Here is a 55,565-nt window from a genome sequence, read left to right as displayed (position 1 = left end):
GGGGCCCTTCGCGGGACGGGCCTCGCGGGACTGCTCGGTGTGGCCCGGATCGGACGACAGCAGGAGCAGCCCGTCGGAGGAGACCACGGCGACGGACTGGATGCCGGGTACTTCCTCGACCAGGTTGGTCAGCAGCCAGTGCAGGTTGCGGGCTTCACTGCTCAGTCCGTAGGTAGTGGGCGCGGTCAACTGCTTGCCTCCTCGGCTGTGCCCCCCGTGGCTTCTTCGGCGTGTGCGTGGCTGGCCGGCCGCTTGGTGCCGGCCGTCTGTTCGGCGATCTCCGTCTTCACGTCGCGGTAGCCGGCCTGGGCTCCGCTGCGGAAGCCGCCGAGCCTGCGGCGCAGGGCCTCGGCGTCGACGGAGGCGCTGCGCTGGCGGGGCGGTGCGGCGGGGGCGGTGATCCTGGGTGTGCGCTTGGGGAGGCCCTTGCTGGTGAGCCGTTCCTCCTCCGCCTCGCCTTCGGCGTCGGTCTCTGTCCCGCCCGCACCGCCGGTGCGGGCCTCGTCGCCGGATGCGGGCGGCCCCTGGGGGGCGTCCTCGCCGCCGGCGGCCGCCGGGGCGTGGGGGCGGTCCACCGTGTCACGGGCACGGTCCAGCGGGGCGTGGGGGCGGTCCGCCGGGGCGTGGGGACGGTCCGCCGCCTCGTTCGTCGGCTCCGCCGGGGGCTCCGGGAGCAGCAGCTCCATCGTCGTCTCGGCGGGCGTCTCCGCCGGGGGCTTCGGGCGGGTCTCGGTGTCCCCGGCGGGCCGGGCGGCCTGCTCGTGGGCCTCCGCCGGTGCCTCGCGCGGTGACTCCTCGCCGGCCTCCCCGGCCGCCTCCCGTACCGCCTGTTCCGCCAGGGTGACCAGGGGGTCCTGGTGCTTGGCACGGGTGGGCAGGACGTTGGAGTTGGCCTCCGCGTCGGCGCCGGGGAGCGTGCGGGTGCTCGTGACGCCGGGGACGGTGGTGCGGGGCGGGAGGGCCGTGGGCGGGGCTTCGGTGAGGAGGCCGGACGGGAGGACGACCACCGCCGCGAGACCGCCCTGCTTCTGCTCCCGCAGCTGCACGCGGACGCCGTGGCGGTGGGCGAGGCGCGCGACGACGTACAGGCCGAGGCCGAGGCCGTCGTCGCCCTCCTGGTCGTAGGGGGACTCGGGGTCGAAGTCGGCGAGGCGGGCGTTGAGGCGGGCGAGGCGGTCCTCCGCCACGCCGATGCCCTCGTCCTGGACCGACAGCATGACCTCGCCGGACTCCAGGAGCCAGCCGGAGACCTCCACCGGCAGGTCCGGCGGGGAGAACGAGGTGGCGTTCTCCATGAGTTCGGCCAGCAGGTGGGAGAGGTCGTCCGCGGCGAAGCCGGCCACGTGGGCGTGCGGGGGCAGGGCCGCGATGCGGACGCGCTCGTAGCGCTCGATCTCGCTGACCGCCGCCCGGACCACGTCGACCAGGGGCACCGGACCGGGGTGCTGCTGGACGTGCTCGGTGCCGGCGAGGACCAGGAGGTTCTCGCTGTGCCGGCGCATCACCGTGGCGAAGTGGTCGAGCTTGAAGAGCGTGGCGAGGCGGTCCGGGTCCTGCTCGCGGTCCTCCAGGCCCTCGATGACGGCCAGCTGGCGCTCGACCAGGCCCAGGGTGCGCAGGGCCAGGTTGACGAAGGTGGAGCCGATGCTGGTGCGCAGCCGCTCCAGCTGCGCGGTGGAGTCGGCGAGTTCGGCGCGCAGCTCCTCGCGGGCGTCGGCCATCTTCTGCCGCTGGCCGACCAGGTGCTTGCGGTCGGTCTCCAGGGTGGCGACCCGCTCGTGCAGGGCCGCCGCGTGCGCGTGCAGGGCGTTGACCGAGCGGACCACCTGGGCGAACTCGTCGTTGCGGCCCGTGAAGGCGATCGGGTCCTGGGCCGCCGGGTCCTCGGCCTCGGCGAGGCGGGCGGAGCCGCGGCGCAGCACCGACAGGGGGCGGGTCAGGCTGCGGGCCATGGCGGTGGCGACGCCGACCGCGACCAGCATCAGCACGCCGAGGACCGCGACCCGGATCTCCAGCGCGGTGACGTCGTCGTCCCGGAGCTTTTCGAGGTCCTTGGTGCGGTGGTCGTAGAGCGCGGACTCGGCGCCGCGCATCAGGTCGACGCGGGCGGACAGGGCCGCGTCCAGCTTCTTGGTGCTCGTGGTGAGCTCGCTGTCGGCGAGGGTGGGCTGGTCGGTGAGCGTCGCCAGGTACTTCTCGGCCGAGTTGACCTCGGGACCGGTGACCGTGGAGGTGTAGGAGTCGACGGCGGCCTTGGGTGCGGTCGCCCGGAAGCCGGCGAGGGCCGCGTCGGCGCGCAGCCGGGCCTGCTGGGCGGCGACGGTGAGCGCGTCGCGCTGTTCGCGGTCCGCCTCGCTGCCGGTGGCGGAGGTGGTGGGCAGGCCGGTGGTGGGGTCGATCACCGTCTGGCTGCGGGAGGGGACGTTCAGCGCGGCCAGCAGCAGACCGCGGGCGGCGGCGGACTGCTGGACGGCGGAGTCCAGTTCGGCCAGGGCGTGGGCGCCGGAGCCGGCCCGCGGGGGCATCCGCTCGGCCAGCTGTTCGGCGAGCCGGTGCAGCGCGGTGATCGTCTCCGAGTACGCCTGGTGGGTCTGGAGGGCGGAGGTCTTGCCGGTGAGCGCGGCCCGGCGCAGCGCGTCGATGCCGTCGAGGGTGGTGCGCAGGTCCGCCGGGGTGTCGGTGTCGGCGCGCAGCTCCTCGACCTGCCGGTCCACGCGGGCGCTGCGGTCCTCCGAGGGCGCCTTGGACTTGGGGCGGCCGGCCGCGATGTACGAGGTGACCTCGTCGCGTTCGTCGGCCAGGGAGTGGGCGAGGGTGAGCGCGTCCTGGGTGCGGACGGCGAGCGTCACCAGCTCCTGGGAGTCGCCGACGTCCCCTGAGGCGGTGAGCAGCGCGGGTGCGCCGGCTCCCGCCACGGCGGCGGCCACCACGGCCACGGCGACGATCAGCCGGGTGCGCACATGAGTGGGGCGGCCGGAGCCCACGGGGGTCTGGGGGACGGTCCCCTCGGGGGCCGTCTGCCTGCCTGTGCGCCGAGGCCGCTTCTTCTGCACCGGTGCTCGCATTCCTGAACTCGTCTACCCAGGGGCCCGGGTGGCGCCCCGTCATTTCGGTGCCAAGTGGTGCGTACACCCGGTTCGTACGGTTCCCGACCCTCCCAGCGCCGGTGGGCAGTGGTCGCGCATCACCTGACCCGCCACCCGAAGGAGTGAACATCGGAGGGGAGTTGGCGGGCAAGTTCCTCTGGCGTGTGCGCGGCTGCTGTGCGCCGTGCCGGTTGGACGCGCGCGGCAGGCTTTGGCAGTATTCGCCACCACGTCTTCCCGGAGTGCCCCATTCCTGCCCAAACCAGGCGCCTGACCTGCATGGTCACCCGAATTCACCGAGCGGTTGCCGGCCTTTGGGCGGGCGTGTGAAGGGCTCGTGCAGACTGGCCGGATGCGCACTGATCTCGTTTCGGAACCCGGCGACGCGACCCGCCCCAACGAGGACTTCGCCGGTGTCGGACTACCCGCCTCCGGACAGGGCGGTTGCGTGATCGTCCTGGACGGGGTGACACCGCCGAGCGCCGGGACGGGCTGTCTGCATTCCGTCCCCTGGTTCACCGCGCGCCTGGGCGGGGCGCTGACCGAACTGACCGTTTCCGGCCGAGATCTGACGCTGCCGGAGATTCTCGCGCGGGCGATCCGGCGCACCGCCGACGCCCACGCGGACACCTGTGACCTTTCTCACCCGCGCACCCCCCAGGCAACCGTCGCCCTGACCCGCTGGTCCGCCACCGAGGTCGAGTACCTGGTGCTCTCCGACGCGGCGCTGCTGCTGCGGGGCCCCGACGGCGCGGTCACCCCGGTGCTGGACGACCGGCTGGCCCGGCTGCCGCGCGCCGCGCTCGCCACGGACGCCCTGGTCGACGCGAACCTGCGCAACAAGGAGGGCGGCTTCTTCACGGCCGCCGCCGATCCCGCGGTGGCGGCGCGGGCGGTCACGGGCGTCCTGCCCCGGCGCGAGGTCCGGGCGCTGGCCGCGCTGACGGACGGCGCGACCCGCTGGACGGAGACGTTCCGGGAGGGTGACTGGACGGCCCTGTTCGACGTGGTCGCGAAGGACGGCGCCCGGTCGCTGGTGGAGCGGGTACGGGAGCTGGAGGCGGCGGACCGCGAGGAGCGGGCGTTCCTGGGGCGGGGCAAGACGCACGACGACGCGACGGTGGTGTTCGCGGAGCTGTGACCCCCCGTCGGGCACGGCCGGCGGGGGCGCTCCGCCTCGGCCCCCGTGCCGGACCCCTCGGACTACTTCGCCATGACGCCGTTCAGCTCGTGGAGCAGCCGGGCCAGCTCGGAGACCTCGCTGCGGTCCCAGTGGGCCAGCTGGCGGACGTAGCGGGCGCGGCGGGCCTCGCGGACCGTGCCGACGCGGCGGCGGCCCTCCTCGGTGAGGGTGACCAGCCAGGCGCGGCCGTCGGCGGGGTCGGGTTCGCGGGCGATCAGCCCCAGGTCCTCCAGGGCCCGCAGCTGGCGGGACATGGTGGCCTTGCCGACGCCGATGTAGGCGGCGAGTTCCGTGGCCCGCTGACCGCCGAGCTCGTCCAGCCGGATGAGCAGGCCGTACGCGGAGGACTCCAGGTCGGGGTGGACCTCCCGGGCCATCTCCCCCTGGTTGGCGCGGGCACGCCGGAGCAGCACGGTCAACTCGCGTTCCAGCGCCAGGAATTCCTGGTCTGCACCACTGGGCGTCACCTGCCCGGCGACGCCGTGCGCGTCGTCGTTTCCGTCCTCGTGCACGTCAGCACCCCTGATCGGTTTCGCGGTCCTGAAAATTTCTGTCACATGCCGTCATTGCCGCAGCTCCGTAAGTATTTCGCAGGCGTAGACCAACGGCGTCCTCCGGACCCCCTTCCCACGCCGTATCTACGTGCGTAGCTTCTTTACCACGGCGCCTAATGGCATGCCCACGCCAGTGGACGCGCCGGCACCGTGAGCCCCCCACGCAGCTCTCCCCCCACCCCACTCCCCGGAGGCACGACATGCCCGTGCTCAGACCCGGCTCACCCCCCTCCCGCCCCTTCTCCGCCTCCCCCCGCGCCGCGCTCCTCACGGCCCTGCTCGCGGCGCTCTCCCTCGCTCTCCCGCTCACCTCCGCGCAGGCCGCGAGCACCCCCAGCCGCGGCTCCGCCCACATGGGCATGGGCGTCCTCGCCCACGACGGCCAGGGCGGCACGCCCACCACCGGCGACGCCACCCAGACCGAGGGCGTCGACGTCTCCGCCCACCAGGGCAACGTCGCCTGGTCGACCCTGTGGAACAGCGGGGTCCGCTGGGCGTACACGAAGGCGACGGAAGGCACGTACTACACGAACCCGTACTTCGCCCAGCAGTACAACGGTTCCTACAACGTCGGCATGATCCGCGGCTCGTACCACTTCGCCACCCCGGACACCACCAGCGGCGCCACCCAGGCCAACTACTTCGTCGACCACGGCGGCGGCTGGTCCCGCGACGGCAAGACCCTGCCCGGCGCCCTCGACATCGAGTGGAACCCGTACGGCGCCGCCTGCTACGGCAAGACCGCGAGCCAGATGGTCGGCTGGATCACCGACTTCGTCAACACGTACAAGTCGCGCACCGGCCGCTACCCGGTGATCTACACGGCCACCAGCTGGTGGACCCAGTGCACCGGCGACTACGGCGGCTTCGCGGTGAACAACCCCCTGTGGATCGCCCGCTACGCCTCGGACCCGGGGACGCTGCCGGCCGGGTGGTCGTACTACACCATGTGGCAGTACACCTCCTCCGGCCCGACCGTCGGCGACCACGACAAGTTCAACGGGGCACTGGACCGGGTGCAGGCACTGGCACTCGGCTGACCGGCCCTCCCGGCCGGGAATCGGGGGCACCCACCCGGCCGGGGAGCCGGGGTCCTTTCCCGGGCGAGGGTCTGGGGCACCCACCCGGTCGGGGAGCGGAGCCGGGGTCCCTTTCCGGGCGGGGGCCGGGGCATCCACCCGGCCGGGGAGCGGAGCCGGGGTCCCTTTCCGGATGGGAGTCCGGGGCATCCACCCGGCCGGGGGGGCGGAGCCGGGGTCCCTTTCCCCCGGGCTGGGGTCCGGGGCACCACCACGGCCGGGGAACCCCGGGTCCCTTCCCCCGCCGGGGAGCCGGGGCACCTTCACGGCCGAGGAGCCGGGAACCCTTCCCCCGGGCTGGGGTCCGGGGCACCTTCACGGCCGGGAGCCGGGGTCCCTTCCCCCGCCGGAGAGCCGGGCACCTTCACGGCCGAGGAGCCGGGGGCCCTTCCCCGGGCTAGGGTCCGGGGCACCTTCACGGCCGGGGAGCCGGGGTCCCTTCCCCCGCCCGGGAGCCGGGCACCTTCACGGCCGAGGAGCCGGGGGCCCTTCCCCGGGCTAGGGTCCGGGGCACCTTCACGGCCGGGGAACCCCGGGTCCCTTCCCCCGCCCGGGAGCCGGGCACCTTCACGGCCGAGGAGCCGGGGGCCCTTCCCCGGGCTAGGGTCCGGGGCACCTTCACGGCCGAGGAGCCGGGGTCCCTTCCCCCGCCCGGGAGCCGGGCACCTTCACGGCCGAGGAGCCGGGGACCCTCCCCCAGGCCGGGCCCGGGGCACCTTCACGGCCGGGAGACGGGGTCCCTTCCACCGCCGGGGAGCCAGGCACCTTCACGGCGGGCACCTTCACGGCCAGGGAGCCCGGGGCCGCCCCGGGCAAGTACAGCAGCGGGGCGCCGGACCGGTGCAGGCACTGATATTCAGGTGACACAGCCCTCCCGAGTGCAGGCACTCCCACCCGGGTGACACAGCCCTCCCAGCCGGGCATCGGCAGCACCCACCCGGCCGGGGAGCCGGAGTCCCTCCCCAGCCGAAGACCCCGGGCCCCAGGCGAGCGCAGCGGCAGGGTGCGGGCACGGCGCCGGTGCCCGGCCGGTGTCCGGGTCGTGGGCCGCGCCGGTGGGGACACCGGTTGCGCCGCGCTGCGTTGGTGCTCCGCGCCGCCCGGGATCATGCTGGTCAGGAGAGCCTGCCGAGCAAGGGCGAGATGAGCGGCGATGGAGCGACAGTCGACGTACACGGCCACGGCCACCATCGATGAGCGGGGCATCCTGACCGGCTGGAGCGAGGGAGCGCGGCGACTGCTCGGCTACGACTCCCCGGCCGTGCTCGGCCGGCCGGCCACCGCGCTCCTCGCCACCGACGCCGCCGCGGTCCGGCGGGCACTGACCGGCCGCGACCGCTGGAACGGCACCGTCCCGCTGCGCCACCGGGACGGCCGGCACCTGGAACTCGGCGTGCTCGCCCACCGCCGGACCACGGGCACCGGCGCCACCGACTGGCTCGTGGTGAGCGCCGTGACGGCCCGGACCCAGCCGCCCCGGGGCGAACCGCTGGAGGAGTGGACGTTCCTCCAGTCCCCCTTTCCGCTGGCGATCTTCGACGCCGAGCTGCGCCTGGTGCGCGCCAACCGCCGGCTGGAGCACGCCCTCGCCCTGCCCGAGGCGGCGATGCGCGGACTGGGCCTCGTCCACATCGTGCCGGGGACCGCGAGCGAGGAGGCCCACCGGGCGATGCGGCTGGCACTGGAGTCCGGCCGGCCGCAGGAGGCGCATGCCGGGCTCGGCCCCGGCCTCGGCCGGGTCACCCTCCTCACCCCCCTGAAGGACGCCGGCGGCCGGGTGCGGGCCGTCTGCCTGTCCGTGGAGCAGCCGTCCCCGGAGCCCACCGGCCACGCCCGGCCCGCCGCCGAGTCCGACACCGCCGTCGGGACGGCGGCGGACCAGGCCCGCGCCGCCCAGGAACTGGCCGAGGTCACCGTCCCCCGGCTGGCCGACGCGATGGCCGTCGACCTGCTGGACTCGCCGCTGACCGGCCCCGGGGCCGGCCGCCCGGGGCCGGAGCAGTTCGTGCTGCGCCGGGCCGCCCTGCGCACGGTCCCCGACGGAACGGGGGCCGGTGCGGGGTCCGGCTGGGGCACCCGTGTCGGCGAGGCGGTCGTCTGCCCGGCCGGCTCGCCGCCCGCCCGCTGTCTGACACTGGCCGGCCCGCAGCTGTACGACACGGCGGACCCGGTGGTCGCCGAGTGGGCGGCGCTGGACCCGGGCGCCGCGTGGGTGCGCGCGTCCGGGGCGCACGCCCTGCTGGCGGTTCCGCTGCTCGCCCCGGGCGGCACGCTGGGCGTCGCCCTGTTCGGCCGGCACCCCGAGCGGGGGTCCTTCGGCCCGGAGGAGCTGCGGCTCGCCGAGGAGTTCGCCGCCAAGGCCGCCGCCGGCATCGAGCAGGCCCGCGGCTACGCGCGCTCCCGGACCACCACCATGGCCCTGCAGCGCAGCCTGCTGCCGCACACGCTGCCCGAGCAGGAGGCCCTGGAGATCGCCACCCGCTATCTGCCGGCCGCGACCCGGGCCGGCGTGGGCGGCGACTGGTTCGACGTGATCCCGTTGTCGGGGGCGCGGGTCGCGCTGGTCGTGGGCGACGTCGTGGGCCACGGCATCCGTGCCTCCGCCACCATGGGCCGGCTGCGCACGGCGGTGCGCACCCTGGCCGACGTCGACCTGCCGGCCGACGAGCTGCTCACCCACCTGGACGACCTGGTGCTGCGCCTCGCCGCCGACGAGGGCAGCGCGGACCCGGACGCGGACAGCGCCGGCGGCATCGGCACCACCTGCCTGTACGCCGTCTACGACCCGGTCTCGCGCCGGTGCTCCCTGGCCCGGGCCGGGCATCCGCCGCCCGCCGTGGTGAGCCCGGACGGCGTCGTCCGCTTCCTCGACGTGCCCGCGGGGCCGCCGCTGGGGCTCGGCGGGCTGCCCTTCGAGGCGTTCGAGACGGAGCTGCCCGAGGGCAGCCTGCTGGCGCTGTACACCGACGGTCTGCTGGAGGCCCGCGACCACGACATCGACGAGGCGCTGGAGAAGATGTTCACCGCGCTGGGCCGTCCCGCGAAGTCACTGGACTCGGTGTGCGACCGGGTCCTCACCGAACTGCTCACCCGCCGCCCCGACGACGACATCGCCCTGCTGGTGGCCCGTACCCGGGCGCTGCACGAGGACCTGGTCGCCTCCTGGCAGCTGGACGACGAACTGACCGTCGTCTCCCGGGCCCGCCGGTACGCCACCGAGCAGCTGACGGCCTGGGGGCTGGACGAGGCCTCCTTCACCACCGAGCTGATGGTCAGCGAGCTGGTCACCAACGCCATCCGGTACGGCCGCCCGCCCATCCGGCTCCGGCTGATCCACCAGGGCACCAAACTGATCAGCGAGGTCTACGACTCCAGCGGCACCACCCCGCACATGCGGCGGGCCCGGATCTTCGACGAGGGCGGCCGGGGTCTGCTGCTGGTCGCCCAGCTCGCCGAGCGCTGGGGCACCCGGCACGACCGGGTGGGCAAGACGGTGTGGGCGGAGCAGTCGCTGACGACGCCCTGACCCCGGACGCGCCCCCGCCCCGCCGCGGAGAGCGGGCGGGGCGGGGCCGGACTAGTCCCAGAAGGTGTCCCAGTAGAAGTGGATGTCATTCCCGTGGTGTTCCTCGTACTGGTACACGTGCGCCGGGACGTGGGCCACCGTCGGTGTGACGGGTAGCAGCGCGCCTCCGGCGACCGCTCCGGCCGAGACGGCGAGCACGGCCAGCCGCCTGCCCCGCAGCCACTGGCGCACCACACGGGTACGGATCATGTGCTTCACGGTTCTCTCCTGTCGCGTTCCGCGGGCCCTGGTCGCTCTCCGGTGTCTCCGGCGCGGCCCGTACGTCCATTGGGCCGGAACGGCAGGCCGGGGTCATGTTCCGAGGTCTCGGGACTTGACGGGGGGTGAAGTGGCTGAACGCGGCCCCCGGTGGGGTGTCCGGAGCACGGGACCGGCCCAGGACGGAGGCTCGGGCGGCTCGGGAAGCGGCGGCGGTCCGGGACGCGGGTGCGGCTCGGCAAGCGCGGGCTCCGCGGCCCTCCACGCGTCCCGGTCCGCGCAGGGGGCGGCCGGGGGCAGGTCGGCCGACGCCGGTGCGGACGCGCTGCGGCCGGCGCCGCCGACGGCGCCGCGCAGGGCCCCCACGAACTCCAGGCAGGTGTCGTAGCGGTCGTCGGGGATCTTCGCCAGGGCCCGGCGCATGACCTCGTCCGCGACGGCGGGGATGTCCGGCCGGTCCTCGCTCAGCGCGGGCGGCGGGTCGTACTGGTGGGCCCAGAGCAGCTCCATGTGGTCCGCCCGCCGGAAGGGCGGGGCGCCCGAGAGGGTCTCGTGGACCACGCAGGCGAGGCTGTACTGGTCGGACCGGCCGTCCACCGGGCGCCCGGCGATCCGCTCGGGCGCCACGTAGTCCAGCGTGCCGACGAACTCGCCGGCCGTGGTGAACCCGGTGAGCGACAGGGACTTCTTGGCCAGCCCGAAGTCGGTGAGGTACACGTGCTCCGGGTGGTCGCTGTCGATGCCCTTGGTGATCAGTACGTTGCCGGGCTTGACGTCCCGGTGCACCAGGTCGCGGGCGTGGGCCGCGTCGAGGGCGGAGGCGAGCTGGGCGGCGATGCGCAGCGCGGCCGGGACCGGGAGGGGGCCCTCGCGGTCGAGCAGGGCGCGCAGGTCGAGGCCGGCCACGAAGCACATGGCGATGTACAGCACCCCGTCCGCCTCGCCGGCCTCGAAGACCGGCACGATGTTGGGGTGGTCGATGGCGGCGGCGACCCGGGACTCCTGGGCGAAGCGGCTGCGGAAGGCCTCGTTGCGGGTGTACTCGGGGGCGAGCAGCTTCAGGGCGACCGTGCGGCCGAGGCGCAGGTCCTTGGCGCAGTAGACGACGGCCATCCCGCCACGGCCGAGTTCGCGTTCCACCCGGTAGCCCGCGATCTCGGCCCCGATCAGGCCGGAGGCGCTGTCGGGAGCCCACGTCACGTCTGAATTCTACCGATTGATCCCCTTCCGGGCCCATGGCGGGGACGGGAACGGCGCGCACGGGAAAGGCCCGGGCCTCCCTCACGGGACCCGGGCCTCCCGCGTCCGGACGCTCGCACGGAGCTCGCACGGAGCTCATCCGGACGCTCCTCCGGGAGCGGCCGTCACGCCGCGACCGGAACCTCCGGCGCCGACTCGCTCGTGGCGGGCGCGAGCGCCAGCTCCAGGACCTGGCGGACGTCGGTCACGGCGTGGACGTCCAGCTTGTCCAGCACCTCGGCCGGGACGTCGTCCAGGTCCGGCTCGTTGCGCTTGGGGATGATCACGGTGGTCACCCCGGCGCGGTGGGCGGCGAGCAGCTTCTGCTTCACCCCGCCGATCGGCAGGACCCGGCCGGTCAGCGAGACCTCGCCGGTCATGGCGACGTCGGTGCGGACCAGGCGGCCGGAGAGCAGCGAGGCGAGGGCCGTGGTCATCGTGATGCCCGCGCTGGGGCCGTCCTTCGGCACCGCGCCCGCCGGGAAGTGGATGTGCACGCCCCGGTCCTTGAGGTCGGCCACCGGCAGCTCCAGCTCGGCGCCGTGGCTGCGCAGGAAACTCAGCGCGATCTGCGCCGACTCCTTCATCACGTCACCCAGCTGGCCGGTCAGGGTCAGCCCCGCCGCGCCCGTCTCCGGGTCGGCCAGGGACGCCTCGACGTAGAGCACGTCGCCGCCGGCACCGGTGACCGCGAGGCCGGTCGCCACACCGGGCACGGCCGTACGGCGCTCGGCCGGGTCCTGCGCGGACTCGGGCACGTGGTGCGGCCTGCCGATCAGCGCGCGCAGGTCGCCGTCGGTGACCGTGAACGGCAGCTCCCGCTCGCCCAGTTCGTGCTGGGCGGCGATCTTCCGCAGCAGCCGGGCGATGGACCGCTCCAGGGTCCGCACGCCCGCCTCGCGGGTGTACTCGCCGGCGAGCTTGCGCAGCGCGCTCTCGTCCAGCGTGACCTCGTCCTTGTCCAGTCCGGCCCGCTCCAGCTGGCGCGGGAGGAGGTGGTCGCGGGCGATGACGACCTTCTCGTCCTCGGTGTACCCGTCCAGGCGGACGATCTCCATCCGGTCGGCGAGGGCCTCCGGGATGGCCTCCAGGACGTTGGCGGTGGCGAGGAAGACCACGTCGGACAGGTCCAGCTCGACCTCCAGGTAGTGGTCCCAGAAGGTGTGGTTCTGCGCCGGGTCGAGCACCTCGAGGAGGGCGGCGGCCGGGTCGCCCCGGAAGTCGGAGCCCACCTTGTCGATCTCGTCCAGCAGGACCACCGGGTTCATCGACCCGGCCTCCTTGACGGCGCGCACGATCCGGCCGGGCAGCGCGCCGACGTACGTACGGCGGTGGCCGCGGATCTCGGCCTCGTCGCGGACGCCGCCGAGGGCGACCCGGACGAACTTGCGGCCCATGGCGTGGGCGACACTCTCCCCCAGGCTGGTCTTTCCGACACCGGGGGGACCGACCAGGGCGAGTACGGCACCGCCGCGCCGGCCGCCGATGACGCCGAGCCCGCGGTCGGTGCGCCGCTTGCGCACGGCCAGGTACTCGGTGATGCGCTCCTTCACGTCCTCGAGACCGGCGTGCTCGGCGTCCAGCACCGCCTTCGCGCCCTGGATGTCGTAGGCGTCCTCGGTCCGCTCGTTCCACGGCATCTCCAGGACCGTGTCCAGCCAGGTGCGGATCCAGGAGCCCTCGGGCGACTGGTCGGAGGCGCGCTCCAGCTTGTCGACCTCCTTCAGGGCGGCCTCGCGGACCTTCTCCGGCAGGTCGGCGGCCTCCACGCGGGCGCGGTAGTCGTCGGACTCCTCCCCCTCCTTCTCACCGTTGAGCTCCCGCAACTCCTTGCGGACCGCCTCCAGCTGACGGCGCAGCAGGAACTCGCGCTGCTGCTTGTCGACGCCCTCCTGGACGTCCTTGGCGATGGTCTCGGCCACGTCCTGCTCCGCGAGGTGGTCGCGCAGCTGCTGCGTGGCGAGCTTGAGGCGGGCCACCGGGTCGGCCGTCTCCAGCAGCTCGACCTTCTGCTCGGTGGTCAGGAACGGCGAGTAGCCGGAGTTGTCGGCGAGGGCCGACACGTCGTCGATGGCCTGGACGCGGTCCACGACCTGCCAGGCGCCGCGCTTCTTCAGCCACGTGGTGGCGAGCGCCTTGTACTCCTTGACCAGCTCGGTCACCTGGCCGGGCAGCGGCTCGGGAACGGTCTCCTCGACGCGGGCGCCCTCGACCCATAGGGCGGCGCCCGGTCCGGTGGTGCCGGCGCCGATGCGGACCCGGCTCCGGCCGCGGATCAGGGCCCCCGGGTCACCGTCGGCGAGCCGGCCGACCTGCTCGACCGTGCCGAGGACGCCGGTCCTGGCGTACGTGCCGTCGACGCGCGGCACCAGCAGCACCTTGGGCTTTCCGGGTTCGGAACGGGCGGCGGCCTGCGCGGCCTCCACCGCGGCCCGCACCTCGGCGTCGCTCAGGTCCAGCGGAACCACCATCCCGGGCAGCACGACCTCGTCGTCGAGCGGCAGCACGGGCAGGGTCAGCGTGAACGCCGGTGACTCAGCAGCCATGATTTCCCCTTCGGCAGTCAACTTGAGCTATGCCGACTCAATGTTCTGGCGCGGCCCATTGTTCCCGAGGGAGTGTTCGCTCTGAGCGATCATGGGCGTCGAAAGGGTGCCGACGGCGGAGCACACGCGCCGCGCGGGTGCCTCGCGGCCGGTCGGGCGGTGGGCCGGCCGGTCAGGCCGGCCCGCGCCGGCGGCGCACGAGGGGCCAGGCGGACACGCCGATCGCCAGGGCGATCAGGTGGCCCCAGTCGGTCAGGGGATCCGCGTACGCCAGCAGGGCGTCCAGGAGCGCGCCACCCACCAGTGCCAGCAGGGGCCAGCGCAGCCACGGGCCGAGGAGGCCCGCCAGCGCCCCGGCACTCGCGGCCACGCCGAAGCTGATGCCGTAGTCCAGGCGGTGCAGCGAGGATCCGGGCAGGTGGCCGGCGAGGACGGCGAGGCCCACCGGGACCTCGGTGGCGAGGGTGGCCAGGACATGGCCGGCCAGGAAGACGCCGGCGGCGCGCAGCGCGCCCGCCCGCCGCTCCAGCGCGGTGAGCACCAGCACGAAGCCGAGCGCGTACGGCGACAGGAGCCCGCCCGCGACCCACAGCGCGCTCGCCAGGAGCACCGGCACGGGCGCGCCGACCAGGTGGGCCACGTCCGTGCTGGACTCCTGGTGCAGGGCGTGCACCAGGCCGGGGTCGGCGAGGGCCGCGACCAGGGAGGTGACGGCCAGCACGGCCGTGTAGGCGAAGGTGAACGGGGTGCCGGCGGGCGTGGGCAGCAGGCGCCACGGACGGGGCAGCGGACGGGACGGGCGTGCGGCCGGAGCGGGGGGCGCGGCGCCGCGCTGGCGGGGTATGCCGTCGAGCAGGCCCGCGAGGACCGGGGGCGCGGCGGCCGTGCCGTCCGCGAGGGGCGTCCCCGGCGCGGGTGGGGACACGCCCTGCGAGGGGCCCGTCGTGCTCCGTTCCACGGTGAGGCGCTCCTTCCGTCGCGCCCCACCCTCCGTGCCCGGTGTGCCGCTGTCTATGACCGACGCCACCCGGGAGCGGATTCACGGCAACCTCTCACCGGCCTCCCGCGTCCGGCTCCCGGCCCTCGGCACACGTTGGGGGGCGTCCTGCGCAATTCCCGTGAACGCTAGACGCCGTTCGAGCAGGATGGGGGCATGACTGCCGTGTACGACTCTCCTGTGGTCCTTGACCGGCGCGACGGCCCGTACGGCGAGGTGGTGCTGCGCAGGCACGGCGCGCTGCTGCAGATCATCGCCAACGGCTGTTTCCTGATGGACACCTCCGACGGCCGGTCGGAGCGCCTGCTGGTCGACGCGGCCCGTGCCGCGCTGGACGGACGGCCGGCGCCCTCGGTGCTGATCGGCGGGCTGGGCGTGGGATTCTCGCTCGCACATGCCGCCACCGGGTCCGGCTGGGGGCGGATCACCGTGGTGGAGCGGGAGCCCGCCGTGATCGGCTGGCACCGGGACGGACCGCTGGCCGAGGTGTCCGCGGACGCGCTCGCCGACCCGCGGACCTCGATCGTGGAAGCGGATCTCGTGACCTACGTCAATGAGACATCGGACACGTTCGACGCGCTGTGCCTCGACATCGACAACGGGCCCGGCTGGACCGTCACGGAGGACAACGACAGCCTCTACTCACCGGCCGGACTGGCCGCCTGCGCCCGGGTGTTGAGGCCCGGCGGGGTACTCGCGGTGTGGTCGGCCGAGCCCTCTCCGGAATTTGAAGGAAGCTTGCGGAATGCCGGGTTCCAGCAGGTGCGTACCGAAGAGGTCCCGGTTGCCCGGGGCGTTCCGGACGCCGTCCACCTCGGCGTCCGACCTGGATAGCGACAGCGCGGTGAGTCCCCGTAATGTGCTGCCCTGACGCGGATCATTCAAGCGTCAATCGCAGACATGGGATCACCCCACGGATTCCGGAAAGCAACAACAGGGGCGGGCGATGGAGCAGACACACACCTCCCAGAGCGGCGCGGCGACGACCACCCCGGGCGCACAGCGCCGGGTGCTGGTCGTCGAGGACGACCCGACGATCGTCGACGCCATCGCGGCCCGGCTCCGCGCCGAGGGATTTCTGGTGCAGACGGCGGCCGACGGTCCGGCCGCCGTCGACACGGCCGAGGCCTGGCAGCCCGACCTGCTGATCCTCGACATCATGCTGCCCGGCTTCGACGGGCTGGAGGTGTGCCGGCGGGTGCAGGCCCAGCGGCCGGTGCCGGTACTGATGCTGACCGCGCGGGACGACGAGACGGACATGCTGGTCGGGCTCGGCGTCGGCGCCGACGACTACATGACCAAGCCGTTCTCGATGCGGGAGCTGGCGGCACGCGTGCACGTGCTGCTGCGCCGGATGGAGCGGGCCGCGCTGGCCGCCGCCACGCCCCGCTCCGGCATCCTGCGCCTCGGCGAGCTGGAGATCGACCACGCGCAGCGCAGGGTGCGGGTGAAGTCCGAGGACGTCCACCTGACCCCCACCGAGTTCGACCTGCTGGTGTGCCTGGCGAACACCCCGCGCGCGGTGCTCTCCCGCGAGCAGCTGCTGGCCGAGGTGTGGGACTGGGCGGACGCCTCCGGCACCCGCACGGTCGACAGCCACATCAAGGCGCTGCGGCGGAAGATCGGCGCGGAGCGCATCCGTACCGTGCACGGTGTGGGCTACGCGCTGGAGACACCGACCCCGTGAGCCGCGACGGGCGCCAGGCCGCACGGAGGAGCCCCGGGACCCTCGGCGAGGACCCCTGGGGCGGCGTACGCCCGTTCTCGATCAAGACCAAGCTGGGCGCGCTGGTCGTCATCTCGGTGCTCATCACCACCGGTCTGTCGATCGTCGCGGTGCACACCAAGACGGAGCTGCGCTTCATCACGGTCTTCTCCATGATCGCCACACTGCTCATCACGCAGTTCGTGGCGCACTCGCTCACCATGCCGCTGGACGAGATGAACGCGGTGGCCCGCTCCATCTCGCAGGGCGACTACACCCGCCGGGTGCGCGAGAACCGCCGGGACGAACTCGGCGACCTGGCCCAGACGATCAACGTCATGGCCGATGAGCTGGAGGCCCAGGACAACCAGCGCAAGGAGCTGGTCGCGAACGTCTCCCACGAGCTGCGCACCCCCATCGCGGGGCTGCGCGCGGTGCTGGAGAACATCGTCGACGGGGTCACCGAGGCCGACCCGGAGACCATGCGGACGGCCCTGAAGCAGACCGAGCGGCTCGGCCGGCTGGTGGAGACCCTGCTGGACCTGTCCCGGCTGGACAACGGCGTCGTCCCGCTGAAGCTGCGCCGGTTCGAGGTGTGGCCGTACCTCTCGGGCGTGCTGAAGGAGGCCAACATGGTCGCCTCGGCGCGCGCGGGCATGGCCACCGGCTCGGGCAGCCACACCCGCACGGACGTCCATCTGCACCTCGACGTGTCGCCGCCTGAGCTGACCGCGCACGCCGACCCCGAGCGCATCCACCAGGTCGTCGCCAACCTGATCGACAACGCGGTCAAGCACAGCCCGCCGCACGGCCGGGTGACCGTGCGGGCGCGCCGGGGGCCGCAGCCGGAGTCGCTGGAGCTGGAGGTCCTGGACGAAGGCCCCGGCATCCCCCGGTCCGAGTGGCACCGGGTGTTCGAGCGGTTCAACCGGGGTGCCGTCACCCGGCCGCACGGCCCGGGCAGCGACGGCGGTACGGGACTGGGGCTGGCGATCGCCCGCTGGGCGGTGGATCTGCACGGCGGCCGGATCGGTGTGGCCGAATCCGAGCGAGGCTGCCGGATCATCGTCACTCTCCCGGGACTGACTTCCGTCCCGAGTTGACGTAGGGTCCGAACCGGAAGGACAAGATCCACGTCGGTCGCCGCCGCTCCGCGCAGCTGGACACGTGTGATCACAGGCAGGCCCGCGCCACCCGTCGAACGAAGGCGCGCCGGGTCCGGGCCGCCGCACCCTCTCACATGCGGAACCACGCTTGTTTCCCGCCATTTCAAGCCCTGAAACAAGATTCTTGATGTGACTTACGCGACGATGACCTTGCCCGACCTGACCTTCCCGGCCATGGAGGCGTAGCCTTTATTCCCGCTGTCCATCACCTTGTGAAGCGGAAGAGGGCGGTTGCCGCCGTGTCGCCACAGTCCCCCAGTAACTCGAGCATCTCCACCGACGACCAAGCCGGGAAGAACCCCGCTGCCGCGTTCGGTGCGAACGAGTGGCTCGTCGACGAGATCTATCAGCAGTACCTCCAGGACCCGAATTCGGTAGACCGCGCCTGGTGGGACTTCTTCGCCGATTACAAGCCGGGGGCTCCTGCCACCCCGGCCCCGGCGGGTACTGCGGCCACGGGGGCCGCAGAGACCACCACGGCCCCGAAGCCCCAGCCCGCGGCCCCGGCCCCCCAGGCCGCCGCCCCGGCCGCCCCCGCGGCCGCGAAGCCCGCCGCGGCCGCCGCTCCCGCGGCGCAGGCCGCCCCCGCCCCGGCCAAGCCGGCGACGCCCGCACAGGCGCCCGCTCAGCCGAAGGCGAAGCCCGGTGCAGGCACCGGCTCCACCGGAGCGGCCGGCGCCGCGCGGTCTTCGGCCGCCGAGGCCCCCGAAGGTCCCGAGTTCGTGACGCTGCGCGGTCCGTCCGCCGCCGTCGCGAAGAACATGAACGCCTCGCTGGAGCTGCCGACCGCGACGTCCGTGCGCGCGGTCCCGGTGAAGCTGCTGTTCGACAACCGGATCGTCATCAACAACCACCTGAAGCGCGCCCGGGGCGGGAAGATCTCCTTCACGCACCTGATCGGCTTCGCGATGGTGCAGGCCATCAAGGCCATGCCGTCGATGAACTGGTCGTTCGGCGAGAAGGACGGCAAGCCGACCCTCGTCAAGCCGGCGCACGTCAACCTCGGTCTGGCCATCGACCTGGTCAAGCCGAACGGCGACCGCCAGCTCGTCGTGGCCGCCATCAAGAAGGCCGAGACGCTGAACTTCTTCGAGTTCTGGCAGGCCTACGAGGACATCGTCCGCCGCGCCCGTGAGGGCAAGCTGACGATGGACGACTTCACCGGTGTCACGGTCTCCCTGACCAACCCCGGCGGCCTGGGCACCGTCCACTCCGTGCCGCGCCTGATGCCCGGCCAGTCCGTGATCATGGGCGTCGGCTCCATGGACTACCCCGCGGAGTTCCAGGGCACCAGCCAGGACACCCTGAACAAGCTCGGCATCTCGAAGGTCATGACGCTCACGTCGACCTACGACCACCGGGTCATCCAGGGCGCCGCCTCCGGCGAGTTCCTGCGCACCGTCGCCAACCTGCTGCTCGGCGAGAACGGCTTCTACGACGACATCTTCGAGGCGCTGCGCATCCCCTACGAGCCGGTCCGCTGGCTCAAGGACATCGACGCCAGCCACGACGACGACGTCACCAAGGCCGCGCGCGTCTTCGAGCTGATCCACTCCTACCGGGTCCGCGGCCACGTCATGGCCGACACCGACCCGCTGGAGTACAAGCAGCGCAAGCACCCCGACCTGGACATCACCGAGCACGGGCTCACCCTGTGGGACCTGGAGCGCGACTTCGCGGTCGGCGGTTTCGCCGGCAAGTCGATGATGAAGCTGCGCGACATCCTCGGTGTGCTGCGCGACTCGTACTGCCGCACCACCGGCATCGAGTTCATGCACATCCAGGACCCCAAGCAGCGCAAGTGGATCCAGGACCGCGTCGAGCGCCCGCACGCCCGCATGGAGCGCGAGGAGCAGCTGCGGATCCTGCGCCGGCTCAACGCCGCCGAGGCCTTCGAGACGTTCCTGCAGACGAAGTACGTCGGCCAGAAGCGCTTCTCGCTGGAGGGCGGCGAGTCCGTCATCCCGCTGCTCGACGCGGTGATCGACTCCGCCGCCGAGTCCCGCCTGGACGAGGTCGTCATCGGCATGGCCCACCGCGGCCGCCTGAACGTCCTCGCCAACATCGTCGGCAAGTCGTACGCGCAGATCTTCCGCGAGTTCGAGGGCAACCTCGACCCGAAGTCGATGCACGGCTCCGGCGACGTGAAGTACCACCTGGGCGCCGAGGGCACCTTCACCGGCCTGGACGGCGAGCAGATCAAGGTCTCGCTGGCCGCCAACCCGTCCCACCTGGAGACGGTCGACCCGGTCATCGAGGGCATCGCCCGCGCCAAGCAGGACATCATCAACAAGGGCGGCACGGACTTCACGGTCCTGCCCGTCGCGCTGCACGGCGACGCGGCCTTCGCCGGCCAGGGCGTGGTGGCCGAGACGCTGAACATGTCGCAGCTGCGCGGCTACCGCACCGGCGGCACGGTCCACATCGTCATCAACAACCAGGTCGGCTTCACCGCGGCCCCCGAGTCCTCCCGCTCGTCGATGTACGCGACGGACGTGGCCAGGATGATCGAGGCCCCGATCTTCCACGTGAACGGCGACGACCCCGAGGCCGTGGTCCGCGTCGCGCGTCTGGCCTTCGAGTTCCGCCAGGCGTTCAACAAGGACGTGGTGATCGACCTCATCTGCTACCGCCGCCGCGGTCACAACGAGTCGGACAACCCGGCCTTCACCCAGCCGCTGATGTACGACCTGATCGACAAGAAGCGCTCGGTGCGCAAGCTCTACACCGAGTCCCTGATCGGTCGCGGCGACATCACCCTGGAAGAGGCCGAGCAGGCCCTGCAGGACTACCAGGGCCAGCTGGAGAAGGTCTTCACCGAGGTCCGCGAGGCCGTCACGACGCAGCAGGCCACCGGCCCCGTGTCGGACCCGCAGGCGGAGTTCCCGGTCGCCGTGAACACCGCGATCTCCTCGGAGGTCGTCAAGCGCATCGCCGAGTCCCAGGTCAACATCCCCGACTCCTTCCACGTGCACCCGCGCCTGCTGCCCCAGCTGCAGCGCCGGGCGACGATGGTCGAGGAGGGCACGATCGACTGGGGCATGGGCGAGACCCTCGCGGTCGGCTCGCTGCTGCTGGAGGGCACCCCGGTCCGGCTGTCGGGCCAGGACTCCCAGCGCGGTACCTTCGGCCAGCGCCACGCGGTCCTCATCGACCGCGAGACGGGCGAGGAGTACACCCCGCTCCAGTACCTCGCCGAGGACCAGGCGCGCTACAACGTCTACAACTCCCTGCTGTCCGAGTACGCGGTCATGGGCTTCGAGTACGGCTACTCGCTGGCCCGCCCGGACGCGCTCGTGATGTGGGAGGCGCAGTTCGGCGACTTCGTCAACGGCGCCCAGACGGTGGTCGACGAGTACATCTCCGCGGCCGAGCAGAAGTGGGGCCAGACGTCCGGCGTCACCCTGCTGCTGCCGCACGGCTACGAGGGCCAGGGCCCGGACCACTCCTCGGCCCGTGTCGAGCGCTTCCTCCAGCTCTGCGCGCAGAACAACATGACGGTCGCCATGCCGACCCTGCCGTCGAACTACTTCCACCTCCTGCGGTGGCAGGTGCACAACCCGCACCACAAGCCGCTGGTGGTCTTCACCCCGAAGTCGATGCTGCGTCTGAAGGCCGCCGCGTCGAAGACGGAGGAGTTCACGTCGGGCCAGTTCCGTCCCGTCATCGGGGACACCACGGTGGACCCGGCCGCGGTCCGCAAGGTCGTGTTCGTGGCCGGCAAGCTGTACTACGACCTGGAGGCCGAGCGGCAGAAGCGCGGCGCCACGGACACGGCGATCATCCGCATCGAGCGGCTGTACCCGCTGCCGGGTGCCGAGCTCCAGGCGGAGGTCAACAAGTACCCGAACGCCGAGAAGTACCTGTGGGCGCAGGAGGAGCCGGCGAACCAGGGTGCCTGGCCGTTCATCGCGCTCAACCTGATCGACCACCTGGACCTGGCGGTCGGCGCGGACATCCCGGCCGGCGAGCGGCTGCGGCGCATCTCGCGTCCGCACTCGTCGTCCCCGGCGGTGGGCTCCGCGAAGCGGCACCAGGCCGAGCAGGAGCAGCTCGTCCGCGAGGTGTTCGAGGCGTAGTGCCTCCGGCGGTCAGCTGAAGGCAAGGGCCCGGTACCGAGTTCCGACTCGGTACCGGGCCCTTCGCGTGGTCCCCCGCGCCCCCTCGCGCCCCCTCGGGCCGCTTCGGCCCGGATGGGCCGTGGGTCCCGGTGCGGCCGCACCGTGCCCGTCTGCGGCCGAGGCGGTGTGCGGGGGCGGTGTGCGGGGGCGGTGTGCGGGGGCGGTGTGCGGGGGCGGGACGCCCGGCGGTGCGGGTGCGGGATGGTGTGCGGGTGCGGGCGCCCTGCGCCCTCCTGGCCCCCTGGTTCCCTGCTTCCCTGCTCGACTACTCGTCGTCCTCGTCATCGAGCCGCGCGAGCCAGGTCGCCAGCCGCTCCACTGGCACCTCGAAGTCCGGGTTCAGATCCACGAACGTCCGCAGCTGCTCGGCGAGCCACTCAAAGGTGACCTCTTCCTCGCCACGCCGCTTCTCCAACTCCTCGATACCGCGGTCGGTGAAGTACATAGGGTCACGTCTCCTGCGTAAACGTCGGCCTGCCAACAACTCCCCCCAGCGTATGCGCCCCGTCCCGCGCCGTCGGCCACGGAGGGCTGCCGGGGGGCCGCGGCGACGCCCCGCCGGCCAGGGCAAGCCGCCCTCCCGCGCCGGCACGAGCGCCCCTTCCCTCGCTCCTCCTCCCTCGAACGAGTGTCTTGACTTCCCCGAGCCGCGATATATCGTGTTTGAGAACGGGACGCGATATGGCGCGTCCGCGTCTCGCACACCGTGACCGGCCGAGGAGGCCCCATGTCCGAGTGGTCCGTCACCGAACCCCGGAAGCTCACCTTCGACACCCCCGTCCACGACCTCCACGTCCGCATCGTCAACGGCACGGTCAACGTGGTCGGCACGGACGACGGCCCCGCCCGCCTGGAGGTCTCGGACCTGGAAGGCCCGCCCCTGGTGGTCACCCAGCGCGGCGGCACCCTCACCGTGGCCTACGAGGACCTCCCCTGGAAGGGCTTCCTCAAGTGGCTCGACCACAACGGCTGGCGCCGCACCGCCGTCGTCTCCCTGGCCGTCCCCACCGGCACCCGCGTGGAGGTGGGCGTCGTCGGCGCCACCGCGGTCGTCTCCGGTATCCGCGGTCCCGCCGCGGTGAAGGGAGTCACCGGCGACACCACCCTCGTCGGCCTCTCGGGCCCCGTCCGGGCGGACACCGTCTCGGGCAACGTGGAGGCCCAGGCGGTCACCGGCGACCTCCGCTTCCACTCGGTCTCGGGCGACCTCACCGTGGTCGAGGGCTCCGGCACCTCCGTGCGGGCCGACTCCGTCAGCGGCTCCATGATCGTCGACCTGGACCCGGACGGCCCCACGGACATCGGTCTCACCAGCGTCTCCGGCGAGATCGCCATCCGCCTCCCGCACCCGGCGGACGCCGAGGTGGAGGCGAACACGGCGAGCGGCACGATCTCCAACGCCTTCGACGGACTCCGCGTACACGGCCGGTGGGGCGCCCACAAGATCACCGGCCGTCTCGGCGCGGGAACCGGCAAGCTGCGCGCCACCACCGTCTCCGGCTCGATCGCCCTGCTGCGCCGGCCGCCCCGGGACGACGAGGAGAGCACCCCCTGGGAGACCGAGCCTCCGAAGCCCCCGGCCTCCGACGCATCCCACCCGCCCGGCCACCCCTCGGCCGCCCCGGGGGACAATTCCGTCTCCGGCCGGGACGCCACCGCCACCGCCACTGGTGCAACGGACACCACCGATGCCACCGGCACCCCGGACGACCCCGGCGCCGGCGGCGCCCCGGCCGACGGCACGACCGACAAGAAGGTGCTCTGACATGCCTCCCGTCTTCGCCCACGGCCGCCTCCGCCTGTACCTGCTCAAGCTCCTCGACGAAGCCCCGCGCCACGGCTACGAGGTGATCAGACTCCTCGAGGAGCGCTTCCAGGGGCTCTACGCCCCCTCGGCCGGCACGGTCTACCCCCGGCTGGCCAAGCTGGAGGCGGAGGGCCTGGTCCGGCACACCACGGAGGGCGGCCGCAAGGTGTACGCCATCACGGACGCCGGCCGCGCCGAACTGGCCGACCGCAGCGGCGAGCTGGCCGACCTGGAGCTGGAGATCCGCGAGTCGGTCGCGGAACTGGCCGCCGAGATCAGGGCCGACGTGCGCGGCGCGGCCGGCGACCTGCGCCGCGAGGTGCGCGCCGCCGCCTCCGAGGCCCGCCGGGACACGAAGGACACCGGGGGCGAGCGCCCTTACGGGGAGTACGACGGGCCGGACGACAAGGAGGCCTGGAAGGCCGCCAAGGAGGAGATGCGCCGGGTCAAGCAGGAGTGGAAGGAGCAGGCGCGGCGCGCGAAGGACGAGAGCCGCCGGGCCCGCGAGGAGGCCCAGCGGGCCCGCCGCCAGGCCCAGGAGGCCCAGGCACGGGCGCGGGCCCAGGCGCAGGAGGAGCTCCAGCGCATCGCCCGCCGCGTCCAGGACCGGGTCCAGGACCACTTCACCCCCGGCGACTGGCCGACCGGACTCCGCGAGGGCCTGACGGAACTGGCCAAGGACCTCGGCGAGTTCGGGAAGGACTTCGGGAACAACCTCGGCAAGGAGTTCGGCAGGGACCGCGGCTTCGCCCACCCCGCCGACGAGACGCGCGCATCCGCGCCCGCCCCCGACCACGCCTCAGACGTCCACCACACCCCGCCCCCGAAGGACTTCCCCGCCGCGTACGAGCCCTCCTGGGCACACGAGGAGTCCACCGGTGACCCGGCCCGCGATCTGGACCGCCTGCTGGACCGCTTCCGCGACGGCATCCGCGACGCGGCCCGCGACCACGGCGTCACCCCCGCCCAGCTGAGCGAGGCCCGCCGGCACCTGTCCACGGCGGCCGCCCACATCGCGGCCGTACTCCACACCCCGGCCCACTGACCCGCCACCCGTCGGCGTCGACGGGTCGCGGGGAGGGCGGACGCGGCACTGGCACGACGCTGCCTGCCGTCCCTCGGCGGGGGGCCTTTCCGGTCGCTGCGGTGGAAACGGTCTCCCAGCCGGCTGGGGCGGCCGCGGGGGCCGGGGCCGGGCGGCTGGCCGGCAGCGCTCCGGGCGGCCGGTCCGTCCGGGCGTTCGGCCCGCCGGTCTGCTCGGCCTGCCGGCCCGGAAGGCCGCGTTCGCCCGGCCGGAGGACGGGCAGGGCCCGGCCGGAGGACGGGCAGGGCCCGGCCGGAGGACGGGCAGGGCCCGGCTCCGCGTGCCGCCGCCGCGGACCGACAGATGCCACTCCGCAAGCGCCGTTAGCCCGGCGGCCGGCGGCCGGCGGCCGGCGCTCGGCGCTCGGCGCTCGGCGGCCGAGGGCCGAGGGCCGGCGCCCGAGGGCCTGCCCACACCAGGGTCCCCCGACCGCTCACCCCGTCTCGGCACCCCCTCGGCGCCCACTCGGCACCAGCTCTCCGCCACCCCCGCTCACCGTCCGGCCGAGCGAGCCTCCAGGGCGGGCGGGCAGACCCTCGTCACCGACTCGAACGTCACCCCGTGATCGGCCAGCACCTCCCCCGCCACCCCCGGTACCACCGTCAACGCCAGCAGCAGATGCTCGTCCCCGATGCGCCGGTCGTGCCGGGCGAGGGCGATCCGCAGGGACCTCTCCAACACCCCCTTGGCCGCTCGGCCGAAGGCCGGCCGGCGCCCCTGGAGCCGCCCCCGCCGCTCCAGGTCGCCGGACATCGCACCGGCCCCGTGCGTCTCCTCCACCCGGGCCACGATCTCCGACACATCGATCCCCAGTCCCGCCAACGCCTCCGTGTCGGCCCGGGTCAGCCCGGCCCGCCGCCGCGCCTCGCGCACCGCCCGGCGTACCGGCTCCCGGTCCTGCGGCTCCGCGAGCCCGAGCGCGGCGAGCGCGAACGACGCCCGGCTGCCCTCGCCATCGAGGAGGGCGAGCAGCAGATGCTCGGCGCCGACCGTCCGTGCCCCGCCGCTCCACGCGTTCTCGACCGCGCCCGTGACCACCGCCCGGGCGTCCTTGGTGAACCGCTCGAACATCAATGCCTCCCGTACTTCTTGTGCACGGCCTGCCTGCTGACACCCAGCTCCGCGGCGATCTCCTGCCACGACCAGCCCTGATGGCGCGCACTGCGCACCTGTACCGCCTCCAGCTGCTCCAGCAGCCGGCGCAGCGCGGCCACGGCCCGCAGTCCGACCCGCGGGTCCCGGTCTCCGGCGCGCTCGGCGAGATCGGTTGCCTCACTCATGATGTCAATCTAGGTTGACACCTTCGATTTGTCAACCAAAGTTGACAGACAGCCCGAGCGAAAGGCGGGCCCGCGTCCCGGACCCGCCTCTCAGCCCCACTCCCGGCCCGACTCCGGGCCCGACTCTCGGCCCGACTGCCTCGCGGGCTCAGGAATGGGTGAGCACGATCTTCCCGAACTGCTCCCCGGAGGCCAGCCGTTCGAAGCCCTCGCGGGCCCGGTCCAGCGGCAGCTCCTCGTCGATGACGGGCCGTACACCGGTCGCGGCGCAGAAGGCGAGCAGGTCCTCCAGCTCGTCCTTGGTGCCCATGGTGGAGCCGACCACCTTCAGTTCGAGGAAGAAGATGCGGGTCAGCTCGGCGTGCGAGGGCCGGTCCCCGCTGGTGGCACCGGAGATGACGAGCGTTCCGCCGGGCCGCAGGGACTTCACCGAGTGGGACCAGGTGGCGGCGCCCACGGTCTCGATGACCGCGTCCACCCGCTGCGGCAGCCGCGCCCCGGGCTCCACGGCCTCCACCGCGCCCAGCTCCAGCGCCCGCTTCCGCTTGGCCTCGTCCCGGCTGGTGGCGAAGACCCGGAGTCCGGCCGCCTTGCCGAGGATGATCGCGGCCGTGGCGACACCGCCGCCCGCGCCCTGCACGAGGACCGAGTCCCCGGGCCGTACACCGGCGTTGGTGAACAGCATCCGGTACGCGGTCAGCCAGGCGGTCGGCAGGCAGGCGGCCTCGGCGAAGGAGAGCTCCTTCGGCTTGGGCAGGACGTTCCAGGTCGGTACGGCGACCTGTTCGGCGAAGGTGCCCTGGTAGCGCTCGGTGAGGATGGAGCGCGGCTCGTCGGGGCCGACGCCGTGGCCGGTCTGGCCGATGACGGAGTGCAGGACGACCTCGTTGCCGTCCTCGTCGACCCCGGCGGCGTCGCAGCCGAGGATCATCGGCAGCCGGTCCTCCGGGAGGCCGACGCCCCGCAGGGACCAGAGGTCGTGGTGGTTGAGGGAAGCGGCCCGCACGGTGATGGTGCTCCAGCCGGGACGGGCCTGGGGAGCCGGACGCTCCCCCAACTCAAGGCCGGTGAGCGGCTGGTCGCGGTCGATTCGGGCGGCGTAGACAGCGAACATGATGCCGACGATAGGTGCACGGTGCAGCGGGCGGAACCAGCGTCCGCTGTGACACATGCCCTCTTGCGCAACGGCACCCATGCGGCGCAGCACCGCGCCGACGCGCCCGGGAGCGCCTCGTCCGCACCCGACCGGAGGGGCGGCCGGGCGGGATGAAAAGTGCGGAAGGAGAAGGAAAGAGGCAGAAAAACGGCCCCGCCCACAGGGGCGGGGCCGTTCAGCGCGATGTCAGCGACGGGCGACGCCCGCGGCCCGGGCCGCGGCGGCGACCGCGGCGGTGACGGCCGGGGCGACCCGCTCGTCGAACGGCGACGGGATCACGTAGTCGGCGGCGAGGTCGTCGCCGACCACCGCGGCCAGCGCCTCCGCCGCGGCGATCTTCATCCCCTCCGTGATCCGCGTGGCCCGCACCTGGAGCGCGCCCGCGAAGATCCCGGGGAAGGCCAGCACGTTGTTGATCTGGTTCGGGAAGTCCGACCGTCCGGTGGCGACGACCGCCGCGTACTTGTGCGCGACGTCGGGGTGCACCTCCGGGTTCGGGTTGGCCATCGCGAACACGAAGGCGCCCTCCGCCATGGAGGCCACGGCCTCCTCCGGGACCGTACCGCCGGAGACGCCGATGAAGACGTCCGCGCCCGCGAGGGCGTCCTCCAGGGTGCCGGTGAGGCCGGCCTTGTTCGTGAAGCCGGCCAGCTCGCGCTTGACCGGGGTCAGGTCCTCCCGGTCGGCGGACACGACGCCCTTGCGGTCCGCGACCGCCACGTCCCCGATGCCGGCCTCGACCAGCATCCTGGCGATGGCGACACCGGCCGCGCCGGCGCCCGAGATGACGGCCCGCAGCTGCCCGATCTCACGCCCGCTCAGCCGGGCCGCGTTCCGCAGCGCCGCGAGCGTCACGACGGCCGTACCGTGCTGGTCGTCGTGGAACACCGGGATGTCCAGGCGCTCCTGGAGCCGGCGCTCGATCTCGAAGCACCGGGGCGCCGAGATGTCCTCCAGGTTCACTCCGCCGAAGGAGGGAGCGAGCCGGACGACGGTCTCGACGATGTCGTCCACGTCGGTGCAGTCGAGCGCGATCGGCACCGCGTCGACGCCGCCGAACTGCTTGAAGAGGATCGCCTTGCCCTCCATCACGGGGAGGGAGGCCTGGGGACCGATGTCCCCGAGTCCGAGCACGGCCGTGCCGTCGGTGACGACGGCGACCACGCTGGACTTCCATGTGTAGTCGTTGACCAGCTCCGGCTGTTCCGCGATCGCGGTGCACACGCGAGCGACGCCGGGCGTGTACGCGAGGGAAAGGTCGTCCTTGTCGCGGACCGGCACGGTGGCCTGCACAGCCATTTTGCCGCCGCGATGCAGGGCGAACACCGGATCGAAGGAATCGAGGGGCTCGGCCCCGCCGTCCTGGTCCGTCGTGCCGTCGCTGCGAGGATTGACGATCTCCGCTGCCACTTTGTTTTACCCCTTAGGTATGCATGGTTTGAGGGTCGACCACTCCTGGTGAGGGGTGGGCGGGCACCGCGTACGGCTCGATTGCGGATACGTACGAGCTCATACGCGACGGGCGCGCCGCACACGCGCCCTGAGCCCCGGATGAGGGGTGTAAAGAACCTTCTTACCGGACGGACGGTGCCCAGGACGAGTCCATTAGGTGCAAGGTCACATCCAGGAACCGCAAAGCGACACGCGGGTGACGCGCGGCCGACGGACCGGAACGGCGCGAAAACGCCCAAGGCCGACCGATGGGGCCCGGGGGAAGGGCGACCACATGGTGAGACATGCCGAAGATTTTCCGGCCGGAGCGCTGGATTCCCGAAGATCTTCGACGGTGACACACCAAGGATGTCCGGACCTGATGCGGTTCGGGGGTCACCCGTTATCCGATTTTGACATAGCGACTCCTCTGAATGGCGTAGTCCGAATGGCAAGATGCCGTAAACCCACGAGGTCGCGACACCCGAAGGTGTGTGTTTCCGTCGACCCATCGGCAACTCTTCGCATCCGCCGGAGGAACCACGATGACCGCAAGCTCCACCCGTCGTACGACCGCAGCGCGCTCCCGTCTGGCCGCGGCCGGTGCGATCGCGGTCGCAGGGGCCCTGCTGCTCACCGGCTGCGGTGACCAGACCAAGGAAAAGAACAACGACTCCGGCGCGTCCGTCACCAGCGCACCGCTCGCCGACAAGCTCCCGCAGGAGATCCGGAGCAAGGGCAAGATCCGCGTCGGTTCGGACATCGCCTACGCCCCCGTGGAGTACAAGGACTCCAGCGGCAAGGTCGTCGGCCTCGACCCGGACCTGGCGGCGGCGCTGGGCAAGCAGCTCGGGGTGACGTTCGACTTCCAGAACGGCACCTTCGACGGCCTGATCACCGGTCTGCGCTCGGACCGCTACGACATCGCGATGTCGGCGATGACGGACAACAAGAACCGTCAGGAGGGTGTCGACCCCGACACGGGCAAGAAGGTCGGCGAGGGCGTCGACTTCGTCGACTACCTGACCGCCGGTGTCTCGATCTACACCCGCAAGGGCGACACCAAGGGCATCACGAGCTGGGACGACCTGTGCGGCAAGAAGCTCGCCGTGCAGCGCGGCACCACCTCGGAGGACCTGGCCAAGCAGCAGGCCAAGAAGTGTCCGAGCGGTAAGAAGCTCGCCATCGAGCCCTTCGACGACAACCAGCAGGCCCAGACCCGGCTGCGTTCGGGCGGCGCGGACGCCGTGTCCGCCGACTTCCCGGTGGCCGCGTACGCGGTGAAGACCTCCGGCGGCGGCAAGGACTTCCAGACCGTCGGCGAGCAGGTCGAGGCGGCCCCGTACGGCATCGCGGTCTCCAAGACGGAGACGCAGCTGCGCGACGCCCTCCAGGCCGCGATGAACGCGATCATCAAGAACGGCGAGTACCAGCGGATCCTCGAGAAGTGGGGCGCCCAGGACGGCGCCGTCAAGCAGTCCGTGATCAACGGCGGCAAGTGACCCGCGGCAGCCAGCGGCCACCGAGAGGCAATACCCGTGACTGACATCGACAAGACGGCGGAGCCGGCGGACGCGCCCCCGGCCGGCGCGGAGGCCATCAAGGCCATCCCGGTCCGGCACTACGGGCGGTACGTCGCCGCCGTCATCGCGATCGCGCTCCTCGTCGCGATCGTCTACGCGTTCGGCCAGGGCAGGATCAACTGGCACGCGGTACCGGACTACTTCTTCGACGACCGAATCATGACCGGTGTCGGCAAGACCCTGCTGCTGACGGTGCTGTCGATGCTGATCGGCATCGTCGGCGGCATCGTGCTCGCGGTGATGCGGCTGTCGAAGAACCCGGTGACCTCGTCCATCTCCTGGTTCTACATCTGGTTCTTCCGCGGCACCCCGGTCCTGGTCCAGCTGTTCCTCTGGTTCAACCTGGGTCTGGTCTTCGAGTACATCAACCTGATGCCGTTCTACAAGGACTACTGGTCGAACTTCATGACGCCGCTGCTGACGGCGCTGCTCGGCCTGGGTCTGAACGAGGCGGCGTACATGGCCGAGATCTGCCGGGCGGGCCTGCTCGCGGTGGACGAGGGCCAGACCGAGGCGGCTCACGCGCTCGGCATGAGCCACGGCAAGACGCTGCTCCGGGTGGTCATCCCGCAGGCGATGCGGGTGATCGTGCCGCCTACGGGCAACGAAGTGATCAACATGCTGAAGACGACCTCGCTCGTGGCGGCCGTCCAGTACCCCGAACTGTTCCGCTACGCCCAGGACATCGGCCAGAACTCCGGTGCCCCGGTGGAGATGTACTTCCTCGCCGCGGCCTGGTACCTGATCATGACCTCGGTGCTGAGCGTGGGCCAGTACTACATCGAGCGGTACTACGCACGCGGTTCCAGCCGCCAGCTGCCGCCGACGCCGTGGCAGAAAGTGAAGACGAACATGCTGTCCCTGGGCCGGCCCAAGGGAGGCATGGCATGACCGACAAGCTGAGCAAGACACAGGACGCGGAGCCCCGCGGCACCGTCCCGATGGTCAAGGCGGAGGGCGTCCACAAGTCCTTCGGCCACGTCGAGGTGCTCAAGGGCATCGACCTGGAGGTGAAGCCGGGCGAGGTGTTCTGCCTCATCGGCCCCTCCGGCTCCGGCAAGTCGACGTTCCTGCGGTGCATCAACCACCTGGAGAAGATCAACGCCGGCCGGCTGTACGTCGACGGCGACCTGGTCGGCTACCGCCAGCAGGGCGAGAAGCTGTACGAGCTGCGTGACCGCGAGGTCGCCATGAAGCGCCGGGACATCGGCATGGTCTTCCAGCGCTTCAACCTGTTCCCGCACATGACGGCCGTGGAGAACGTCATGGAGGCGCCGGTACAAGTCAGGGGCGTGAGCCGGGCTCAGGCCAAGGAACGCGCCATGCAGTTGCTGGAGCGCGTGGGCCTGGCCGACCGGGCCGGGCACTACCCCTCGCAGCTCTCCGGCGGCCAGCAGCAGCGCGTGGCGATCGCCCGGGCGCTGGCCATGGACCCCAAGCTCATGCTGTTCGACGAGCCGACCTCGGCGCTGGACCCGGAGCTGGTCGGTGACGTCCTGGACGTCATGCGCGACCTCGCCGAGTCCGGCATGACCATGGTCGTCGTCACCCACGAGATGGGCTTCGCCCGCGAGGTGGGCGACAGCCTGGTGTTCATGGACGACGGTGTGGTGGTGGAATCCGGCCACCCGCGAGAGGTCCTGACGAACCCGCAGCACGAGCGGACGCAGTCCTTCCTGTCGAAGGTGCTCTGACCCGGGGCGGACCGGGCACCACGCACGACGAAGGGCGGTACGGCTTCCCGTACCGCCCTTCGTCATGCCGCGTCCGTCATGCCGCCGGGGCAGGGGCCCGGTGCCGAAGTCCGTGCCGTATCCCGTGCGGCCGCGGGCTACTTGAGGGCGAGCAGCAGTGTGTCGGAGGGCGAGCACCACACCGGGCGGGCCTCGGAGAACCCCTTGTCGCGCAGGACGCGCGCGTGCCAGGCGGCCGGCGGCGTGTCCCCGTCGGCGTGCTCGCCGTAGATCTCGAAGCGGCGGGCGGTCGGTTCGCCGAGAACCGGGTCCTGGGCGGCCAGCTGCCACCACTCGGTCCAGTCGAGGGCGCCGCCGCGCTTGGCCTGATCCATGCGGGCGCGGCGCTGGGCACGCTCGGCCGCGTTGATCCGGGGCGTGGTGTCATCGATCATGTGGTCCGCGTTCATGAAGACACCACCGTCGCGAACCAGCTCCGCGACCTGACCGTAGAGGGCCGCGAGGGGTTCGCTGTGCAGCCAGTGGAGGGCCGTTGCGGTCAGTACGGCGTCGTACGAGTCGTACGGCAGCTTCGCCGGCCAGTCCGGGTCCTTGAGGTCGGCGGTGACGAGGACGACCCGGTCGTCGCCCTCGAAGGTGCCCTGCGCGATGGCGAGCAGCGCCGGGTCGAGGTCGACGCCGGTGCTGGCGGCCTGGGGGAAACGGCGGAGCAGCCGGGCGGTGATGCTGCCGGTGCCGCACGCGAGGTCGAGCACGCGCGGGGCCGTACCCACGAGCGCCTCGACCATGTCGAGCATGATCCGGAAGCGTTCCTCGCGGTCCGGCATGTACCACTCCTGCTGCCGGTCCCAGCTCTCCTGCCAGGCCGCCCAGTCGGTTCCGGCACTCGTGGTCATGGAACTCCGACTCCCCTCGGTTCGAGTAATACCCTGGAAGCACGACCGGGTGTTACCCGACCGCAGACCCGACGATAATGCGCCCCCGTAAGGACTACAAGTGGAACTGGCCTATTACTCGGATTACGCCGTGCGTCTCGTGAACAGCGAGGAACCGGCGCGGGGCAAGGACGCCCTGACCACGGTCGAGGCCGTCCGCGACCTCTTCGGCGACAACGCGTCGGCGGCCCGCCGCGCCACCGACGCGGACGTCACGCGCTTCCGTTCGGTCCGGGCGCGGCTGCGCGGGGTCTTCGAGGCGGCGGACAAGGGCGACGAGACCCTGGCCGTGGACCTGCTGAACTCGCTCCTGCTGGAGTTCCCGGTCAGCCCGCAGATCTCCGGGCACGACTTCCGGGACGAGGACGGCCGCCCCCTGTGGCACATGCACCTGGCCGACCACCCGTCCAACGCCACCGCCGGCTACGCGGCGATCGCGGCGATGGGCCTCGCCTTCCACCTCACCGAGTACGGCGTCGACCGCCTCGGCCTGTGCGAGGCGTCCCCCTGCCGCAACGCCTACCTGGACACCTCCACCAACCGCTCCCGCCGCTACTGCTCGGACCGCTGCGCCACCCGCGCCAACGTCGCCGCCTACCGGGCCCGCAAGCGCCTGGAGGCCGACCGGCCGGCCGGCAGCGGCCTCGCCGCCGAGAGCGCCCAGCGCAGCAGCGCCAGCGGCGAGCGCTGACCGGCCCCGGCCGGCCGGAACCGCAGCCAGGCCTTCCCGAGGATCAGCTCCTCGGGCACCACCCCGTAGTCCGTGCTGTCCCCGCCGGCGTACGGATTGTCCCCGAGCACCCACCAGCCGCCCTCGCGGCGCTCCACGGCCCGCTTGACCACCAGCAGGTCCTGCTGGAACGGATGGCGCAGGACCACGACGTCACCGGGCCTGACCGCGCCCCCGTACCGCACCAGCAGCTGGTCCCCGTGGTGCAGCGTGGGCACCATGGACGGCCCCGTCACCTCCGCGATCCCGAAGGGCGCCCCGGCCCTCCCCCCTTCGGTCTCCTGCGACAGCTCCGGCATCCCCGGCACCTCCCCGGTCCGTTCCTCCACCAGTCTCAGTCTCACCCTGGACTTTTGTCCTAAGCCCTAGGGGGCACCCGAGAAATCGCCTTCCCCAGGGAGTAATGTCGCACCTGAGAAGACGATCACGAGGAAGGAATGCTCCATGCTTTCCCGCCTGTTTGCCCCCAAGGTCAAGGTCAGCGCCCACTGCGACCTGCCCTGCGGCGTGTACGACCCGGCCCAGGCCCGCATCGAGGCGGAGTCGGTGAAGGCCGTCCAGGAGAAGATGGCCGGTAACGACGACCCCCACTTCCAGGCACGCGCCACCGTCATCAAGGAGCAGCGCGCGGAGCTGGCGAAGCACCACGTCTCCGTGCTCTGGAGTGACTACTTCAAGGCCCCGCACTTCGAGAAGTACCCGGAGCTGCACCAGCTGGTCAACGACACCCTGAAGGCCCTCTCGGCCGCCAAGGCGTCCACCGACCCGGCGACGGGCCAGAAGGCGCTGGACTACATCGCCCAGATCGACAAGATCTTCTGGGAGACCAAGAAGGCCTGATCTTCGATCAAGCCCTCTGACCTGCGGGTTCTCTGACCGCAGCGTCTCCCTCCCCGCACCCGGTCCGCAGGCCGCCGCGCACGGCGTCCCTGACGGTCCGGGTGCGGTTTTTTCACGTCCGGCCGGTCCGGCCGCCCGGACCGGCCGGAGCGTCAACCGGCGCTCCGCCCCGGCGCGTCGGCACCCCGGCGGGAGCGGGGCCCTCAGCCGGGGGCCCTCTCGTCCCCGGGGTCGGCCGTGGTGAGCCAGGTGCGGGCGTGGGCCGTGTACGCCGGGGTCTAGGCGTGGCGGGTCAGGGCGGTCAGGAGGACGTCGCCGGTGTAGGGGGTCGGTGCCGTGGGGCAGACCGGGGAGGCGAAGGCCGTGTCCGAGCCGGTAGTCCCTCGTCACCCGCGTCCGGGCCGGGTGCCCTGGTACCGGCCGTGGGCCCGCCGCCGGTGGCTGGTCTCGCGGCGCCGCCTGCCACTCGCCTCGCCCGCCGGCTCACCGCACGCGCCGCACACCGCCCGGACAACCGGAGGGAAATGCTCCGTCGAACGCGGGGACGGTGGTGTGCGGGCCTGTGCGAGGCTGGGGGGATGACCGCCCTGGAGGACCTGAGACGGCTGCGCCGGGTGCGCGACCGGATGGACCGTGAGTACGCCGAGCCGCTCGACATGACCGCGCTGGCCCGGGACGCGCTGATGTCCCCGGGCCACTTCCAGCGCAGCTTCCGCAGGGCGTTCGGGGAGACGCCGTACAGCTATCTGATGACCCGCCGGATCGAGCGGGCCAAGACGCTGCTGCGCCGGGGCGATCTCACCGTGACCGAGGTGTGCCTCGCCGTCGGCTGTACCTCGCTCGGCTCCTTCAGCTCCCGGTTCACCGAGCTGGTCGGGGAGACGCCGAGCGCCTACCGCGCCCGCGACCACGAGGAGAGCGCCGCCGTCCCGCCCTGCGTGGCCCGCCGGCTGACCCGGCCGCGCCGCCGCCTGTACTGAGCCGGGCTGCGCCGTACGCAGGCACGGACCGCCGTACCGAGGCGCGAGGCGCCCACCGGTTCTAGGGTGAGTCCATGGACGTGAAACTCGCGCAGTGCTTCCTCGCCGTGGACGACCACGACAAGGCCATCGCCTTCTACCGGGACGTGCTCGGTCTGGAGGTACGCAACGACGTGGGCTTCGAGGGGATGCGCTGGGTGACCATGGGGTCCCCGCTCCAGCCGGACGTGGAGATCGTCCTGGAGCCGCCGGACGCGAGCCCGGACGCCTCCCCCGCCGACAAGCACGCGCTCAACGAACTCCTCGCCAAGGGCCTGCTGCGCGGGGTCATCTTCACCACGCCCGACTGCGACGCGCTCTACGAGCGGGTACGAGAGTCCGGCGCCGACGTCCTCCAGGAGCCGATGGACCAGCCCTACGGCGTCCGCGACTGCGCCTTCCGGGACCCGGCGGGCAACCAGCTCCGCTTCCTGCAGCGGCCCGCGGACTGAAATCCCCCCGGCTGCCGGGGACTTCAACGCCTACACTCCCCGGATGACCATCCGCTGGACCTACGCCTTCGCCGACCGGCCCGCCGCGCGTCTCGCCGACGCGTGCGCCTTCTGGACGGCCGCCACCGGCACCCGGCCGTCCGCGTTCCGCGGTGACGACGGCGAGTTCGTGACGCTGCTGCCCCAGGGGGCGGACCCGGGCGTGAAGCTGCAGGGCGTCACCGAGGGCGAGGGCGGTGCCCACCTCGACCTGTGCACCGACGACGTACGGGAATTGACCGCGCTCGCCCGGCACCTGGGCGCCGGACCGGTGGCCGACCACGGCGACTGGGCCGTACTGCGCTCCCCCGGCGGGCAGCTGTTCTGCGCCGTCCCCTGGCAGGGGGAGGCGGTACGGCCCCCGGTGGTGTCCGACAGCCGCCTGGACCAGGTGTGCCTCGACATCCCGCCCTCCCGGTACGACGCGGAGTCGGCGTTCTGGGCCGGGCTGACCGGGTGGGACCTGCGGGCGGGCTCCCGGCCGGAGTTCGCCGTGCTGCGGCAGCCCGCGGGCCTGCCGCACCGGCTGCTGCTCCAGCGGCTGGACGAGGAGCGCCCGGCCTCGGCACACCTGGACCTCGCCTGCGCGGACGTCGCCGCGGTCCGCGCCCGGCACGAGGAGCTGGGCGCCCGCGCCGTACGGGAGGGTCCCCACTGGACGGTGATGCGCGACCCGGCCGGCGGCACGTACTGCCTGACCGGCCGCGACCCCGGGACGGGCGGCCTGCCGGCCGGCGCCGGATAGTCCGATCCCCTCAGGTTCGAGTCCGCCTGGCCCCGTGGGGCGCCGGCGAGTCACCCCGCTCCCCCACCGGCCCCAGGTCGTCCCCAGGTCACCCCCAGGTCATTTCCAGCTCTCCACGTCCACCACGGCCTCGACCGGCACCGGGCCGTACACGTGCGGGAACTCCTCCCCGCCCGGCTCGACGGACTCGTACTTCACCGGCACCCCGACCCGGGCCGGGTCCACGACCAGGACGACCAGCTGGTCCGGGCCGTCGTAACCGCCGTAGAGGAACTCGGCGATGCGCGGGAGCTGGTCGCGGGTGGAGAAGTGGATGAACCCCTCCTCCTGGAGGGTGCGGCCCCGGGTGGACACCTCGTACGCCCCGCGTTCGCGCGCCGCCTCCCACAGGGAGCGCTCGGTGATGTGGACGATGTACGGAAGCTTCGGCATGCGTCCACGCTACGGCGCCCGCCGCCGCTCCCGTCACCGGTTTTCGGAGGGCTCCCCGGCACCCGCCGCCGACGGATCCTGCGGCCGTCCGGACTCGGGCCGCCCGGAGTCGGCGGGACGGCCGGACCCGGCGCGCGCCGAGCAGTCGGGGTTGCGGCACGGACCGGGGGCCCAGACCGGCACCCAGGCGCCCAGCGTCTTGTGCCGCTTGACGACCGTCTCGACGGGCCCTCCGCAGACGGGACAGACGTGTTCCTCGCGGTCCATGCCCTCAGGGTAGGTCGGCGCGGGCCTCAGCGCTTCCTGCCGTACGTCCGCACCAGCGCGCCGTTGTCGAAGGTGCGCAGGGACTCCAGGGCGAACTCCTTGAGGTCCAGACCGGTGCCGAACATCGGCATGCCCTTGCCGTAGACCAGGGGGTAGCTCTTGATCACGAGTTCGTCGATCTCCTCGAGCAGCGCTCCGGCGATCCGCGAGCCACCGCACAGGAGGATGTCGAGCCCGCCGTCCTCCGCCTTCAGCGCGCGGACACGACCGGTCAGGTCGTCGGCGACGATCTCGACGTTCGGGTGGGGGGAGGCGCCGAGGGTACGGGAGGCGACGAGTTCACGCAGGTGGCCGTAAGGGCTGGTGATGCCCTCCCGCAGGGCCACCTCGTAGCTGGCCCGGCCCTGGATCACCGTGTCGAAGCGCTTGTTCTCCAGGTGGTCGATGCCGAACGTCTTGCGGACGTGGGTGGGCAGGGCGTCCGGCAGATCCGTCCTGAGGTAGTCCAGGAACTCCTCGTCCAGGAAGCGGTACATCGCGGAACCGTCCCCGTGCTCGTCACCGATGAATCCGTCGAGCGAGCAGGCGACGACGTACGAGAGCTTGCGCAAGCGGGTCTCTTTTCATTCGCTCCAACTGTAGTGGTTCATTTGTAGTACTCCATCTGTCGTGGTGCAAGGGGTGCGGCGGAAAAAGCCGGAGCCCCCGGTGACCGCACGGGGTCAGGAGCCGCGCGGGCCGGGGGCTCCGGGGCCTTCTCGGACCGCCGGGAGAGCGGCCGTCAGCTGGTGCGCCGGGTCACGAACTCGGCGAGGGCCAGCAGACCCCCCGCCGCCTCGGGATCGGGAACCGCGCGAGCCAGCTCCTGCATGGCCCGGGCCATCCGGTCGGCCGCCTCGGCCTGCGCCCAGTCCCGGCCACCGGCCCGCTCCACCGCCAGGGCGGCGCGCGCGATCTCCCCGGACTCGTCCTCCCCGGCGCGGTACGGCCTGGCGTACAGCGCGGCGAGTTCGGCCGCCGCCGGGGTGCCGGAGGTGAGCGCCGCCACCACCGGAAGGGACTTCTTGCGGGCGGCGAGATCCGCGCCCGCCGGCTTGCCGGTGTGCCGCGGGTCCCCCCATATCCCGATGACGTCGTCGATCAGCTGGAAGGCGAGCCCGGCCTGACGGCCGAAGGCGTCCAGCGCGGCCACGTCCTCCTCGCGGGCGCCCGCGTACAACGCGCCGAGCGCGCAGGCACAGCCCAGCAGGGCGCCGGTCTTGGCCTCGGCCATGGCGAGCACCTCGTCCAGGCCGACCGCGTCCGGAGCGCGCTGCTCCAGGTCGGTGTCGGTGTGCTGTCCCTCGCACAGCTCCATGACACAGGCCGCGAGCCGGGCCGCGGCCGGGACGGAGGCCGGGTGGGGGTCCTCCGCGAGCAGCCGCAGGGCCAGCGCCTGGAGGGCGTCCCCGGCGAGGATCGCGTCGGCGTCACCGAACACGGCCCAGGCCGTCGGCCGGTGCCGGCGGGTGGTGTCCCGGTCCATCAGGTCGTCGTGCAGCAGCGTGAAGTTGTGGGCCAGCTCGACCGCCGCCGCGGCTCGGACCGCCGACGCCCGGGCTGCCGGTCCGCCGAGCGCGGCGGCGGCCGCCAGCACGAGCGCCGGCCGGATCGCCTTGCCCGCGTTGCCCGCCGCCGGACTGCCGTCGGCGTGCTGCCAGCCGAAGTGGTACAGCCCCACCCGGCGCATGGAGCCGGGCAGCGACTCCACGGCCGCGCGCAGCTCCGGGTCGACCAGGGCCCGGGTGCGCTCCAGCTGTGCCGCCGCCTCCTGCGCGTCGGCCGGGCCGTCACCTTCCGCGGTCTTCTCCCGTGGTTCCTCCGGTGTGCCGGAACGCGGCACACCGGAGGAACGTTCTTCCGTCTCCGTCATGAACTCGGCCATGCCTCCCCCTCGTCAGGTCCGCGCAGGCCGGCGTCACCGGCCTTGCCGGACGCATACCCGGAGGGCCTACCCGCGACGGCGGGCGGAGACACGGCCGCGACGTGCGGAAACGTCACCTCCACCGGCCGATCTCGACGTTCTCCAGCACGCCGAGCGCGTCGGGCACCAGGACGGCGGCCGAGTAGTACGCCGTCACCAGGTACTTGATGATGGCCTGTTCGTTGATGCCCATGAACCGGACCGACAGGCTCGGCTCGATCTCGTCCGGGATGCCGGACTGCCTCAGGCCGATGACACCCTGCTCGGCCTCACCGGTACGCATGGCGATGATGGAGGTCGTGCGGGCCTCGCTGATCGGGATCTTGTTGCACGGGTAGATCGGCACCCCGCGCCAGGTGGGGATGCGGTTGCCGGCGATGTCGATGGTCTCCGGGACCAGTCCCCGCTTGTTCAGCTCGCGTCCGATCGCGGCGATCGCGCGCGGGTGGGCCAGCAGGAGCTTGGTGCCCCGGCGGCGGCTGAGCAGCTCGTCCAGGTCGTCCGGGCTGGGCACGCCGTCGTGCGGCTGGATCCGCTGGTCGTACTCGCAGTTGCTGAGCAGGCCGAACTCCGGGTTGTTGACCAGCTCGTGCTCCTGGCGCTCCTTCAACGCCTCGACCGTCAGCCGCAGCTGCTGCTCGGTCTGGTTCATCGGCTGGTTGTAGAGGTCGGCCACGCGCGTGTGGATGCGCAGCACGGTCTGGGCGATGCTCAGTTCGTACTCGCGGGGACGCGACTCGTAGTCCACGAAGGTGTGCGGGATGTCGGGCTCGCCGGAGTGGCCGGCCGCCAGCTCGACCTCCTTCTCGCCGTACTTGTTGGTCCGCTGCTCCGGGATCGAGCGCAGGCGTTCGAGGTGCGCGCGCAGTGAGTCGGAGCGCTCCGCGACCTGTTCGAAGTCCTGACGGCTGAGGATCAGCACCGTGGTCGGGGTGTCCGCGCGGACGGTGTACTCCCAGATCGCCTCCGAGTCGAGCAGCGCCTGGTCGCCGAAGTAGGCGCCGTCGGCGAGGACGCCGAGCACGGCGTCGTCGCCGTAGGGGCCCGTGCCGACCTTCTCCACGCGGCCGTGCGCGAGCAGGTAGACCTCGTCCGTCTGGTTCCCGAAGTCGGCGATCACCTCGCCGGGCGCGAAGTCGCGCTGACGGCAGCGCCGGGCCAGCTCCGTCAGCACCTCCTCGTCCTCGTACGCCCGCAGGGCCGGCAGTTCGCCCAGTTCGTTCGGGATGACCTCGACCTGGTCGCCGGTCTTGACGAAGGTGATGCGGCCGTCGCCGACGGAGTAGGTCAGCCTCCTGTTCACCCGGTAGGTGCCGCCCTGGACGTCGACCCAGGGAAGCGTGCGCAGCAGCCAGCGGGAGCTGATCTCCTGCATCTGCGGAACGGACTTGGTGGTGGTGGCCAGGTTCCGCGCAGCCGCCGTCCCGAGGGACTGCTGCGGCCTGCCCTGATCCGTGCGGACCTCTTCGCCTACCGACATAGAGAAATGCCTCCCGTGTCATGCCCGGTGCCGATGCGCACGAGCACCGGTCTCACGTCCGAGCCTTCCAGCACCGAGCGTGGTGGCGCCATTACCCGAAAGAGCGGGAATGGATCATCGGATTAGCGGGCAGAAAGAGGGGCCTCCCCAGACCCGCCCCGCGCCCGCACCGGCCCGTTCGGTACGCGTCGGCTGTCCGGATCGGCTCGCACACCATACGAACGATGTGTACCCGGACGTCCGGTTTCGGTAGAAGCAGGCAGGACATCCGGCCGCGACCGACGGCCGGACGGGCACGGCACGAAGGAGTCGGGCATGGCCCCACCCATGTCGGCGAGCGGATTTCTGGACGCGCTCAGGGCGGAGGGCGTCACGGTCGCCGAGGTCGGCGACTGGCAGCACCACAACCGCAACCACAAGGGCCCCTGGGGGCCCGTCCACGGCGTGATGATCCACCACACGGTGACCCGGGGCGGCGAACGCACCGTGGAGCTGTGCCGCGACGGCTACGACGACCTGCCCGGACCGCTGTGCCACGGCGTGATCACGAAGGACGGCACGGTGCACCTGGTCGGCTACGGCCGTGCCAACCACGCCGGGCTGGGTGACGACGAGGTGCTGCGCGCGGTGATCGCCGAGAAGGGACTGCCGCCGGACAACGAGGCGAACACCGACGGCAACCGGCACTTCTACGGCTTCGAGTGCGAGAACCTCGGCGACGGACAGGACCCGTGGCCGCGGGAACAGCTGGAGGCCGTCGAGCGGGTCGCCGCGGCGCTGTGCCGGCACCACGGGTGGACGGAACGGTCGGTCATCGGCCACCTGGAGTGGCAGCCGGGGAAGGTGGACCCGCGGGGCTTCTCGATGTCCTGGCTGAGGGAACGGATCGCCGAGAGGCTGAAGGGGTAGCGGCGCGGGGGCGGCGGGGGCGGTGACACGAGGGCGGGGCACGGGAGCGGGGGCGGGCGGGCGCAGACGGCGTCCAGGGGCACGGCACGGGGCGCGGACCGGCGGGCGGGCGACGACGGGCAGGGCGACGGACGCGGGCGACGTGCGCGGACGACGGGCGACGTCCACGGACGACGCCGACAGGCCACCCGGCGACGGACGACGAGCCAGGGGTCACGGGGCTCGGATCACGGGCCACGGGCCACGGGGCGCCCGTCACGGGTCACGGGTCACGGGCCACGGGTCGCGGGCGACAATGAAGCCGTGACCAGCCCCGACCCGCTCACCCCCCGCCTGCCCTCCCCCCTCCACGAGATACGGGACGACCGTTTCGGCCGCCGCGGGCTCCGGATGGTGCTCAAGCGGGACGATCTCATCCACCCGGAGCTGATCGGCAACAAGTGGCGCAAGCTGGTGCCGAACATCGTGGCGGCGCACGGCCGCCCGCTGGTCACCTTCGGCGGGGCCTACTCCAACCACCTCCGGGCCACCGCCGCCGCGGGTCGTCTGCTGGGCGTGCCCACCACCGGAGTGGTCCGGGGGCAGGAGCTCGCGGACCGCCCGCTCAACCCCTCCCTGGCCCGGTGTGCGGCCGACGGCATGCGGCTGCGCTTCGTGGACCGGTCGACGTACCGCCGCAAGACCGAGCCGGAGACCCTGGCCGCGATCCTGCGCGCGGCCGGCGCCGAGGACGCGTACGTCGTCCCCGAGGGCGGCAGCAACGCCGAGGCGGTGCGCGGCTGCCGTGACCTCGGCACGGAACTGCGCGGTCACGCCGAGGTCGTCGCGGTCGCCTGCGGCACCGGCGGCACCCTGGCCGGCCTCGCCGCCGGGTTGGCGGACGGGCAGCGCGCGCTCGGCGTACCGGTCCTGAGGGGCGGCTTCCTGGAAGAGGCGGTACGGGACCTGCAGGAACGTGCCTTCGGCGTCCGCAGCGGCACGTGGTCCCTCGACGACCGCTTCCACTGCGGCGGTTACGCCCGTACGACACCGGCGCTGGAGGCGTTCGCACAGGACTTCGAGCAGCGCCACGGACTGCCGGTGGAGCGTCTCTATGTCGCCAAGTTGCTGTACGGACTCGTCGCCCTGGCGGAGGAGGGCGCCTTCGCGCGCGGGACGACGATCGCCGCCGTCGTCACGGGACGGCCGTTCCCGGAGCCCCCGGAAGCCTCCCCGTAGTCCCCGGCAGCCGGCCGTGCCCCGGGCGGCCGCCGCGAACCCGCTAGTGGGCCTCCCTGAAGGCCGCCGCCTCCTCCAGGTCCAGGCGTCTCAGCAGCGCGCGCAGCATCTCGTCGTCGATGTAGCGCAGGTCGCGGAGCTTGACGAAGACCTCGCGTTCGGCGCTGATCATCTCGCGGGACAGCCGGCGGTAGGTGTCGTCCACGGACTCGCCGGTGACCGGATTGACCTGGCCGAGCCGCTCCCAGACGGCGTTGCGACGGCGCTCCAGCACCATGCGCAGCCGGTCGGCGAGCGGCGGCGGCAGGGTGTTGCGCTCGTCGGAGAGGAGGTCGTCCAGCCGGGCCTCCGCGGCCCGCGAGGCCTGCGCCTGGGCGTTGGCCTCGGCGAGCGTCTCGGCCTGCCGGTCGCGGCCGGGGAACCGCAGCAGCCGGATCAGCGGCGGCAGTGTCACGCCCTGGACGACGAGGGTGCCGATGACGGTGGTGAAGGTCAGGAAGAGGATCAGGTTGCGGGGGCCGTCGGGCATGGTCGACGGGATCGCGAAGGCGATGGCCAGGGACACGACACCGCGCATACCGGCCCACGAGGTGACCATCGCGCCCCGCCAGGTGGGGTTCTGCTCGCGCTCCCTGATGCGCGCGGACAGCAGCCGGGGCAGGAAGGTGGCCGGGTAGACCCAGACGAACCGGGCCACCACCACGACCACGAAGACGGCGGCCGCGTACCAGACGGCGGAGGCGCCCTCGTACTCGCCGAGCCGCTTGAGGACGATCGGCAGCTGGAGGCCGATCAGGGCGAAGACCGCGGACTCCAGCACGAAGGCGACCATCTTCCAGACCGCCTCCTCCTGGAGCCGGGTGGCGAAGTCGACCTCCCACGCGCGGTGGCCGAGGTACAGGGCGACGACCACGACGGCGAGGACCCCGGAGGCGTGCGCGGCCTCCGCGACCCCGTAGGCGACGAACGGGATCAGCAGCGAGAGCGTGTTCTGCAGCAGGGGCTCGGTCAGGTGCGTCCGCAGCCAGTGCAGGGGCGCCATGAGGACGAGGCCGATGCCGACACCGCCGACCGCGGCGAGCGCGAACTCGCGGATGCCGCCGCCCCAGGTGGCCCCCTCGCCGACGGCGGCACCGAGCGCGACCTTGTAGGCGGTGATCGCCGTGGCGTCGTTCAGCAGGGACTCGCCCTGGAGGATGGTGGTGATCCGGGAGGGCAGGCCGACCCGGCGCGCGACCGCCGTCGCCGCCACCGCGTCCGGCGGGGCCACCACCGCGCCCAGCACCAGCGCGGCGGTCAGCGACAGACCGGGGACGAGCAGATGGGCGGCCCAGCCGACGACGACGGTCGCGAAGAGCACGTAGCCCACCGAGAGCAGCGCCACCGGCCGCAACTGCGCCCTGAGGTCGAGGTAGGAGCTGTCGCTCGCCGAGGTGTACAGCAGCGGGGGCAGCAGCAGGGGCAGGACGATGTGCGGATCGAGGGTGTAGGACGGCACGCCGGGGATGTAGGAGACCGCCAGGCCCGCCGCGACCAGCAGCAGGGGCGCCGGCGCGGGGGTCCGCCGCGCCGCCGCGGCCACCGCGGCGCTGCCCGCGACCAGCAACAGCAGGGGCATCACGTCCATTGGTCCTCGCCCACCCTCGTCTTCGCGCGGCCACCCGCACACCCGTCGTAATCTGGCAATCATGAAACAGTGCACGCACGCCGCCGCGCTGCCGCACCCGGAACCGGAGCCCCTCGAACCGACCTGTCCCGAGTGCCTGCGGGACGGCACCCACCCCGTACAGCTGCGACTGTGCCTCACCTGCGGTCACGTCGGCTGCTGCGACTCCTCGCCGGGACGGCACGCGACGGAGCACCACGAGAAGTCCGGTCACCCGGTGATGCGGACCTTCGAGCCCGGCGAGGACTGGCGGTGGTGTTTCGTCGACCACGTGCTCGTGTGACCCGTGCCGGCGTGTCCCTCGGCGTGACCGGCGGCCCCACCGCGCTCGTACGACCCGCGCTCCCGCGGCCCGCGGCCCTGCGACCCGTACTCGTGTGAGCTGGTCGAACGCGCTCGTGTGGGCGAGACCGTCCCGTCCGACCGCCTTCTCGTGTGACACTGCATGCGGCGGCTGCCGCACGACGGTTCGAGCGCCTGACGTCTGGGTACGTCAACCCGGCGCGCGCTCTTCCCTTTTGGGCCCGCAAACCCTCTAGACACGGAGCGTATCCACAGCTTTACTGTGAGTGACGCCAGGGGGTTGGGGTCCCGGGGACAGCAACGTTCGGAGCGCGATAGCGTCACCGCTTGAACCACGTACGCGTTACCCCCGAGGGGCGACCCTCGGCCCCGTAAAGCTTGTACCACCATGGAGGTGAGGGTGTCCCAGATCGCAGGCGAGCCCGCGACGAACCAGGACTTCGTGGAAGTCCGGCTTCCGGCTGCGGGTGCCTACCTGTCGGTGCTGCGGACGGCCACGGCCGGTCTGGCGGCCCGCTTGGACTTCACCCTGGACGAGATCGAGGACCTGCGCATCGCCGTGGACGAGGCCTGCGCGATCCTGCTCCAGCAAGCCGTGCCCGGCTCGGTGCTCAGCTGTGTCTTCCGGCTCGTGGACGACTCGCTGGAGGTCACGGTGTCGGCGCCGACCACGGACGGCCATGCCCCCTCGCGGGACACCTTCGCCTGGACCGTGCTGTCGGCCCTCGCGGGCAAGGTCTCGTCCGCCGTCGACGAGGACAAGACGGTCTCGATCAGCCTCTACAAACAGCGCGGCGCCGGCCCCGGGCCGGCGTGAGGAACGGGGACGGGCCGGTGCGGGACGAAGAGCGCGGCACACGGGAGCTGCCGACCGGGGACGGGGGTGCCCCCTGGTCGACCAGCGCCGAGACCTCCGGGGCTGATCCCCGGGACGGTTCCCGGCGCACGGCGGACGGCATCGACGGCATCCCCGAGCAGGCCAGGCCGCACCCGGAGGACGACTCCGCGCGGGCCGGCGGGGACGATGCCGCGGACGGCACGCCGCCCCCGGCACGCGGCGGTGCCGGAACCGGGGTCCGCGCGGGGGCGAGGCCTCGGGGAAGGGCTACGGGCGGGACGATGAGCGAGCACGAGCGAAACGCCGAGGACGACGCGCCGGGCGCGGACGCCGTGAAGGCCGTGCGGCACGACGCCCAGGACCGCAGCGGGGCGCGGGCGATGTTCATCGAGCTGCGCACCCTGCGGGAGGGCAGCACGGAGTACGCGGAGCTGCGCAACCAGCTGGTCCGCATGCACCTGCCGCTCGTGGAGCACCTGGCCCGCCGCTTCCGCAACCGCGGCGAGCCGCTGGACGACCTCACGCAGGTCGCCACGATCGGTCTGATCAAGTCCGTCGACCGGTTCGATCCCGAGCGCGGCGTGGAGTTCTCCACGTACGCCACCCCGACCGTCGTCGGCGAGATCAAGCGGCACTTCCGCGACAAGGGCTGGGCGGTCCGGGTTCCGCGCCGGCTCCAGGAGCTGCGGCTCTCGCTGACCACCGCCACGGCCGAGCTGTCCCAGCTGCACGGCCGGTCCCCGACCGTGCACGAGCTGGCCGAGAAGCTCGCCATCTCCGAGGAGGAGGTCCTGGAGGGCCTGGAGTCCGCCAACGCGTACTCCACGCTGTCCCTGGACGTGCCCGACACGGACGACGAGTCGCCGGCGGTCGCCGACACCCTGGGCGCCGAGGACGAGGCGCTGGAGGGCGTGGAGTACCGTGAGTCCCTCAAGCCGCTGCTGGAGGACCTGCCTCCGCGTGAGAAGCGGATCCTGCTGCTGCGCTTCTTCGGGAACATGACCCAGTCCCAGATCGCGCAGGAGGTCGGCATCTCCCAGATGCACGTCTCCCGGCTGCTGGCCCGCACGCTGGCCCAGCTGCGGGAGAAGCTCCTCGTCGAGGAGTAGGACCGTACCCGCCTGCTGCTCGTCGAGGAGCAGGCCCGGGCCGGCCGGGCGTCACTCGGACCGGCCCGGCCCCTTGATCCCGAGGGCCCGGGTCGTCTCGCCGTTGACGAGGAGCACCAGCGCCGTCACGGCGACCGCCGCCACCACGATGCCCACCGGGATGGCGACACCGTCGGAGTGCAGCAGGTTGTAGGCCACCGGAAGGGCCAGGACCTGGGTGATCACCGCGGGGCCCCGGCTCCAGCCGCGTCGCAGCAGCAGACCGCGCGCGGCGAGCAGCGGCAGCAGCGCGAGGACGACCAGGGTGATCCCGAGGGTCACGGCCTGCTGCCGGTCGTCCCCTTCGCCGGCGAGTCCGAGGACGAGCACCCACAGGCCGCCGGCCATGAGGGCGGCGCCCTCCAGCCCGGCCAGCGCCGCCGCGTACGTGAGCCGGCGCGGGCGCGGCTCGGCGGCCGGGTCGGCGGCTTCGGCGGTGTCGGGGGCGGGGTTCTGCTGACTGCTCACCCCAGCAGGGTAGCCCTCCCCCTCCCGCGCCCGGGCGGGCCCCGCGCACCCGAGTGTCCAGGCTCACGCCCTGGTCTCTTACCGGATCCCTACCTCGGTCTGGGCCGGGTACCTGCCAGTAGGTACGCTGCCATGCATGCGTGCACTTCTCGTGGTCAATCCGGCGGCTACCACCACAAGCGCACGCAGACGTGACGTGCTGATCCACGCGCTGGCGAGCGAGATGAAGCTGGAGGCGGTCACCACCGAGTACCGCGGCCACGCCCGCGACCTCGGCCGGCAGGCGGCGGAGAGCGACGACATCGACCTGGTGGTGGCCCTCGGCGGGGACGGCACGGTGAACGAGGTCGTCAACGGCCTCCTGCACGCCGGTCCCGCCCCCGACCGCCTGCCCGGTCTGGCCGTCGTCCCCGGCGGTTCGACGAACGTCTTCGCCCGCGCCCTGGGCCTGCCCAACGATCCCGTCGAGGCCACCGGCGCGCTGCTGGACGCGCTGCGCGAGGGCAGCGAGCGGGTCGTCGGCCTGGGACTGACCTCCGGCCCGCCGGGCACCGAGGACGAGGCGGTGCCGGCCCGGTGGTTCACCTTCAACGCCGGGCTCGGGTTCGACGCCGGCGTGGTGGGCCGGGTCGAGCAGCAGCGCGAGCGCGGGAAGAAGTCGACGCACGCGCTCTACGTCCGCCAGGTGATCCGGCAGTTCCTCGGCGAGCCGAACCGCCGGCACGGCACGATCACGCTGGAGCGGCCCGGCGCCGACCCGGTCGAGGATCTGGTCGTCGCCATAGTCTCGAACACGTCCCCGTGGACGTATCTCGGCAATCGCCCCATGTATACGTCGCCTAAGGCCTCGTTCGACACCGGCATCGATGTGCTCGGTCTCAGCCGCCTCTCGACTGCCGCGGTTGCCCGGTATGGCACCCAGTTGCTCACTTCGTCCCCCGAGCGGGGACCGCAGGGCAAGCACGCCCTCTCCCTGCACGATCTGGACCAGTTCACCTTGCATTCGAAGGCGCCTCTGCCCCTCCAGATGGACGGTGACCACCTGGGGCTGCGCACCAGCGTGACGTTCACAGGCGTACGCCGTGCACTGCGTGTGATTGTGTGAGCGGAACGGGCGAAACTCCTTTCACTCGAACGTTTAGGCCAGGATCCACCCCATGGAAGTACGGCTGTGACCTAGTCGACACCGAGGAATCAAAAAAAACTTTCCGGAAGGGGTTGTATCCGCCGCTGAGGTTTGCGAGTCTCTACGTGGCGATCGGGACGGCCCGCAACACCGGCCTCCACTGATCACCGGAACCCCTCTTCAAAACACAGGACCACGCCGGGTGAAGACTCGGCGGTCGGCCCTTCACTTGTTGAGGGATTCGTGAAAGCGTTCACATTCACAAGCAACTTGCACGTAATACCAAGGAGAGGTAGCAGCCATGGACTGGCGTCACAACGCCGTTTGCCGCGAGGAAGACCCCGAGCTCTTCTTCCCCATCGGCAACACCGGTCCTGCGCTGCTGCAGATCGAGGAAGCCAAGGCCGTCTGCCGTCGCTGCCCGGTGATCGAGCAGTGTCTGCAGTGGGCGCTTGAGTCCGGCCAGGACTCCGGCGTCTGGGGTGGTCTCAGCGAGGACGAGCGCCGTGCCATGAAGCGCCGCGCCGCCCGCAACCGGGCTCGTCAGGCCTCCGCCTGACACACCCACCCCTGCTGACAGCCTGAGCTTGGCGGCGCGCACAGCACGTACGCATCTCCCGCCCCCGAGCCGCAGCGCGCAGTACCCCCGATGCCGCTAGCGATTGAGCAGAGCAGCAACGAGCACGAGCCTCGGACCAATGGCGGTCCGGGGCTTTTTGCTGTGCTCGGACACCCCGCGGCCGGCGCCCTGCGCGAACCGCCTTCGGTGAAAGGGAGTCGTCCCCTTCCGGGGAAGGGGGGTCGCCTACTTCTGTGCCCGCACGGGAATGTCGAGGATCACCCGGGTCCCCCGCTCCGGCGCCGGCAGCATGTCGAACGAGCCGCCCAACTCGCCTTCCACCAATGTCCGTACGATCTGCAGACCGAGGTTGCCCGAGCGGTGCGGGTCGAAGCCCTCGGGCAGGCCGACCCCGTCGTCCTGGACGGTGACCAGCAGCCGGGCCTCCTTGGTGGTGCCGCCCCGCACCGCCGAGACCTCGACCGTGCCGGTGTCGCCCTCACGGAAGCCGTGCTCCAGGGCGTTCTGCAGGATCTCGGTGAGGACCATGGACAGCGGGGTGGCGACCTCGGCGTCGAGTATCCCGAACCGTCCGCTGCGGCGGCCGGTCACCTTGCCCGGCGAGATCTCGGCCACCATGGCGAGCACCCGGTCGGCGATGTCGTCGAACTCCACCCGCTCATCCAGGTTCTGAGACAGCGTCTCATGGACGATGGCGATGGAGCCGACCCGGCGGACCGCCTCCTCCAGCGCCTCCCGGCCGCGCTCGGAGTCGATGCGCCGGGCCTGGAGGCGGAGCAGTGCGGCGACCGTCTGGAGGTTGTTCTTCACCCGGTGGTGAATCTCCCGGATGGTGGCGTCCTTGGTGATCAACTCGCGCTCGCGGCGCCGCAGTTCGGTGACGTCCCGGAGCAGCACCAGCGAACCGATGCGCGTCCCCTTGGGCTTGAGCGGAATGGCCCGGAACTGGATGACGCCGTCGTGGGCCTCGATCTCGAACTCGCGCGGCGCCCAGCCGCTGGCCACCTTGGCCAGCGCCTCGTCCACGGGGCCGCGGGTCGGGGCGAGTTCGGCCGTGGTCTGCCCCAGGTGGTGGCCGACCAGGTCGGCGGCGAGGCCGAGCCGGTGGTAGGCGGAGAGGGCGTTCGGAGAGGCGTACTGGACGATGCCGTCCGCGTCCAGCCGGATCAGGCCGTCGCCGACGCGCGGGGAGGCGTCCATGTCGACCTGCTGGTCGGGGAAGGGGAAGGAGCCGGCCGCGATCATCTGCGCCAGGTCGGAGGCGCTCTGCAGATAGGTCAGCTCCAGCCGGCTCGGGGTGCGCACGGTGAGCAGGTTGGTGTTCCGGGCGATCACACCGAGGACGCGGCCCTCACGGCGCACGGGGATGGACTCGACCCGTACGGGGACCTCCTCGCGCCACTCCGGGTCGCCCTCGCGCACGATCCGGCCCTCGTCCAGGGCGGCGTCCAGCATGGGCCGCCGGCCGCGCGGGACCAGGTGGCCGACCATGTCGTCCTGGTAGGAGGTCGGGCCGGTGTTGGGCCGCATCTGGGCGACCGAGACGTACCGGGTGCCGTCCCGGGTGGGCACCCACAGCACCAGGTCGGCGAAGGAGAGGTCGGAGAGCAGTTGCCACTCCGAGACCAGCAGGTGGAGCCACTCGAGATCGGAGTCGTCGAGGGCTGTGTGCTGGCGTACGAGTTCGTTCATGGAGGGCACGTGTGCGAGCGTACCCGGGGCCTCGTGGATGGCCGAAAAACACCCGCGGGCCGCGGCGCCTGGAAGGGACCCTCAACCCTCCCGGCACCGCAGCCCGGAGCATCATCGGCCGCGGGGTGTGCGGTCCCGGTCGGCCGAAGGTCGAGGAGCCGGAGCAGTCAGGGCAGAGAGCGCCGGTTCCTCTGTCCGCCTTCCTGTGCGGGGAAGACGGAGGCTTGTTCTTCTCGATTGTGGACTAGACCACGAGGGCGTGTCCATGGTGTGGAGGCGTCCCGCCGCGAGGGCACCGGCACGCGATGCCACGCAGCCTAGCCCGCCCGGGTCAGTCGTGGGGCCAGATGGCCATGGCAATTTCGGCGAGCGCTTCCAGTTCCTCCCGGCGTGCGCCGTCGCGGGCCTGCTGCGACATGCCCTGGATCATCGCACCGGCATGCCGGGCGAGGGCGGCGGCGTCGGTGCCGGCCGGCAGCAGCCCGGCCGCGATGTCGGTCTGGATCCGGGCTTCCAGCCGGGCGATGTTGGCGTTGCGCAGCCCGCACAGCAGCGCCTCGACCTCCGGGTTGGTGCAGTTGGTGGCGGCGTGGACGATCAGACAGCCGTGCGGGTGGGCGGGGTCGGTGTACTCGGCGGCGGCCTCGCGGAGCATGCGCGCGACACCCGCCCGCGCCGTCGGCTCCTCGGCCAGGGCGCGGCCGGTGAAGGCTCCGTGCGTGCCGGCGTAGACGCGGACGACCTCGTCGAACAGGGTGCGCTTGTCCCCGAAGGCCGCGTACAGGCTGGGGGCGCCGATGCCCATGATCCGGGTCAGGTCGGAGACCGAGGTGGCCTCGTACCCGTGCTCCCAGAAGGCCATCAGCGCCTTCTCCAGGGCCGTGGCCCGGTCGAAGGAGCGCGGCCGCCCCCGCCCCTTCACTGCTGTGTCCTGACGCGTCGCCATGGGCACCATTTTATAGCGGTCCCTAGAAAATTGTCGGCGGACTGGTGTACGGTCTTTCTGTAGCGATCGTTAGACAAATGCGGAGGGGCAGACATGGGTGCGCTCACGGGGAAGACGGCGCTGGTCACGGGCGCGAGCCGGGGCATCGGGCGGGGGATCGCCGAGCGGCTCGGGCGCGACGGGGCGCGGGTGGCGGTGCATTACGGGAGCAACGAGAGCGCCGCCAAGGAGACGGTCGCGGCGATCGAGGCGGCCGGCGGCTCCGCCTTCCCGGTCGGGGTGGAGCTGGGCGAACCCGGGGACGCCGAGCGGCTGTGGGCGGAGTTCGACCGGCAGGCGGACGGGCTGGACATCCTCGTGCACAACGCGGGCATCGGCACCTCCCGCGCGTTCACGGAGATCGAGGAGGGGGAGTACGACCGGCTCTTCGCGGTGAACGTGAAGGCCCCGTTCTTCCTCACCCGGCTCGGGGCGGAGCGGCTGCGGGACGGCGGGCGGGTGGTGGCCGTGTCGTCCGGCCTTTCCCGTGCCGCGGCCATGCCCGACCTGATGGCGTACTCCATGACGAAGGCGGCCCTGGACGTCTTCACCCGGGACCTGTCCAAGGTCCTCGGCCCCCGCGGGATCACGGTGAACTCGGTGGCACCCGGCATCGTGGACACCGACGTCAACGCCTCCTGGCTGCGGGCGAGCGACGAGGCGTGGCAGCAGGCCGCCGGTTACTCGGCGCTGGGCCGGGTGGGCACACCGGCGGACATCGCGGACGTGGTCGCCTTCCTGGTCTCGGAGGACGGCCGATGGGTGACCGGTCACTGGCTGGACGCCACGGGAGGCTCCCTCACCTGAGCACCCTGCCCGCCCACCCGGCACGGCGGGCCTCCCCGGCCCGCCGACCCGCCCCCTCCCCCCTTCTCTCGCCCTCTCTTTCTCTCCTTCTCTCCGTCTCCACCTCCTCCCTCTCCGCGCCCCCGAACGCCGGATTCTGTTAGATTGGTCTAAACCACATAGAGACGCACAGAGCCCTCTCAGAAGGCAGGCCCAGCGTGGAAGTTGTCATCGTTCCGGACGCCGCGGCGGGCGGCGAGCTGATCGCCGAGGCCATGGCCCAGCTGCTGCGACGCAAGCCCGACGCCCTGCTCGGCGTGGCCACCGGCTCCACCCCGCTGCCCGTCTACCGGGCGCTGACCGCCAAGGTCCGCTCCGGCGCCGTGGACGCCTCGCGGGCGCGGATAGCGCAGCTCGACGAGTACGTGGGGCTGCCCGCGGACCACCCCGAGTCCTACCGCTCGGTGCTGCGCCGCGAGGTGCTGGAGCCGCTCGGCATGGACATGGCGGCGTTCATGGGGCCGGACGGCACCGCCCAGGACGTCCAGGCGGCGTGCGAGGCGTACGACCGCGCGCTCGCCGAGGCCGGCGGGGTGGACCTGCAGCTGCTCGGCATCGGGACCGACGGGCACATCGGGTTCAACGAGCCGTGCTCCTCACTCGCCTCGCGCACCCGGATCAAGACGCTGACCGAGCAGACCCGGATCGACAACGCCCGCTTCTTCGACGGCGACATCGAGCAGGTCCCGCACCACGTCATCACCCAGGGCATCGGGACCATCCTGGAGGCACGGCACCTGGTGCTGCTGGCCACCGGCGAGGGCAAGGCGGACGCGGTCGCCGCGACCGTCGAGGGTCCGGTCGCCGCCGTCTGCCCCGCCTCGGCGCTCCAGCTCCACCCGCACGCCACGGTGGTCGTGGACGAGGCGGCCGCGTCCAAGCTCAAGCTGGCCGACTACTTCCGCCACACCTACGCCGACAAGCCGGAGTGGCAGGGGATCTGATCCCGGGGGCCCGCCCCCCCGGGGGGCCGGGCTCCCGTCCCTCCCCTCGCTCCACCGCCCCGCTGCTCCTCCTGCTGGACTAGACCAACCACGGGAGCGACGGTATATAGAGGGGATCACGGAGCGTGCGGGTGGAGTGCTGACACGACAACCCGTGCCACGATGTGAGCCGTGACCGATGGGATGTCGGTCGCTTTCGGCACCGGAGCCGGGAAGGCAGAGCATGAGCACCGACGTCAGCAGTGCGGAGAACGAGGCCGGCACGACCCGTACCGCCCGCGTGCCCAAGTACTACCGCTTGAAGAAGCACCTGCTCGACATGACGGAGACCCAGGCGCCCGGCACGCCGGTCCCGCCCGAGCGCACGCTGGCCGCCGAGTTCGACACCTCCCGCACCACGGTCCGCCAGGCGCTGCAGGAGCTGGTGGTGGAGGGCCGGCTGGAACGCATCCAGGGCAAGGGCACCTTCGTGGCCAAGCCCAAGGTCTCCCAGGCCCTGCAGCTCACCTCCTACACCGAGGACATGCGCGCCCAGGGCCTGGAGCCGACCTCGCAGCTGCTGGACATCGGGTACATCACCGCGGACGACCGGCTCGCCGAACTGCTCGACATCACCGCCGGCGGACGCGTGCTGCGCATCGAGCGGCTGCGCATGGCCAACGGCGAGCCGATGGCGATCGAGACCACCCATCTGTCGGCCAAGCGCTTCCCGGCCCTCAGGCGCTCGCTGGTGAAGTACACCTCCCTGTACACCGCGCTGGCCGAGGTCTACGACGTCCACCTCGCCGAGGCCGAGGAGACCATCGAGACCTCCCTGGCCACCCCGCGCGAGGCGGGCCTGCTCGGCACCGACGTGGGCCTGCCGATGCTGATGCTCTCCCGCCACTCGCTGGACCGCGAGGGCAAGCCGGTGGAGTGGGTGCGCTCGGTGTACCGGGGGGACCGGTACAAGTTCGTGGCGCGGCTGAAGCGGCCCGCGGAGTAGCGGGGCGAGGGGGCCCAGGGGACCGCGGGCCCGACGCGTTCGCCGAATCCATATACCGATATGCGGACGAGGTCTTCCACTGTCACGACGCCGTCACCTAGATTGCCTGCGCATTGCAGGTGATCAGCGAGGGGACGGAGCCGTGGCATGTCCGAAACGCCTGAAGTGAGACCACCGGTGGTGACACCGGCCCGGGTGGTCATCGCCCTGTGTCTCGTCGCGCCCTTCGTGGCGATGCTGTGGGTCGGCTCGTACGCCAAGACGGACCCCGCGTTCATCGGGATCCCGTTCTTCTACTGGTACCAGATGCTCTGGGTGCTGATCTCCACCGCGCTCACCATGCTGGCGTACAGGCTCTGGCAGCGTGACCAGCGCGCCCGCAGGGGCGCGAACGGGGGTGCGGCGAAGTGAAGGACGGCGTCAACGGCGTCGCGCTCGGCGTCTTCATCTTCTTCTTCCTGGCCGTCACGGTCATGGGTTTCCTGGCCGCGCGCTGGCGCAGGGCCGAGAACGAGCACTCCCTGGACGAATGGGGTCTGGGCGGCCGGTCGTTCGGCACCTGGGTCACCTGGTTCCTGCTCGGCGGCGACCTGTACACGGCGTACACCTTCGTCGCCGTACCGGCGGCGATCTACGCGGCGGGCGCGTCCGGCTTCTTCGCGGTGCCGTACACGATCCTGGTGTACCCGCTGATCTTCACCTTCCTGCCCCGCCTGTGGTCGGTCTCGCACCGGCACGGGTACGTCACCACCTCCGACTTCGTGCGCGGCCGGTTCGGCTCGAAGGGGCTGTCGCTGGCGGTGGCGGTGACCGGCATCCTGGCGACGATGCCGTACATCGCGCTCCAGCTCGTCGGCATCCAGGCGGTGCTGGACGTGATGGGCGTCGGCGGTGGCGAGAACACCAACTGGTTCGTGAAGGACCTGCCGCTGCTGATCGCCTTCGGTGTGCTGGCGGCGTACACGTACTCGTCCGGTCTGCGCGCTCCCGCGCTGATCGCTTTCGTCAAGGACGCCCTGATCTACATCGTCATCGCGGTGGCGATCATCTACATCCCGATCAAGCTGGGCGGGTTCGACGACATCTTCGCCAAGGCGGGCCACGCGTTCAGCCAGGTGAACAAGGACACCGGGGAACCGCGCGGCGCCCTGGCGCCGGGGGATGCGAAGCAGTGGACGTACGCCACGCTGGCCCTCGGCTCCGCGCTCGCGCTGTTCATGTACCCGCACTCGATCACCGCCACCCTGTCGTCCAGGAGCCGTGAGGTGATCCGCCGCAACACCACGATCCTGCCTCTGTACTCCCTGATGCTGGGTCTGCTGGCGCTGCTGGGCTTCATGGCGATCGCGGCCGGGGTGAAGGTCGCCAACGGGCAGCTGGCCATCCCGCAGCTGTTCGAGGACATGTTCCCGGACTGGTTCGCGGGCGTCGCCTTCGCCGCCATCGGCATCGGCGCCCTG

General features: G+C 72.1%; 52 protein-coding genes (1 of these 52 running past the window's edge). 29 read left to right on the top strand and 23 right to left on the bottom strand.

From position 1 onward, the window contains the following. Together ACZ4VF_RS35230 and ACZ4VF_RS35225 are read right to left on the bottom strand one after the other, a co-directional pair. A protein-coding gene (locus ACZ4VF_RS35230; protein WP_467931141.1) for a roadblock/LC7 domain-containing protein crosses the window boundary here: on the bottom strand, positions 1-189 show its 5' end (the start). 309 nt of this gene lie to the left of the window's left edge; 189 of the gene's 498 nt are visible here — the first part of the coding sequence; it begins with the start codon at positions 187-189; its stop codon lies beyond the left edge, outside the window. Then, positions 186-3,053: a sensor histidine kinase gene (locus tag ACZ4VF_RS35225; protein WP_467931139.1), complete on the bottom strand. Its 2,868-nt coding sequence runs from the start codon at positions 3,051-3,053 to the stop codon at positions 186-188. The genes ACZ4VF_RS35230 and ACZ4VF_RS35225 overlap by 4 nt, the downstream gene beginning before the upstream one ends. 385 nt (positions 3,054-3,438) lie before the next feature. On the opposite strand from ACZ4VF_RS35225, the gene ACZ4VF_RS35220 reads away from it, so the two are divergent. Next, positions 3,439-4,227: a protein phosphatase 2C domain-containing protein gene (locus ACZ4VF_RS35220; RefSeq protein ID WP_467931138.1), complete on the top strand. Its 789-nt coding sequence runs from the start codon at positions 3,439-3,441 to the stop codon at positions 4,225-4,227. Between the two features lie 62 nt (positions 4,228-4,289). On the opposite strand, the gene ACZ4VF_RS35215 is transcribed toward ACZ4VF_RS35220, so the two are convergent. Next, entirely contained in the window at positions 4,290-4,781 is a 492-nt protein-coding gene (locus ACZ4VF_RS35215; RefSeq protein WP_467931137.1) for a MarR family winged helix-turn-helix transcriptional regulator, read from the bottom strand. A gap of 242 nt (positions 4,782-5,023) precedes the next feature. Here ACZ4VF_RS35215 and ACZ4VF_RS35210 point away from each other — a divergent pair, with 242 nt between their 5' ends. Continuing rightward, entirely contained in the window at positions 5,024-5,863 is an 840-nt protein-coding gene (locus tag ACZ4VF_RS35210) for a lysozyme (RefSeq protein WP_467931135.1), read from the top strand. A gap of 1,192 nt (positions 5,864-7,055) precedes the next feature. Further along, positions 7,056-9,428, top strand: coding sequence for a SpoIIE family protein phosphatase (locus tag ACZ4VF_RS35205; RefSeq protein ID WP_467931134.1), 2,373 nt, complete (start codon positions 7,056-7,058; stop codon positions 9,426-9,428). A 51-nt stretch (positions 9,429-9,479) separates the two neighbouring features. Here the strand turns inward: ACZ4VF_RS35205 and ACZ4VF_RS35200 are convergent, their stop codons facing one another. The 4 genes from ACZ4VF_RS35200 to ACZ4VF_RS35185 form a co-directional block, all read right to left on the bottom strand. After that, positions 9,480-9,686 carry a hypothetical protein gene (locus ACZ4VF_RS35200; protein ID WP_467931133.1) on the bottom strand — a complete coding sequence of 69 codons (207 nt, stop codon included), beginning with the start codon at positions 9,684-9,686 and terminating at the stop codon, positions 9,480-9,482. Positions 9,687-9,779: 93 nt separating this feature from the next. Beyond that, entirely contained in the window at positions 9,780-10,886 is a 1,107-nt protein-coding gene (locus ACZ4VF_RS35195) for a serine/threonine-protein kinase (protein ID WP_467931132.1), read from the bottom strand. Positions 10,887-11,050: 164 nt separating this feature from the next. Continuing rightward, positions 11,051-13,471, bottom strand: coding sequence for an endopeptidase La (lon, locus tag ACZ4VF_RS35190; RefSeq protein ID WP_467931130.1), 2,421 nt, complete (start codon positions 13,469-13,471; stop codon positions 11,051-11,053). Positions 13,472-13,643: 172 nt separating this feature from the next. Then, a complete protein-coding gene (locus ACZ4VF_RS35185; protein ID WP_467931129.1) occupies positions 13,644-14,429 on the bottom strand; it encodes a rhomboid-like protein in 786 nt (261 codons plus the stop codon). A 195-nt stretch (positions 14,430-14,624) separates the two neighbouring features. Here ACZ4VF_RS35185 and ACZ4VF_RS35180 point away from each other — a divergent pair, with 195 nt between their 5' ends. The 4 genes from ACZ4VF_RS35180 to ACZ4VF_RS35165 all read left to right on the top strand — a co-directional run bounded on the left by ACZ4VF_RS35180 (position 14,625) and on the right by ACZ4VF_RS35165 (position 21,418). Beyond that, a complete protein-coding gene (locus ACZ4VF_RS35180; protein ID WP_467931128.1) occupies positions 14,625-15,302 on the top strand; it encodes a spermidine synthase family protein in 678 nt (225 codons plus the stop codon). Positions 15,303-15,414: 112 nt separating this feature from the next. After that, positions 15,415-16,155, top strand: a complete 741-nt coding sequence (locus ACZ4VF_RS35175) for a response regulator transcription factor (RefSeq protein ID WP_467931127.1) — start codon at positions 15,415-15,417, stop codon at positions 16,153-16,155. Continuing rightward, positions 16,152-17,276 carry a HAMP domain-containing sensor histidine kinase gene (locus ACZ4VF_RS35170; protein WP_467931125.1) on the top strand — a complete coding sequence of 375 codons (1,125 nt, stop codon included), beginning with the start codon at positions 16,152-16,154 and terminating at the stop codon, positions 17,274-17,276. Before ACZ4VF_RS35175 ends, ACZ4VF_RS35170 begins: the two co-directional genes overlap by 4 nt. 302 nt (positions 17,277-17,578) lie before the next feature. Beyond that, positions 17,579-21,418 carry a multifunctional oxoglutarate decarboxylase/oxoglutarate dehydrogenase thiamine pyrophosphate-binding subunit/dihydrolipoyllysine-residue succinyltransferase subunit gene (locus ACZ4VF_RS35165; RefSeq protein WP_467931124.1) on the top strand — a complete coding sequence of 1,280 codons (3,840 nt, stop codon included), beginning with the start codon at positions 17,579-17,581 and terminating at the stop codon, positions 21,416-21,418. Between the two features lie 307 nt (positions 21,419-21,725). Here the strand turns inward: ACZ4VF_RS35165 and ACZ4VF_RS35160 are convergent, their stop codons facing one another. Beyond that, positions 21,726-21,905, bottom strand: coding sequence for a DUF6104 family protein (locus tag ACZ4VF_RS35160; RefSeq protein WP_003992906.1), 180 nt, complete (start codon positions 21,903-21,905; stop codon positions 21,726-21,728). Between the two features lie 282 nt (positions 21,906-22,187). Between ACZ4VF_RS35160 and ACZ4VF_RS35155 the strand changes: the two genes are divergently transcribed. Together ACZ4VF_RS35155 and ACZ4VF_RS35150 are read left to right on the top strand one after the other, a co-directional pair. Further along, positions 22,188-23,225, top strand: coding sequence for a DUF4097 family beta strand repeat-containing protein (locus tag ACZ4VF_RS35155; RefSeq protein WP_467931123.1), 1,038 nt, complete (start codon positions 22,188-22,190; stop codon positions 23,223-23,225). A gap of 1 nt (position 23,226) precedes the next feature. After that, positions 23,227-24,312, top strand: coding sequence for a PadR family transcriptional regulator (locus tag ACZ4VF_RS35150; RefSeq protein ID WP_467931122.1), 1,086 nt, complete (start codon positions 23,227-23,229; stop codon positions 24,310-24,312). 531 nt (positions 24,313-24,843) lie between these two features. Here the strand turns inward: ACZ4VF_RS35150 and ACZ4VF_RS35145 are convergent. The 4 genes from ACZ4VF_RS35145 to ACZ4VF_RS35130 form a co-directional block, all read right to left on the bottom strand. Beyond that, positions 24,844-25,422: a Clp protease N-terminal domain-containing protein gene (locus ACZ4VF_RS35145; RefSeq protein WP_467931120.1), complete on the bottom strand. Its 579-nt coding sequence runs from the start codon at positions 25,420-25,422 to the stop codon at positions 24,844-24,846. Then, positions 25,422-25,631 carry a helix-turn-helix domain-containing protein gene (locus tag ACZ4VF_RS35140; protein WP_467931119.1) on the bottom strand — a complete coding sequence of 70 codons (210 nt, stop codon included), beginning with the start codon at positions 25,629-25,631 and terminating at the stop codon, positions 25,422-25,424. The genes ACZ4VF_RS35145 and ACZ4VF_RS35140 overlap by 1 nt, the downstream gene beginning before the upstream one ends. A 148-nt stretch (positions 25,632-25,779) precedes the next feature. Then, entirely contained in the window at positions 25,780-26,745 is a 966-nt protein-coding gene (locus tag ACZ4VF_RS35135) for a zinc-binding dehydrogenase (protein WP_467931117.1), read from the bottom strand. Positions 26,746-26,973: 228 nt separating this feature from the next. Further along, positions 26,974-28,197 carry an NAD(P)-dependent malic enzyme gene (locus tag ACZ4VF_RS35130; protein WP_467931116.1) on the bottom strand — a complete coding sequence of 408 codons (1,224 nt, stop codon included), beginning with the start codon at positions 28,195-28,197 and terminating at the stop codon, positions 26,974-26,976. Between the two features lie 566 nt (positions 28,198-28,763). Between ACZ4VF_RS35130 and ACZ4VF_RS35125 the strand changes: the two genes are divergently transcribed. The 3 genes from ACZ4VF_RS35125 to ACZ4VF_RS35115 are packed head-to-tail and all read left to right on the top strand — an operon-like array spanning position 28,764 to position 31,495. Next, positions 28,764-29,720, top strand: a complete 957-nt coding sequence (locus ACZ4VF_RS35125; RefSeq protein WP_467931115.1) for an ABC transporter substrate-binding protein — start codon at positions 28,764-28,766, stop codon at positions 29,718-29,720. Between the two features lie 36 nt (positions 29,721-29,756). Further along, a complete protein-coding gene (locus ACZ4VF_RS35120; RefSeq protein WP_467931113.1) occupies positions 29,757-30,692 on the top strand; it encodes an amino acid ABC transporter permease in 936 nt (311 codons plus the stop codon). Further along, positions 30,689-31,495, top strand: coding sequence for an amino acid ABC transporter ATP-binding protein (locus ACZ4VF_RS35115; protein ID WP_467931112.1), 807 nt, complete (start codon positions 30,689-30,691; stop codon positions 31,493-31,495). Before ACZ4VF_RS35120 ends, ACZ4VF_RS35115 begins: the two co-directional genes overlap by 4 nt. Before the next feature lie 137 nt (positions 31,496-31,632). Here the strand turns inward: ACZ4VF_RS35115 and ACZ4VF_RS35110 are convergent, their stop codons facing one another. Then, complete coding sequence (locus tag ACZ4VF_RS35110; RefSeq protein WP_467931111.1) at positions 31,633-32,391, bottom strand: class I SAM-dependent methyltransferase; 759 nt, start codon at positions 32,389-32,391, stop codon at positions 31,633-31,635. Positions 32,392-32,491: 100 nt separating this feature from the next. Here ACZ4VF_RS35110 and ACZ4VF_RS35105 point away from each other — a divergent pair, with 100 nt between their 5' ends. Further along, positions 32,492-33,121 carry a CGNR zinc finger domain-containing protein gene (locus ACZ4VF_RS35105; RefSeq protein WP_467931109.1) on the top strand — a complete coding sequence of 210 codons (630 nt, stop codon included), beginning with the start codon at positions 32,492-32,494 and terminating at the stop codon, positions 33,119-33,121. On the opposite strand, the gene sodX is transcribed toward ACZ4VF_RS35105, so the two are convergent. Continuing rightward, a complete protein-coding gene (sodX, locus tag ACZ4VF_RS35100; RefSeq protein ID WP_467931199.1) occupies positions 33,025-33,459 on the bottom strand; it encodes a nickel-type superoxide dismutase maturation protease in 435 nt (144 codons plus the stop codon). The genes ACZ4VF_RS35105 and sodX overlap by 97 nt on opposite strands. A gap of 145 nt (positions 33,460-33,604) precedes the next feature. Here sodX and sodN point away from each other — a divergent pair, with 145 nt between their 5' ends. From sodN to ACZ4VF_RS35080, 4 genes are all read left to right on the top strand, one after another. Next, positions 33,605-34,000 (top strand): superoxide dismutase, Ni, encoded by a 396-nt coding sequence (sodN, locus tag ACZ4VF_RS35095; RefSeq protein ID WP_014674929.1) that lies wholly within the window; start codon positions 33,605-33,607, stop codon positions 33,998-34,000. Positions 34,001-34,578: 578 nt separating this feature from the next. Continuing rightward, positions 34,579-34,980, top strand: coding sequence for a helix-turn-helix transcriptional regulator (locus tag ACZ4VF_RS35090; RefSeq protein WP_467931108.1), 402 nt, complete (start codon positions 34,579-34,581; stop codon positions 34,978-34,980). 74 nt (positions 34,981-35,054) lie between these two features. Continuing rightward, positions 35,055-35,471, top strand: a complete 417-nt coding sequence (locus tag ACZ4VF_RS35085; protein ID WP_467931107.1) for a VOC family protein — start codon at positions 35,055-35,057, stop codon at positions 35,469-35,471. Positions 35,472-35,514: 43 nt separating this feature from the next. Continuing rightward, the gene (locus ACZ4VF_RS35080; protein ID WP_467931105.1) at positions 35,515-36,255 is read left to right on the top strand and encodes a VOC family protein; all 741 of its coding nucleotides are present in this window, start codon (positions 35,515-35,517) and stop codon (positions 36,253-36,255) included. 99 nt (positions 36,256-36,354) lie between these two features. Here ACZ4VF_RS35080 and ACZ4VF_RS35075 read toward each other — a convergent pair whose 3' ends face one another. The 5 genes from ACZ4VF_RS35075 to ACZ4VF_RS35055 all read right to left on the bottom strand — a co-directional run bounded on the left by ACZ4VF_RS35075 (position 36,355) and on the right by ACZ4VF_RS35055 (position 40,397). Beyond that, positions 36,355-36,687 (bottom strand): DUF952 domain-containing protein, encoded by a 333-nt coding sequence (locus tag ACZ4VF_RS35075; RefSeq protein WP_467931104.1) that lies wholly within the window; start codon positions 36,685-36,687, stop codon positions 36,355-36,357. 33 nt (positions 36,688-36,720) lie between these two features. Beyond that, entirely contained in the window at positions 36,721-36,954 is a 234-nt protein-coding gene (locus tag ACZ4VF_RS35070) for a hypothetical protein (protein WP_467931103.1), read from the bottom strand. A gap of 26 nt (positions 36,955-36,980) precedes the next feature. After that, the gene (locus tag ACZ4VF_RS35065) at positions 36,981-37,565 is read right to left on the bottom strand and encodes a dihydrofolate reductase family protein (RefSeq protein ID WP_467931101.1); all 585 of its coding nucleotides are present in this window, start codon (positions 37,563-37,565) and stop codon (positions 36,981-36,983) included. Between the two features lie 170 nt (positions 37,566-37,735). Beyond that, entirely contained in the window at positions 37,736-38,878 is a 1,143-nt protein-coding gene (locus ACZ4VF_RS35060) for a family 2 encapsulin nanocompartment cargo protein polyprenyl transferase (protein WP_467931100.1), read from the bottom strand. Positions 38,879-38,990: 112 nt separating this feature from the next. Beyond that, complete coding sequence (locus ACZ4VF_RS35055; protein ID WP_467931099.1) at positions 38,991-40,397, bottom strand: family 2B encapsulin nanocompartment shell protein; 1,407 nt, start codon at positions 40,395-40,397, stop codon at positions 38,991-38,993. A gap of 315 nt (positions 40,398-40,712) precedes the next feature. Between ACZ4VF_RS35055 and ACZ4VF_RS35050 the strand changes: the two genes are divergently transcribed. Together ACZ4VF_RS35050 and ACZ4VF_RS35045 are read left to right on the top strand one after the other, a co-directional pair. Beyond that, positions 40,713-41,306, top strand: coding sequence for an N-acetylmuramoyl-L-alanine amidase (locus ACZ4VF_RS35050; protein ID WP_467931098.1), 594 nt, complete (start codon positions 40,713-40,715; stop codon positions 41,304-41,306). A gap of 303 nt (positions 41,307-41,609) precedes the next feature. Beyond that, complete coding sequence (locus ACZ4VF_RS35045; RefSeq protein WP_467931096.1) at positions 41,610-42,524, top strand: 1-aminocyclopropane-1-carboxylate deaminase/D-cysteine desulfhydrase; 915 nt, start codon at positions 41,610-41,612, stop codon at positions 42,522-42,524. A gap of 43 nt (positions 42,525-42,567) precedes the next feature. On the opposite strand, the gene ACZ4VF_RS35040 is transcribed toward ACZ4VF_RS35045, so the two are convergent. Next, positions 42,568-44,151 carry a Na+/H+ antiporter gene (locus tag ACZ4VF_RS35040; protein ID WP_467931095.1) on the bottom strand — a complete coding sequence of 528 codons (1,584 nt, stop codon included), beginning with the start codon at positions 44,149-44,151 and terminating at the stop codon, positions 42,568-42,570. 61 nt (positions 44,152-44,212) lie between these two features. Here ACZ4VF_RS35040 and ACZ4VF_RS35035 point away from each other — a divergent pair, with 61 nt between their 5' ends. The 3 genes from ACZ4VF_RS35035 (at position 44,213) to ACZ4VF_RS35025 (ending at position 46,440) form a co-directional block, all read left to right on the top strand. Continuing rightward, positions 44,213-44,473: a UBP-type zinc finger domain-containing protein gene (locus ACZ4VF_RS35035; protein ID WP_356161233.1), complete on the top strand. Its 261-nt coding sequence runs from the start codon at positions 44,213-44,215 to the stop codon at positions 44,471-44,473. A 420-nt stretch (positions 44,474-44,893) separates the two neighbouring features. After that, positions 44,894-45,310 carry an ATP-binding protein gene (locus ACZ4VF_RS35030; protein ID WP_362160416.1) on the top strand — a complete coding sequence of 139 codons (417 nt, stop codon included), beginning with the start codon at positions 44,894-44,896 and terminating at the stop codon, positions 45,308-45,310. Positions 45,311-45,327: 17 nt separating this feature from the next. Next, complete coding sequence (locus ACZ4VF_RS35025) at positions 45,328-46,440, top strand: RNA polymerase sigma factor SigF (RefSeq protein ID WP_467931094.1); 1,113 nt, start codon at positions 45,328-45,330, stop codon at positions 46,438-46,440. Positions 46,441-46,491: 51 nt separating this feature from the next. On the opposite strand, the gene ACZ4VF_RS35020 is transcribed toward ACZ4VF_RS35025, so the two are convergent. Continuing rightward, positions 46,492-46,947 carry a hypothetical protein gene (locus ACZ4VF_RS35020; protein WP_467931092.1) on the bottom strand — a complete coding sequence of 152 codons (456 nt, stop codon included), beginning with the start codon at positions 46,945-46,947 and terminating at the stop codon, positions 46,492-46,494. A 136-nt stretch (positions 46,948-47,083) separates the two neighbouring features. Here ACZ4VF_RS35020 and ACZ4VF_RS35015 point away from each other — a divergent pair, with 136 nt between their 5' ends. Beyond that, the gene (locus tag ACZ4VF_RS35015) at positions 47,084-48,052 is read left to right on the top strand and encodes a diacylglycerol/lipid kinase family protein (RefSeq protein ID WP_467931091.1); all 969 of its coding nucleotides are present in this window, start codon (positions 47,084-47,086) and stop codon (positions 48,050-48,052) included. A gap of 322 nt (positions 48,053-48,374) precedes the next feature. Further along, a complete protein-coding gene (locus ACZ4VF_RS35010; protein ID WP_003992873.1) occupies positions 48,375-48,632 on the top strand; it encodes a WhiB family transcriptional regulator in 258 nt (85 codons plus the stop codon). Between the two features lie 246 nt (positions 48,633-48,878). Here the strand turns inward: ACZ4VF_RS35010 and ACZ4VF_RS35005 are convergent, their stop codons facing one another. Together ACZ4VF_RS35005 and ACZ4VF_RS35000 are read right to left on the bottom strand one after the other, a co-directional pair. Further along, on the bottom strand, positions 48,879-50,354 hold the full coding sequence (locus ACZ4VF_RS35005; RefSeq protein ID WP_467931090.1) for a sensor histidine kinase: 1,476 nt from the start codon (positions 50,352-50,354) through the stop codon (positions 48,879-48,881). Between the two features lie 322 nt (positions 50,355-50,676). Continuing rightward, positions 50,677-51,291 carry a TetR/AcrR family transcriptional regulator gene (locus ACZ4VF_RS35000; protein WP_467931088.1) on the bottom strand — a complete coding sequence of 205 codons (615 nt, stop codon included), beginning with the start codon at positions 51,289-51,291 and terminating at the stop codon, positions 50,677-50,679. Between the two features lie 93 nt (positions 51,292-51,384). Here ACZ4VF_RS35000 and ACZ4VF_RS34995 point away from each other — a divergent pair, with 93 nt between their 5' ends. The 5 genes from ACZ4VF_RS34995 to ACZ4VF_RS34975 form a co-directional block, all read left to right on the top strand. Further along, the gene (locus ACZ4VF_RS34995) at positions 51,385-52,137 is read left to right on the top strand and encodes an SDR family oxidoreductase (protein ID WP_467931087.1); all 753 of its coding nucleotides are present in this window, start codon (positions 51,385-51,387) and stop codon (positions 52,135-52,137) included. A gap of 197 nt (positions 52,138-52,334) precedes the next feature. Beyond that, complete coding sequence (gene nagB, locus ACZ4VF_RS34990; protein ID WP_467931086.1) at positions 52,335-53,120, top strand: glucosamine-6-phosphate deaminase; 786 nt, start codon at positions 52,335-52,337, stop codon at positions 53,118-53,120. 223 nt (positions 53,121-53,343) lie between these two features. Continuing rightward, the gene (locus ACZ4VF_RS34985) at positions 53,344-54,105 is read left to right on the top strand and encodes a GntR family transcriptional regulator (protein WP_289968086.1); all 762 of its coding nucleotides are present in this window, start codon (positions 53,344-53,346) and stop codon (positions 54,103-54,105) included. A 147-nt stretch (positions 54,106-54,252) separates the two neighbouring features. Continuing rightward, entirely contained in the window at positions 54,253-54,516 is a 264-nt protein-coding gene (locus ACZ4VF_RS34980; protein ID WP_467931084.1) for a DUF3311 domain-containing protein, read from the top strand. Next, positions 54,513-55,565: sodium:solute symporter family protein (locus ACZ4VF_RS34975; RefSeq protein ID WP_467931083.1), on the top strand; the 1,053-nt coding region annotated here is incomplete at its 3' end. The genes ACZ4VF_RS34980 and ACZ4VF_RS34975, both read left to right, overlap by 4 nt.

The sequence above is a fragment of the Streptomyces sp. NPDC029151 genome (assembly GCF_055564315.1).
The sequence above is the reverse complement of the archived record's forward strand: the minus strand, read 5'-3'. Positions and strand labels throughout refer to the sequence as shown.

Bases quoted from the DNA above. Each gene is read 5' to 3' on its own strand.
- ACZ4VF_RS35010 (WP_003992873.1), top strand. From the start codon at position 48,375: ATGGACTGGCGTCACAACGCCGTTTGCCGCGAGGAAGACCCCGAGCTC.
- ACZ4VF_RS35115 (WP_467931112.1), top strand. From the start codon at position 30,689: ATGACCGACAAGCTGAGCAAGACACAGGACGCGGAGCCCCGCGGCACC.
- ACZ4VF_RS35160 (WP_003992906.1), bottom strand. From the start codon at position 21,905: ATGTACTTCACCGACCGCGGTATCGAGGAGTTGGAGAAGCGGCGTGGC.
- ACZ4VF_RS35060 (WP_467931100.1), bottom strand. From the start codon at position 38,878: ATGGCCGAGTTCATGACGGAGACGGAAGAACGTTCCTCCGGTGTGCCG.
- ACZ4VF_RS35140 (WP_467931119.1), bottom strand. From the start codon at position 25,631: ATGAGTGAGGCAACCGATCTCGCCGAGCGCGCCGGAGACCGGGACCCG.
- ACZ4VF_RS35125 (WP_467931115.1), top strand. From the start codon at position 28,764: ATGACCGCAAGCTCCACCCGTCGTACGACCGCAGCGCGCTCCCGTCTG.
- ACZ4VF_RS35035 (WP_356161233.1), top strand. From the start codon at position 44,213: ATGAAACAGTGCACGCACGCCGCCGCGCTGCCGCACCCGGAACCGGAG.
- ACZ4VF_RS35015 (WP_467931091.1), top strand. From the start codon at position 47,084: ATGCGTGCACTTCTCGTGGTCAATCCGGCGGCTACCACCACAAGCGCA.
- ACZ4VF_RS35220 (WP_467931138.1), top strand. From the start codon at position 3,439: ATGCGCACTGATCTCGTTTCGGAACCCGGCGACGCGACCCGCCCCAAC.
- ACZ4VF_RS35040 (WP_467931095.1), bottom strand. From the start codon at position 44,151: ATGGACGTGATGCCCCTGCTGTTGCTGGTCGCGGGCAGCGCCGCGGTG.
- lon (WP_467931130.1), bottom strand. From the start codon at position 13,471: ATGGCTGCTGAGTCACCGGCGTTCACGCTGACCCTGCCCGTGCTGCCG.
- sodN (WP_014674929.1), top strand. From the start codon at position 33,605: ATGCTTTCCCGCCTGTTTGCCCCCAAGGTCAAGGTCAGCGCCCACTGC.
- ACZ4VF_RS35110 (WP_467931111.1), bottom strand. From the start codon at position 32,391: ATGACCACGAGTGCCGGAACCGACTGGGCGGCCTGGCAGGAGAGCTGG.
- ACZ4VF_RS35135 (WP_467931117.1), bottom strand. From the start codon at position 26,745: ATGTTCGCTGTCTACGCCGCCCGAATCGACCGCGACCAGCCGCTCACC.
- ACZ4VF_RS35055 (WP_467931099.1), bottom strand. From the start codon at position 40,397: ATGTCGGTAGGCGAAGAGGTCCGCACGGATCAGGGCAGGCCGCAGCAG.
- ACZ4VF_RS35210 (WP_467931135.1), top strand. From the start codon at position 5,024: ATGCCCGTGCTCAGACCCGGCTCACCCCCCTCCCGCCCCTTCTCCGCC.
- sodX (WP_467931199.1), bottom strand. From the start codon at position 33,459: ATGCCGGAGCTGTCGCAGGAGACCGAAGGGGGGAGGGCCGGGGCGCCC.
- ACZ4VF_RS35085 (WP_467931107.1), top strand. From the start codon at position 35,055: ATGGACGTGAAACTCGCGCAGTGCTTCCTCGCCGTGGACGACCACGAC.
- ACZ4VF_RS34995 (WP_467931087.1), top strand. From the start codon at position 51,385: ATGGGTGCGCTCACGGGGAAGACGGCGCTGGTCACGGGCGCGAGCCGG.
- ACZ4VF_RS35180 (WP_467931128.1), top strand. From the start codon at position 14,625: ATGACTGCCGTGTACGACTCTCCTGTGGTCCTTGACCGGCGCGACGGC.
- ACZ4VF_RS35070 (WP_467931103.1), bottom strand. From the start codon at position 36,954: ATGGACCGCGAGGAACACGTCTGTCCCGTCTGCGGAGGGCCCGTCGAG.
- ACZ4VF_RS35090 (WP_467931108.1), top strand. From the start codon at position 34,579: ATGACCGCCCTGGAGGACCTGAGACGGCTGCGCCGGGTGCGCGACCGG.
- ACZ4VF_RS35080 (WP_467931105.1), top strand. From the start codon at position 35,515: ATGACCATCCGCTGGACCTACGCCTTCGCCGACCGGCCCGCCGCGCGT.
- ACZ4VF_RS35155 (WP_467931123.1), top strand. From the start codon at position 22,188: ATGTCCGAGTGGTCCGTCACCGAACCCCGGAAGCTCACCTTCGACACC.
- ACZ4VF_RS35050 (WP_467931098.1), top strand. From the start codon at position 40,713: ATGGCCCCACCCATGTCGGCGAGCGGATTTCTGGACGCGCTCAGGGCG.
- ACZ4VF_RS35205 (WP_467931134.1), top strand. From the start codon at position 7,056: ATGGAGCGACAGTCGACGTACACGGCCACGGCCACCATCGATGAGCGG.
- ACZ4VF_RS35145 (WP_467931120.1), bottom strand. From the start codon at position 25,422: ATGTTCGAGCGGTTCACCAAGGACGCCCGGGCGGTGGTCACGGGCGCG.
- ACZ4VF_RS35000 (WP_467931088.1), bottom strand. From the start codon at position 51,291: ATGGCGACGCGTCAGGACACAGCAGTGAAGGGGCGGGGGCGGCCGCGC.
- ACZ4VF_RS35075 (WP_467931104.1), bottom strand. From the start codon at position 36,687: ATGCCGAAGCTTCCGTACATCGTCCACATCACCGAGCGCTCCCTGTGG.
- ACZ4VF_RS34985 (WP_289968086.1), top strand. From the start codon at position 53,344: ATGAGCACCGACGTCAGCAGTGCGGAGAACGAGGCCGGCACGACCCGT.
- ACZ4VF_RS34980 (WP_467931084.1), top strand. From the start codon at position 54,253: ATGTCCGAAACGCCTGAAGTGAGACCACCGGTGGTGACACCGGCCCGG.
- ACZ4VF_RS35175 (WP_467931127.1), top strand. From the start codon at position 15,415: ATGGAGCAGACACACACCTCCCAGAGCGGCGCGGCGACGACCACCCCG.
- ACZ4VF_RS35150 (WP_467931122.1), top strand. From the start codon at position 23,227: ATGCCTCCCGTCTTCGCCCACGGCCGCCTCCGCCTGTACCTGCTCAAG.